Source organism: Ruegeria lacuscaerulensis (assembly GCF_013033355.1).
Lineage (GTDB): Bacteria > Pseudomonadota > Alphaproteobacteria > Rhodobacterales > Rhodobacteraceae > Ruegeria > Ruegeria lacuscaerulensis_A.
On the sequence record NZ_WQDY01000018.1, the window covers coordinates 1 to 46,767 of the forward strand.

Annotated in this window: 59 protein-coding genes; 26 read left to right on the forward strand and 33 right to left on the reverse strand. The window is 57.8% G+C overall.

From position 1 onward, the window contains the following. A partial coding sequence (locus GOW48_RS22345; RefSeq protein WP_214646858.1) for a hypothetical protein occupies positions 1–191 on the forward strand: 191 nt, incomplete at its 5' end. Here GOW48_RS22345 and GOW48_RS21045 read toward each other — a convergent pair. Both GOW48_RS21045 and parC read right to left on the reverse strand, forming a co-directional pair. Then, positions 169–762 carry a hypothetical protein gene (locus tag GOW48_RS21045; RefSeq protein ID WP_170356706.1) on the reverse strand — a complete coding sequence of 198 codons (594 nt, stop codon included), beginning with the start codon at positions 760–762 and terminating at the stop codon, positions 169–171. The two genes, GOW48_RS22345 and GOW48_RS21045, sit on opposite strands and share 23 nt — an antisense overlap. Before the next feature lie 97 nt (positions 763–859). Next, positions 860–3,208 (reverse strand): DNA topoisomerase IV subunit A, encoded by a 2,349-nt coding sequence (parC, locus tag GOW48_RS21050; RefSeq protein ID WP_170756049.1) that lies wholly within the window; start codon positions 3,206–3,208, stop codon positions 860–862. A 201-nt stretch (positions 3,209–3,409) separates the two neighbouring features. Between parC and GOW48_RS21055 the strand changes: the two genes are divergently transcribed. From GOW48_RS21055 to GOW48_RS21080, 6 genes are all read left to right on the forward strand, one after another. Further along, positions 3,410–4,021, forward strand: coding sequence for an SH3 domain-containing protein (locus tag GOW48_RS21055; protein WP_234899568.1), 612 nt, complete (start codon positions 3,410–3,412; stop codon positions 4,019–4,021). 69 nt (positions 4,022–4,090) lie between these two features. Then, positions 4,091–4,918, forward strand: coding sequence for an SDR family oxidoreductase (locus tag GOW48_RS21060; RefSeq protein ID WP_170756050.1), 828 nt, complete (start codon positions 4,091–4,093; stop codon positions 4,916–4,918). A gap of 77 nt (positions 4,919–4,995) precedes the next feature. Continuing rightward, complete coding sequence (locus tag GOW48_RS21065) at positions 4,996–5,199, forward strand: twin transmembrane helix small protein (protein WP_170356709.1); 204 nt, start codon at positions 4,996–4,998, stop codon at positions 5,197–5,199. Further along, entirely contained in the window at positions 5,200–5,772 is a 573-nt protein-coding gene (locus GOW48_RS21070; protein ID WP_170756051.1) for a cob(I)yrinic acid a,c-diamide adenosyltransferase, read from the forward strand. Between the two features lie 172 nt (positions 5,773–5,944). Beyond that, on the forward strand, positions 5,945–6,703 hold the full coding sequence (locus GOW48_RS21075; protein WP_170756052.1) for an electron transfer flavoprotein subunit beta/FixA family protein: 759 nt from the start codon (positions 5,945–5,947) through the stop codon (positions 6,701–6,703). Then, positions 6,703–7,632: an electron transfer flavoprotein subunit alpha/FixB family protein gene (locus GOW48_RS21080; protein ID WP_170756053.1), complete on the forward strand. Its 930-nt coding sequence runs from the start codon at positions 6,703–6,705 to the stop codon at positions 7,630–7,632. The genes GOW48_RS21075 and GOW48_RS21080 overlap by 1 nt, the downstream gene beginning before the upstream one ends. Positions 7,633–7,694: 62 nt before the next feature. On the opposite strand, the gene GOW48_RS21085 is transcribed toward GOW48_RS21080, so the two are convergent. Then, entirely contained in the window at positions 7,695–8,516 is an 822-nt protein-coding gene (locus GOW48_RS21085) for a DUF6473 family protein (protein WP_234899569.1), read from the reverse strand. Between the two features lie 162 nt (positions 8,517–8,678). On the opposite strand from GOW48_RS21085, the gene GOW48_RS21090 reads away from it, so the two are divergent. Then, positions 8,679–9,554, forward strand: a complete 876-nt coding sequence (locus GOW48_RS21090; protein WP_170356713.1) for a 3-hydroxybutyryl-CoA dehydrogenase — start codon at positions 8,679–8,681, stop codon at positions 9,552–9,554. Between the two features lie 74 nt (positions 9,555–9,628). Here GOW48_RS21090 and GOW48_RS21095 read toward each other — a convergent pair whose 3' ends face one another. The 7 genes from GOW48_RS21095 to GOW48_RS21125 are packed head-to-tail and all read right to left on the reverse strand — an operon-like array spanning position 9,629 to position 15,047. Beyond that, positions 9,629–10,528, reverse strand: coding sequence for a lysophospholipid acyltransferase family protein (locus GOW48_RS21095; RefSeq protein WP_170756054.1), 900 nt, complete (start codon positions 10,526–10,528; stop codon positions 9,629–9,631). Positions 10,529–10,567: 39 nt separating this feature from the next. Beyond that, the gene (locus tag GOW48_RS21100) at positions 10,568–10,837 is read right to left on the reverse strand and encodes an HPr family phosphocarrier protein (protein ID WP_170356715.1); all 270 of its coding nucleotides are present in this window, start codon (positions 10,835–10,837) and stop codon (positions 10,568–10,570) included. Positions 10,838–10,839: 2 nt separating this feature from the next. Then, complete coding sequence (locus GOW48_RS21105) at positions 10,840–11,247, reverse strand: PTS sugar transporter subunit IIA (RefSeq protein WP_170356716.1); 408 nt, start codon at positions 11,245–11,247, stop codon at positions 10,840–10,842. Then, on the reverse strand, positions 11,244–12,122 hold the full coding sequence (gene rapZ / locus GOW48_RS21110) for an RNase adapter RapZ (protein WP_234899570.1): 879 nt from the start codon (positions 12,120–12,122) through the stop codon (positions 11,244–11,246). Before rapZ ends, GOW48_RS21105 begins: the two co-directional genes overlap by 4 nt. Further along, the gene (locus GOW48_RS21115) at positions 12,119–12,589 is read right to left on the reverse strand and encodes an HPr kinase/phosphorylase (RefSeq protein WP_170756056.1); all 471 of its coding nucleotides are present in this window, start codon (positions 12,587–12,589) and stop codon (positions 12,119–12,121) included. The genes rapZ and GOW48_RS21115 overlap by 4 nt, the downstream gene beginning before the upstream one ends. A 3-nt stretch (positions 12,590–12,592) precedes the next feature. Beyond that, entirely contained in the window at positions 12,593–14,311 is a 1,719-nt protein-coding gene (locus GOW48_RS21120) for an ATP-binding protein (protein WP_170356718.1), read from the reverse strand. Positions 14,312–14,342: 31 nt separating this feature from the next. Next, positions 14,343–15,047: a response regulator transcription factor gene (locus tag GOW48_RS21125; protein WP_170356719.1), complete on the reverse strand. Its 705-nt coding sequence runs from the start codon at positions 15,045–15,047 to the stop codon at positions 14,343–14,345. A gap of 347 nt (positions 15,048–15,394) precedes the next feature. Between GOW48_RS21125 and GOW48_RS21130 the strand changes: the two genes are divergently transcribed. From GOW48_RS21130 to GOW48_RS21140, 3 genes are all read left to right on the forward strand, one after another. After that, positions 15,395–16,993, forward strand: a complete 1,599-nt coding sequence (locus GOW48_RS21130; RefSeq protein ID WP_170756057.1) for a phosphoenolpyruvate carboxykinase — start codon at positions 15,395–15,397, stop codon at positions 16,991–16,993. Between the two features lie 363 nt (positions 16,994–17,356). After that, entirely contained in the window at positions 17,357–17,647 is a 291-nt protein-coding gene (locus GOW48_RS21135; RefSeq protein WP_170356721.1) for a hypothetical protein, read from the forward strand. Between the two features lie 111 nt (positions 17,648–17,758). Beyond that, positions 17,759–18,223, forward strand: a complete 465-nt coding sequence (locus GOW48_RS21140; RefSeq protein ID WP_234899571.1) for a hypothetical protein — start codon at positions 17,759–17,761, stop codon at positions 18,221–18,223. On the opposite strand, the gene GOW48_RS21145 is transcribed toward GOW48_RS21140, so the two are convergent. Beyond that, positions 18,220–18,984: a sulfite exporter TauE/SafE family protein gene (locus tag GOW48_RS21145; protein WP_170756059.1), complete on the reverse strand. Its 765-nt coding sequence runs from the start codon at positions 18,982–18,984 to the stop codon at positions 18,220–18,222. The genes GOW48_RS21140 and GOW48_RS21145 overlap by 4 nt on opposite strands. Positions 18,985–19,128: 144 nt before the next feature. Between GOW48_RS21145 and GOW48_RS21150 the strand changes: the two genes are divergently transcribed. The 3 genes from GOW48_RS21150 (at position 19,129) to GOW48_RS21160 (ending at position 21,971) form a co-directional block, all read left to right on the forward strand. Beyond that, entirely contained in the window at positions 19,129–20,820 is a 1,692-nt protein-coding gene (locus GOW48_RS21150; protein ID WP_170756060.1) for an acyl-CoA dehydrogenase family protein, read from the forward strand. Between the two features lie 163 nt (positions 20,821–20,983). Continuing rightward, the gene (locus GOW48_RS21155) at positions 20,984–21,538 is read left to right on the forward strand and encodes a hypothetical protein (protein ID WP_331251848.1); all 555 of its coding nucleotides are present in this window, start codon (positions 20,984–20,986) and stop codon (positions 21,536–21,538) included. A gap of 40 nt (positions 21,539–21,578) precedes the next feature. Then, positions 21,579–21,971, forward strand: coding sequence for an META domain-containing protein (locus GOW48_RS21160; protein WP_170756061.1), 393 nt, complete (start codon positions 21,579–21,581; stop codon positions 21,969–21,971). On the opposite strand, the gene recO is transcribed toward GOW48_RS21160, so the two are convergent. From recO to folK, 13 genes are all read right to left on the reverse strand, one after another. After that, positions 21,955–22,680, reverse strand: a complete 726-nt coding sequence (recO, locus tag GOW48_RS21165) for a DNA repair protein RecO (RefSeq protein WP_170756089.1) — start codon at positions 22,678–22,680, stop codon at positions 21,955–21,957. The two genes, GOW48_RS21160 and recO, sit on opposite strands and share 17 nt — an antisense overlap. A 181-nt stretch (positions 22,681–22,861) precedes the next feature. Further along, positions 22,862–23,131, reverse strand: a complete 270-nt coding sequence (locus tag GOW48_RS21170) for a hypothetical protein (RefSeq protein WP_170724876.1) — start codon at positions 23,129–23,131, stop codon at positions 22,862–22,864. Between the two features lie 145 nt (positions 23,132–23,276). After that, the gene (locus GOW48_RS21175) at positions 23,277–23,606 is read right to left on the reverse strand and encodes a DUF1491 family protein (protein WP_170756062.1); all 330 of its coding nucleotides are present in this window, start codon (positions 23,604–23,606) and stop codon (positions 23,277–23,279) included. Between the two features lie 55 nt (positions 23,607–23,661). After that, positions 23,662–24,570: a GTPase Era gene (era, locus tag GOW48_RS21180; RefSeq protein WP_170756063.1), complete on the reverse strand. Its 909-nt coding sequence runs from the start codon at positions 24,568–24,570 to the stop codon at positions 23,662–23,664. Between the two features lie 346 nt (positions 24,571–24,916). After that, entirely contained in the window at positions 24,917–25,597 is a 681-nt protein-coding gene (gene rnc, locus GOW48_RS21185) for a ribonuclease III (protein WP_170756064.1), read from the reverse strand. Next, positions 25,594–26,433: a signal peptidase I gene (lepB, locus tag GOW48_RS21190; RefSeq protein ID WP_170756065.1), complete on the reverse strand. Its 840-nt coding sequence runs from the start codon at positions 26,431–26,433 to the stop codon at positions 25,594–25,596. The genes rnc and lepB overlap by 4 nt, the downstream gene beginning before the upstream one ends. 53 nt (positions 26,434–26,486) lie before the next feature. Then, on the reverse strand, positions 26,487–26,909 hold the full coding sequence (gene acpS, locus GOW48_RS21195) for a holo-ACP synthase (RefSeq protein WP_170356731.1): 423 nt from the start codon (positions 26,907–26,909) through the stop codon (positions 26,487–26,489). Next, complete coding sequence (locus GOW48_RS21200) at positions 26,906–27,367, reverse strand: ABZJ_00895 family protein (RefSeq protein ID WP_214648698.1); 462 nt, start codon at positions 27,365–27,367, stop codon at positions 26,906–26,908. The genes acpS and GOW48_RS21200 overlap by 4 nt, the downstream gene beginning before the upstream one ends. Before the next feature lie 16 nt (positions 27,368–27,383). Then, positions 27,384–28,136 carry a pyridoxine 5'-phosphate synthase gene (locus GOW48_RS21205; protein WP_170756067.1) on the reverse strand — a complete coding sequence of 251 codons (753 nt, stop codon included), beginning with the start codon at positions 28,134–28,136 and terminating at the stop codon, positions 27,384–27,386. Next, positions 28,129–28,827, reverse strand: a complete 699-nt coding sequence (locus tag GOW48_RS21210; RefSeq protein ID WP_170356734.1) for a DUF2062 domain-containing protein — start codon at positions 28,825–28,827, stop codon at positions 28,129–28,131. The genes GOW48_RS21205 and GOW48_RS21210 overlap by 8 nt, the downstream gene beginning before the upstream one ends. Before the next feature lie 16 nt (positions 28,828–28,843). Next, complete coding sequence (locus tag GOW48_RS21215; protein WP_170356735.1) at positions 28,844–30,976, reverse strand: RelA/SpoT family protein; 2,133 nt, start codon at positions 30,974–30,976, stop codon at positions 28,844–28,846. A 26-nt stretch (positions 30,977–31,002) separates the two neighbouring features. Beyond that, positions 31,003–31,356 (reverse strand): DNA-directed RNA polymerase subunit omega, encoded by a 354-nt coding sequence (rpoZ, locus tag GOW48_RS21220; protein ID WP_170356736.1) that lies wholly within the window; start codon positions 31,354–31,356, stop codon positions 31,003–31,005. Positions 31,357–31,450: 94 nt separating this feature from the next. Next, a complete protein-coding gene (gene folK / locus GOW48_RS21225; RefSeq protein WP_170756068.1) occupies positions 31,451–32,020 on the reverse strand; it encodes a 2-amino-4-hydroxy-6-hydroxymethyldihydropteridine diphosphokinase in 570 nt (189 codons plus the stop codon). 139 nt (positions 32,021–32,159) lie between these two features. On the opposite strand from folK, the gene GOW48_RS21230 reads away from it, so the two are divergent. The 7 genes from GOW48_RS21230 (at position 32,160) to GOW48_RS21260 (ending at position 36,598) form a co-directional block, all read left to right on the forward strand. Then, complete coding sequence (locus tag GOW48_RS21230) at positions 32,160–32,732, forward strand: LabA-like NYN domain-containing protein (RefSeq protein ID WP_170356738.1); 573 nt, start codon at positions 32,160–32,162, stop codon at positions 32,730–32,732. A 184-nt stretch (positions 32,733–32,916) separates the two neighbouring features. Continuing rightward, the gene (gene ispH, locus GOW48_RS21235; protein ID WP_170756069.1) at positions 32,917–33,867 is read left to right on the forward strand and encodes a 4-hydroxy-3-methylbut-2-enyl diphosphate reductase; all 951 of its coding nucleotides are present in this window, start codon (positions 32,917–32,919) and stop codon (positions 33,865–33,867) included. Continuing rightward, positions 33,864–34,316, forward strand: a complete 453-nt coding sequence (locus GOW48_RS21240) for a DUF3429 domain-containing protein (RefSeq protein ID WP_170756070.1) — start codon at positions 33,864–33,866, stop codon at positions 34,314–34,316. Before ispH ends, GOW48_RS21240 begins: the two co-directional genes overlap by 4 nt. Continuing rightward, on the forward strand, positions 34,313–34,900 hold the full coding sequence (locus GOW48_RS21245) for a class I SAM-dependent methyltransferase (RefSeq protein ID WP_170756071.1): 588 nt from the start codon (positions 34,313–34,315) through the stop codon (positions 34,898–34,900). Before GOW48_RS21240 ends, GOW48_RS21245 begins: the two co-directional genes overlap by 4 nt. Next, positions 34,893–35,360, forward strand: a complete 468-nt coding sequence (gene rnhA / locus GOW48_RS21250) for a ribonuclease HI (protein WP_170356742.1) — start codon at positions 34,893–34,895, stop codon at positions 35,358–35,360. Before GOW48_RS21245 ends, rnhA begins: the two co-directional genes overlap by 8 nt. Continuing rightward, a complete protein-coding gene (locus GOW48_RS21255) occupies positions 35,357–35,980 on the forward strand; it encodes a trimeric intracellular cation channel family protein (RefSeq protein ID WP_170756072.1) in 624 nt (207 codons plus the stop codon). Before rnhA ends, GOW48_RS21255 begins: the two co-directional genes overlap by 4 nt. A gap of 15 nt (positions 35,981–35,995) precedes the next feature. Continuing rightward, positions 35,996–36,598 carry a COG3904 family protein gene (locus tag GOW48_RS21260; protein ID WP_234899572.1) on the forward strand — a complete coding sequence of 201 codons (603 nt, stop codon included), beginning with the start codon at positions 35,996–35,998 and terminating at the stop codon, positions 36,596–36,598. Between the two features lie 2 nt (positions 36,599–36,600). On the opposite strand, the gene speB is transcribed toward GOW48_RS21260, so the two are convergent. The 6 genes from speB to def (GOW48_RS21290) form a co-directional block, all read right to left on the reverse strand. Continuing rightward, entirely contained in the window at positions 36,601–37,422 is an 822-nt protein-coding gene (speB, locus tag GOW48_RS21265; protein WP_170756073.1) for an agmatinase, read from the reverse strand. A gap of 63 nt (positions 37,423–37,485) precedes the next feature. Next, the gene (locus GOW48_RS21270) at positions 37,486–37,722 is read right to left on the reverse strand and encodes a GlsB/YeaQ/YmgE family stress response membrane protein (RefSeq protein ID WP_170756074.1); all 237 of its coding nucleotides are present in this window, start codon (positions 37,720–37,722) and stop codon (positions 37,486–37,488) included. Between the two features lies 1 nt (position 37,723). Continuing rightward, on the reverse strand, positions 37,724–37,960 hold the full coding sequence (locus GOW48_RS21275; protein WP_170756075.1) for a hypothetical protein: 237 nt from the start codon (positions 37,958–37,960) through the stop codon (positions 37,724–37,726). A 5-nt stretch (positions 37,961–37,965) separates the two neighbouring features. Beyond that, the gene (gene fmt / locus GOW48_RS21280) at positions 37,966–38,880 is read right to left on the reverse strand and encodes a methionyl-tRNA formyltransferase (protein ID WP_170756076.1); all 915 of its coding nucleotides are present in this window, start codon (positions 38,878–38,880) and stop codon (positions 37,966–37,968) included. Between the two features lie 2 nt (positions 38,881–38,882). Next, positions 38,883–39,377 (reverse strand): peptide deformylase, encoded by a 495-nt coding sequence (gene def, locus GOW48_RS21285; RefSeq protein ID WP_170756077.1) that lies wholly within the window; start codon positions 39,375–39,377, stop codon positions 38,883–38,885. Beyond that, the gene (gene def, locus GOW48_RS21290; protein WP_170356749.1) at positions 39,374–39,892 is read right to left on the reverse strand and encodes a peptide deformylase; all 519 of its coding nucleotides are present in this window, start codon (positions 39,890–39,892) and stop codon (positions 39,374–39,376) included. The genes def (GOW48_RS21285) and def (GOW48_RS21290) overlap by 4 nt, the downstream gene beginning before the upstream one ends. A 94-nt stretch (positions 39,893–39,986) precedes the next feature. Here def (GOW48_RS21290) and GOW48_RS21295 point away from each other — a divergent pair, with 94 nt between their 5' ends. Further along, entirely contained in the window at positions 39,987–41,159 is a 1,173-nt protein-coding gene (locus tag GOW48_RS21295; RefSeq protein WP_170756078.1) for a MalY/PatB family protein, read from the forward strand. Positions 41,160–41,302: 143 nt separating this feature from the next. Here the strand turns inward: GOW48_RS21295 and GOW48_RS21300 are convergent, their stop codons facing one another. Further along, the gene (locus tag GOW48_RS21300) at positions 41,303–41,656 is read right to left on the reverse strand and encodes a hypothetical protein (RefSeq protein WP_170756079.1); all 354 of its coding nucleotides are present in this window, start codon (positions 41,654–41,656) and stop codon (positions 41,303–41,305) included. Between the two features lie 212 nt (positions 41,657–41,868). On the opposite strand from GOW48_RS21300, the gene GOW48_RS21305 reads away from it, so the two are divergent. Then, on the forward strand, positions 41,869–42,858 hold the full coding sequence (locus tag GOW48_RS21305) for a glutathione S-transferase family protein (RefSeq protein ID WP_170756080.1): 990 nt from the start codon (positions 41,869–41,871) through the stop codon (positions 42,856–42,858). Here the strand turns inward: GOW48_RS21305 and GOW48_RS21310 are convergent. Then, positions 42,840–43,202: a response regulator transcription factor gene (locus GOW48_RS21310; RefSeq protein ID WP_170756081.1), complete on the reverse strand. Its 363-nt coding sequence runs from the start codon at positions 43,200–43,202 to the stop codon at positions 42,840–42,842. The genes GOW48_RS21305 and GOW48_RS21310 overlap by 19 nt on opposite strands. Before the next feature lie 181 nt (positions 43,203–43,383). On the opposite strand from GOW48_RS21310, the gene GOW48_RS21315 reads away from it, so the two are divergent. From GOW48_RS21315 to GOW48_RS21325, 3 genes are read left to right on the forward strand one after another with little or no spacing between them, the layout of a single operon-like run. Continuing rightward, on the forward strand, positions 43,384–44,349 hold the full coding sequence (locus tag GOW48_RS21315; protein WP_170756082.1) for a threonine-phosphate decarboxylase: 966 nt from the start codon (positions 43,384–43,386) through the stop codon (positions 44,347–44,349). Continuing rightward, complete coding sequence (gene cbiB, locus GOW48_RS21320; protein WP_170756083.1) at positions 44,346–45,266, forward strand: adenosylcobinamide-phosphate synthase CbiB; 921 nt, start codon at positions 44,346–44,348, stop codon at positions 45,264–45,266. Before GOW48_RS21315 ends, cbiB begins: the two co-directional genes overlap by 4 nt. Before the next feature lie 12 nt (positions 45,267–45,278). Continuing rightward, the gene (locus GOW48_RS21325) at positions 45,279–46,442 is read left to right on the forward strand and encodes a lytic murein transglycosylase (protein ID WP_170756084.1); all 1,164 of its coding nucleotides are present in this window, start codon (positions 45,279–45,281) and stop codon (positions 46,440–46,442) included. A gap of 70 nt (positions 46,443–46,512) precedes the next feature. On the opposite strand, the gene GOW48_RS21330 is transcribed toward GOW48_RS21325, so the two are convergent. Then, complete coding sequence (locus GOW48_RS21330; protein WP_170756085.1) at positions 46,513–46,707, reverse strand: hypothetical protein; 195 nt, start codon at positions 46,705–46,707, stop codon at positions 46,513–46,515. Positions 46,708–46,767: the final 60 nt, after the last annotated feature.

Genomic DNA, 46,767 nt, shown 5'->3' on the forward strand with positions numbered 1-46,767 from the left:
CAATCGTGCCGATGTTGACGTGCGGTTTTGTACGCTCAAACTTTTCCTTTGCCATTCCTCAGGCGCCCTTTTGCGATTTGGGGGACCCTTGGTCCCGTGGTTACATCTGCGCGCGCGAGATATTTGGTTCGCAGGGGAAAATCAAGCACATCCTGAGGGAAAAGCCGTTTACGACGCTGGATTTTGCGTGAGCTCGCCGGAATCCAGCGGCTGGATCAGATCGGGGCGACTTTTGAACCAACCGTTCTGTTGATGTTCTTCGGCCAGCCATTCCTCGACTCGGTCCGCAACCTTCAAGGCCAGACCGCTCATCTGCTCTTCTTTAGTACGCTCATGGCCCGAGCCCTTTAACGCGCTGCCGCCAGTGGTGTCTTCCAGAACCTGAAATTGTTTGCCCTTGGCCAGAAATTCTTTCTTGTTCACATCATAGACATTCACCAGCACAATCGCGGTGCTGCGTGGGTTGTAGATCACCGGAATGCCCGGAGGTGCCAGCATATATCCCTCTAGGCTGATGCCGATATCATAATCCTGCGCGCCTTCGTATCGGCCAAGGCGGATATCCACCGCATTCTGGATCGCGGCCGTCCACTCGTCCGGCGTAGCGTCGCGTGAGACCGGTCCCTGAACCGCCTTTTCGGCAAAGGCATAGTTTACGCGCAGTTTGAATTCGCCGAGCGACTCGGGCTCTTCGTACACTTGCGTCTGCGTACACGCGCCCAACAGGGCCAGTCCGGTGATCAAGGTCAAAATGCGCAACATGTCTCTCGTCTCGATAGGCCTGTTTTCTTTGATTTAGCGCACCGATACGGACTGTGCCAAGCCGTATCGGCGGAATTCCCCGCAAGCGGTCGCAAAATCACGAGAATTTATAGTCCCTCGGGAAGCCGTAAGGCGGCTTTTTCCCGACGCTGGCGCGTTTGGCCAGCCATTGAGACATATCCGCCTCGTGCCGGGTCTTGTCGCCACCCATGGACCATTTCAGGCCCTCCTCCCAGTTGAAAGTGGTGATGTCGGACAGACCGCCATCCAGCTCCAGCGTGCCCTGACGCCCGCGCGCCATGTTGTATTTCTGCAAACGTACACCCTTGCCGCGGGTCATCTCAGGCAATTCTTCGGTCGGGAAGACCAGGAACTTGCCGTTTTGAGACACCACCGCTACGTGGTCGCCCGCGACCGGTTTGCAGATCACCGCCGTTTCATCACCTTTGACGTTCAGCACCTGCTTGCCGTTGCGGGTCTGCGCCAGCACGTCATCCTCGGGCACCATGAACCCGTTGCCCGCATCCGAAGCCACCAACAGCTTGCGCCCCGGCTTGTGGATCAGGATGTCGATGATCTGCGCCTCGTTCGGCAGGTCGACCATCAGACGCAGCGGCTCGCCCATGCCCCGCCCGCCAGGCAGGTTGGCGGCGCTGACCGTGTAGAACCGACCGTTTGAGGCAAAGACCAACAGGCGGTCCGTGGTCTCCGCGTGGAAGATGAAACGCGGGCCGTCACCGTCCTTGAACTTCAGCTCGCGCTTGAGGTCGATATGGCCGGTCATGGCGCGAATCCAGCCCATCTGCGAACAGACGACCGTGATCGGCTCCTTGTCGATCATCGCCTCAAGCGGCACTTCCTCGACCTGTCCAGCCTCGGCGAATTGGGTACGGCGTGCGCCGCCTTCGTAGTCTTTACCAAAGGTCTTCTTGGTCTCTTTCAACTGCTCGGCGATCTTGGCCCATTGCAGTGCGGGATCAGCCAGCAGGTCTTCGAGATTGGCGCGCTCTTCCATCAACGCGTCACGCTCGCGGACCAGCTCCATCTCTTCCAGACGGCGCAGGCTTCGCAAGCGCATGTTGAGGATGGCGTCGACCTGAACCTCGGACAGTTCGCCCTCGCCCGGTTTGGGCGAGACATAGTCGGATTCGTCCGTCGCGCGAACGTGGTCGATGCCCCAATCTTCGCGCATCAAAGCAGCTTTGGGATCATCGTCATAACGGATGATGTCAATCACACGGTCGAGGTTCAGGAAGGCAACGATAAAGCCCTCCAACACTTCTAACCGGTGGTCGATCTTAGCCATGCGGTGACGCGAACGCCGCAACAACACCTCTTGCCGGTGGTCAAGGAAGGCGCGCAGCACTTCCTTCATCGAGCAGACCTTGGGCGTCACCCCGTCGATCAGCACGTTCATATTCAGGCTGAAACGCACCTCAAGGTCCGAGTTGCGGTAGAGCATCCCCATCAGCACCTCGGGGTCCACGTTTTTAGAACGCGGCTCAAGGATCAGACGAATGTCATCCGCGGATTCATCGCGGACATCGCCGAGGATGGGGATTTTCTTGGTCTGGATCAGCTCCGCGATCTTTTCGATCAGCTTGGATTTCTGAACCTGATATGGGATCTCGGTGACAACGATCTGCCACTGGCCACGCCCCAGATCCTCGACCTCATACTTACAGCGCAGGCGGAACGATCCACGCCCGGTGCGATAAGCCTGCGCGATATTCTCAGGGGGCTCGACAATCACGCCACCAGTCGGAAAGTCCGGGCCGGGGACATAGTTCAGCAGCGTGTCATCCCGCGCGTCCGGCGTTTTGATCAGATGCAGACAGGCATCGCAGAGCTCAGAGATATTATGCGGCGGGATATTCGTCGCCATGCCCACCGCGATACCACTGGCGCCGTTTGCCAGCAGGTTCGGGAACTGCGCCGGCAGAACGACCGGTTCAGTCAGCGTCCCGTCATAGTTGTCACGGAAATCAACAGCGTCTTCGTTCAGACCTTCCAGCAGCGCTTCGGCCACGATGGTCATCCGCGCCTCGGTGTATCGCGAGGCCGCCGGATTGTCGCCGTCAATGTTGCCGAAATTCCCCTGCCCGTCGACCAGCGGGTATCGGACGTTAAAGTCCTGCGCTAGACGCGCCATCGCGTCGTAAATCGCGGCATCACCGTGGGGGTGATAGTTACCCATCACGTCGCCCGAGATCTTGGCGGACTTACGGAATCCCCCTGTCGCGCTGAGTCGCAGCTCGCGCATTGCATAGAGGATTCGCCGGTGAACCGGCTTCAGACCATCGCGCGCATCGGGCAGCGCCCGGTGCATGATGGTGGACAAAGCATAGGTCAGATAGCGTTCGCCAATCGCGCGGCGCAGCGGTTCGGCTACCTCGCCCCCACCTTCGGGGGCCTCCATGTTGGGGTCGTCGATCGTGTCGTTCATATATGATGTGATACGACGCAAGCGCGCCGCGGTAAAGCAACCGGCAAGCATTTTGCTGGGGACAAGTGGCGCTTTTTGCAACAGGGGGAGGCAACCGACGGATTTCCCCCGATCTTTCGACTCGAGACCTCAGATATGGTAAGCTCTCGGTCATTAGACTGCTGCCTATTTCATCTTTTACGATTACCCGGGGGAAGCGCCATGACGCGCCTTATCGTTGTTAGTTTCGCTGCACTTGGCTGGTGTTTTTACGTCATGAGCGGTGGGCCAGACTTTGAACCGCGCGGCCTGCGTGCCGAACAGCCTGTGCGTGTCGCCACCCAATCCAAGCCAGTGCAGATCGCACCTGCGCCTGCCCAAAATCTTGTGACCAATGTCGCCAGCCGCACCCCGGCCGTCCGGGCCAAACCGATCGAGCCTCAACCGGCCGTTGTTGAATTTGTGACTGAAACCGCAAGCGTTGAAGCGCTCAGGGAAATTTCGGTTTTTGATGATCAAACTTCCAATTTTACGCTCGCATCGCTTGAAGATGGAGTGAGCGGCCTGCAGCAGATCGAACCAGAAGCGCCTGAACAGATCGCGGAACCGATTGCCCCCACTGAGCCCGAGAAGGACATTCGCGAGATTTCTGGAACACGGGTCAATCTCCGCGACGGTCCCGGCACGATCTATCCAATCATCGCAAAGGTCGGCATTGGCCAGAAAGTCGAAATCCTGAGCGACTCGGGCACAGGTTGGCTTCGCCTGCGCGTGTTGCCGCAGCAACAGGTCGGATGGATATCGGCATCTCTGGTCGAAAAACCCGTAAACTGACGCAGTGCAACGATTGTCCCACCCGGTATCACGCCCTAGCTAGGGGTAAGGCTTGGTATCGGGGACACTATGCAGAAATCGATTCTAATAACCGGCTGTTCGTCCGGAATCGGGCTGGACGCAGCGCATGGCATGCGCGCTCGCGGTTGGCGCGTCTTTGCATCGTGCCGACAGCAGCGGGACTGTGACAGGCTACGCGCGCAAGGCTTTGAAAGCCCCCGCATCGACTATACCGACACCGACTGCATCGCCGCTGGTCTGGCCGAGGTGCTTGAGGCCACCGGAGGCACGTTGGACGCACTGTTCAACAACGGAGCCCACGGTCTACCCGGCGCAGTCGAAGATCTGCCCACCGACGGGTTGCGCGCGATCTTCGAGGCTAATTTCTTTGGCTGGCACGAACTGACCCGTCAGGTCATCCCGGTGATGCGAGCGCAAGGCCACGGGCGAATCGTGCAGAACTCCTCGGTTCTGGGACTGGTCGCCTTCCCCTGGCGCGGAGCTTATGTGGCCACAAAATATGCGATCGAGGGCCTGACCGACACATTGCGGTTGGAACTGGCGGATACCGACATCAAGGTCAGCCTGATCGAACCCGGCCCGATCACCTCGAAAATCCGCGAGAACTCGATCCCTTTCTTCGAACGTTTCATCGACTGGCAGAACTCAGCCCTGCGCGAGCGGTATCAGGCGACACTGTTGAAAAGGCTATACGAAACCTCAGGCACAGATCGGTTTGAACTGCCCGCATCCGCCGTGACCGACAAGCTGGCCCATGCGGTCGAGGCAAAACGACCGCGCCCCCGCTACTACGTTACGACTCCAACTTACATCGCAGGCTACCTGCGCCGCATTCTGCCAACACGTACGATTGACCGTATCCTCTCGGACGTCTGAGGCGAAATTACCCGTTCGCTTTTCTCCGCCATGGGTCTAGATGGTAAGCTAATGCAAAAAACGCGGACGGTGTACCCATGGACCTATTGATGGTCGTATTATTGCTGGCGATGGCGGCGGTGGTCGTCGTGCTGGTGATCGGCATTTCAAACTTCGGCAAGGCAGGGAAAAGTGCCGCGCTGAAAAGCAACAAGATGATGCAGCTGCGCATCCTGTTTCAGTTCATTGCCGTGGTGCTGATCGTGCTCTACGTCTGGCTTCGCGGACAGGGAGGTCAGTAAATGGTTGTACTTAACAAAATCTACACGCGCACCGGCGATGACGGCAAAACAGCCTTGGGCAATGGGGAACGCGTTGCCAAGTATTCGGGTCGAGTTGCTGCGTATGGCACGGTGGATGAACTGAATTCATTTGTCGGCGTCGCCCGAACCGAAGCTGATGGTGAGGTCGAAGCCGCGCTGTCGCGCATCCAGAATGACCTGTTCGATCTGGGTGCCGATTTCTGCCGCCCCGACATGGATAAGGATGCCGAGGCTGAATACACGCCGCTGCGCATCGTACCCTCTCAGATCGACAGGCTTGAGGCTGAGATCGACGTCATGAACGAAGCGCTGGCGCCGCTGCGCAGCTTCATCCTGCCCGGTGGGTCACGCCTGGCGGCCCATCTACATGTGTGCCGCACCGTCTCGCGCAGGGCCGAGCGTCTGGCGGTTGAGCTGACCAATATGGAACCTGTCAACGAGGTGGCGGTAAAATACCTCAATCGCCTAAGCGACTGGTTTTTCGTGGCCGCTCGCTGCGCGAACGAAAACGGCTCGGCGGATGTGCTGTGGGTTCCGGGCGCGAACCGCTGAAGCGTTGGCTTGAGCGCGCCGTAGCGTCAAAAAATATGAAACGCGACGTCCCAAGCCCACGAGATGACGATTTTGCCCTGTTGTCGTGTGTCTTGAGACGTTATTCAGACGTCCGAGAGCATTGGTGGAGTCGCGTCGCGGCTCACCGTTATTTGTGAGGAGCAAGCGCAAAATGAAGGTACTCGTGCCTGTCAAACGCGTGATTGACTATAACGTGAAAGTTCGCGTCAAAGCGGACGGCAGCGGTGTTGATCTCGCCAATGTCAAAATGTCGATGAACCCGTTCGACGAGATCGCCGTCGAAGAGGCGATCCGTCTGAAAGAAGCAGGCAAGGCGGATGAAGTCGTCGCTGTTTCCGTCGGCGTCAAGCAGGCGCAGGAAACCCTGCGCACCGCTCTGGCCATGGGTGCCGACCGCGCAATTCTGGTTGTTGCGGCTGATGACGTGCACACCGATATCGAACCGCTGGCCGTTGCCAAGATCCTGGCCAAAGTGGTCGAGGAAGAGCAGCCGGGTCTGGTTCTGGCGGGCAAGCAGGCGATCGACAACGACATGAACGCCACCGGTCAGATGTTGTCGGCCCTGTTGGGCTGGAGCCAAGGCACCTTCGCCTCTGAGGTGGATATCGAAGGCGACAGCGCCAAGATCACCCGCGAGGTTGACGGCGGTCTGCAGACCATCAGCGTCAAGATGCCGACCATCGTGACCGTTGACCTGCGCCTGAACGAGCCGCGCTATGCTTCGCTGCCCAACATCATGAAGGCGAAGAAAAAGCCGCTGGACGAGAAAACTGCTGCCGATTACGGCGTCGACGTCACTCCTCGTCTGGAAATCGTCAAAACCGAAGAGCCGCCGGCACGTGCCGCTGGTATCGTCGTGGGCTCGGTTGACGAGCTGGTTGCGAAACTCAAAGAAGCGGGGGCTGTGTAATGGCTGTTCTTCTTCTCGCCGAAGTCAATAATGGTGAACTGGCGCTGGACGCCACCGCCAAAGCCGTTAACGCCGCGAAGGCGCTGGGTGACGTGACCGTTCTGGCCGCAGGTGGTTCTGCCGCTGCTGCCGGTGAGGCTGCCGCAAAGATCGACGGTGTCTCCAAGGTTCTGGTTGCCGAAGACGCATCACTGGGTCACCGCCTGGCGGAATCGACCGCAGCCCTGATCGTGGGCCTGGCCGATGGCTATGAGCACATCGTCGCACCGGCTACCACCGACGCCAAGAACGTGATGCCCCGCGTCGCAGCCCTGCTGGACGCGATGGTGATCTCGGATGCATCCGGCGTGGTTGACGGTTCGACCTTCGAGCGTCCGATTTACGCAGGCAACGCGATCCAGACCGTGAAATCGAACGACGCCAAGAAAGTCGTCACCTTCCGTACCGCGTCCTTCGATGCTGCAGGCGAAGGCGGCTCGGCCGCGGTCGAGACGATCTCGGTTGGTGACAACCCGGGTCTGTCTTCGTGGGTCGAGGACAAGGTTGCCGAAAGCGATCGCCCGGAACTGACCTCGGCTGGCGTTGTTGTCTCGGGCGGCCGTGGCGTCGGCTCGGAAGAGGACTTCAAACTGATCGAAACCCTGGCAGACAAGCTGGGCGCCGCCGTTGGCGCGTCGCGCGCCGCCGTTGACTCGGGCTACGCTCCGAACGACTGGCAGGTGGGTCAGACCGGTAAGGTTGTTGCCCCTGATCTGTATGTTGCCGTCGGCATCTCGGGCGCGATCCAGCACCTTGCTGGTATGAAGGACTCGAAGGTCATCGTTGCGATCAACAAAGACGAAGAAGCACCAATTTTCCAGGTTGCTGACTTCGGTCTGGTTGCCGACCTGTTCCAAGCCGTACCGGAACTGACCGAAAAACTCGGCTGATCTTAAGCCGAGGCTTTTCGACGAAAAATCTGACAGGCCCGCCAAAATGGCGGGCCTTTTTCTTAGCGCAGATCCCGAATTGGACCCGCCAGCGCCTCGGCTATGGTCCTGTGCGCAGCAGGCCCAATCATGTACTCAGCCATCGGCTGCTGCAAAGTTCCGAATAGCATGTCTTCAAGCTCGTCCGATTGCCCAGAAACGCTGACAGTCTCACGCACGATTGCCGCGCAAAAAGGTCTAACCGCGTCCAGCAATCCAAGAGACAATGGCACGTCTGCTTCATCGGCAGGGTCCCCGCCATCCGATTGACCAACAACCTGCAAACAGAGAAGAATCACTGGCACGTCCAGTTTTTCCAGCAGGGCCCGCATCTGCTTTAACCAATTGCGCCGTAGCTCATCTGCGACGGCTTCGAAACGTGCGTCCTGATGGTCGCGCAACAGCGCCATCAGGTGATGCACGAAATTCACGTCGGCAAAATCGACATCGGGGTATAGCGAGATCAGATCATCCGTGGCGGCCAGAAATCGATCGTTCCGCCTTGGATGGACGCGATAGAAGCGATTCGATTGTCCAAGTAGGTCCGGCGCTTGCAACACGCACAGTTCAGCCTTGTCCATCAACGACTGAAGACCGGAATCGCGACACAACGCGTCGACACCGCAGAACAGGCTGCCAAGGTTTAAACACCGCCTGTCAAGCTTGTCTTCCAAAACGGACGCGAACGGAGTTTCGACGAAACGGCCAAACGTCTCTGTCCCACCGATGCAAGCCATATATGGCGTATCCAGTGATCGCTCGGGACCACGAAACCAAAGCCGCGAACCCGAATACCGGCAGACGGCATCCTCGGGAACCCCCGAGCCTGTTTGGTAATAGCTCATTACACTCACCCATTTTTCACCCGGGAGACACTTTGCAGCGGCATATCTTGAGAAATTACTAATGTGCGCATTTGAAGCAAATTCGATGGGTCTCATCCTCTTGCCGCCCGCCCCCATCTGCCGATACTGTCGCCGTAACCCGTGGGACAGAGGCACCTGAATATGGATGTAAAATCAGTCGGAGTGATTGGCGCAGGTCAGATGGGCAACGGTATCGCCCATGTGTTGGCCTTGGCGGATTATGATGTTGTTCTGAACGATGTCAGCCAGGATGCGTTAAACGCTGCGATGGCCATTATTGAAGGCAATTTGGCCCGCCAGGCATCACGCGGAAAGATAACGGATGAGGCGGTACAGAACGCCTTGAAACGCATCACAACCACGCTGGAATTGCCGCAACTGGGCAAGACCGATCTGGTGATCGAGGCGGCCACCGAACGCGAAGCGATTAAGCAGGCGATTTTTGAGGATCTGCAACCTCATCTTCTGCCGCATACGATTCTGACATCGAATACGTCGTCTATATCGATCACGCGTCTGGCCAGCCGTACGGACCGCCCCGAAAGGTTCATGGGTTTTCATTTCATGAACCCGGTTCCCGTTATGCAACTGGTCGAACTGATTCGCGGCATCGCCACAGATGAAGAAACGTTCAGCGCGTGTAAGGCCGTCGTCGACAAGCTGGGGAAAACTGCAGCCAGCGCCGAGGACTTTCCGGCCTTTATCGTGAACCGTATTCTCATGCCAATGATCAACGAGGCGGTTTACACGCTGTACGAAGGGGTCGGGAATGTGCAGTCGATCGACCAGTCGATGAAACTAGGGGCAAACCATCCTATGGGGCCCTTGGAACTGGCCGACTTTATTGGGCTGGACACGTGTTTGGCCATCATGAACGTGCTGCATGATGGTTTGGCGGACACCAAGTATCGCCCTTGCCCATTGCTCACGAAATATGTTGAGGCAGGGTGGCTTGGTCGCAAATCCCAGCGCGGGTTTTATGACTATCGAGGTGAGTTCCCCGTTCCGACCCGGTGAAGGGGGCCAGCCCCCTCGCCCGGACGTTGTCCGGGCTCACCCCCGAGATATTTTTAGCCAGATGAAGCAGCGGATCAGGTTCCGCGTGTCTCGCCCAAGGACAAAGTGTGCTTTCGGAGCCACGCCATGAAACCGCGTGGATCGCGTTCCAGAAGTTGCATGTCATCTTCCGATATAGGTTCACCAATGACTGGGGATTGAGGCTTGTTACAAGACCGGACGATCTCGTGCAGCAAAAGGCCCTGGCGCATAATGGCTGATAGTTTGTTCGCGATCTGATAGGCGCGAGAGTTGCGGCCCGGGAAGAAAATCGGCACCACCTGCGCGCCGGATCTCCGGATCATCTTGGCAGTGAAAACGTTCCACTCGCGTTCAATCGCAGGGCCGAACCAATCATCCGAGGACATAACGACACCTGACGGGAACAGAGCCACAACGCCTCCGTTTTTAAGGTGATCCATCGCCTTGCCACGCATTTCCAGCATTTTGGCCTGCGCTTCCGGGTCATGCGGGAAAGGCACTGGAATCATAAACGACGTCGCGGCCTCATCCAGGCCAGTCAGGACCGAGCGTGTCAGAATGCGATAGTCGTTGCGCACCTGACCGATAAGCTCGGCCAGAATCATGCCATCGACCATACCGTGAGGATGATTTGCCACGACGACCACAGGTCCGGTTTTGGGGATACGGGCAATCTGTTCCTGCGGTGTGGTCAGATTGATTCCCATCACCTCAAGCGCGCCGCCCCAGAAACGCTGGCCCCGGTAGTATTCGTTCTTCTTCTCAAACTTGTTGACCATACGCAAAATGGTCAGCTTACCGGTGCACCATTCGATGGCGCGAATGGCTGTCGCGGTCCAGGCGTCGTCAAACGAGTTCGCATAGGTCAGGGTTCTACGGTCGTAGATTTCGCCCTGGTCCTCGGTCCCATCGACAACCGGGCCTGTCTTGGTCTCGTGCGTAGTTTCCGCCAATTCCTGGTCTTCCCGTTCTTGGTATCGCGGCTGACGCGCTCAGAACCCCTCCCCGAACTTGTCGTTCACGAGGGTTTCCAACGCATCGGCCAACGCCTCAGCATCCGGTCCGGACGTCTCGACGTCAATAGTCGTTCCACGCGACGCTGCCAACATCAAAAGACCCATAATACTGTCGCCCGACGCTGAAAGCCCGTCTTTTGACACTTCGGCCTGTGCATCGAACCCTTCGACCACTTCAACCAACTTAGCCGAGGCGCGCGCGTGAAGGCCCTTTTCATTAACTATTTTCAAGCTTCGGGTGGTCATTCTTAGTCGGTCCGCTCTTGGTCAAATGTCACGTTTTGCGCATTGATATACTTGCGCCCAGCTTCCATCGCCTGCCGCACCGCGTCGCCAATTGGCAAGTGGCGGGATTTAGCCAGTTTGATCAACATAGGCAGATTTGCACCGTAAAGGATACGTCGGTCATGAGGTGCGCAAGCGCGCAAGCTGAGATTCGACGGGCTGCCGCCGAAAAGATCTGTCACGACAACGACGCCATCGCCAACATCAACGCTGTCGGCGGCAGCACAGATTTCTGCCTGCTTGGCCTCGCGGTCATGGTCCGCTTCTATCGAAATCGCCGCAAGGCCAGGTTGCTTTCCCACGACATGCTGCATGGCCGCAAGATATTCCTGCGCCAATCCACCATGTGCTACGAGTACGATCCCGATCAATCCGGCCTCACATTCAACGATCGACGTTCCATTTCGCGATGCCTAATTGCCACCTGCTGCCCCCCTTCCGCAAGAGCCTTTGCAACCGCTTCCGCTGTGGCGACCGATCTGTGCTGACCGCCCGTACACCCGAATGCAACGGACAGATGCGCTTTTCCTTCGGCACGATAGGCCGGAAGCAGGATTAAAAGCAGATCGACCACGCGCTCAAAAAACGGCGCATAATTTCCGTCTGATTGAACGTAGCGCGCCACGTCCGGGTTTCGACCGTCTTCGCCCCGCAGGTCTGGCTGCCAGTATGGGTTTGCGAGGAAACGGCAATCAAATACCATGTCCAGACCACGGGGTAACCCGCGTTTATACGAAAACGACTCGACCGATACAGCTAGATGTCGGCCTCCCTGTGGCGCGAACCAACGTTCGACCTCTTGCCGCAGCTGGTGCACGTTGAGCGGGCTGGTATCAATTAGCGTGTCAGCAATCTCTCGGATCGGCGCCAGCAACTCTTTTTCCTGCATCACCCCGGTTTCAGGGCTGGCATTCGCCGCGACTGGATGGCGCCGTCGCGTTTCAGAGAACCGACGCAGCAAGACCTCATCGCTGCAATCGAGATACAAGGTGGCCAGGTCGACATCAGCCATACGGCGCAGTTTCGCGGCCAGTTCGATAAAACCAATTGTCGAGAAATCCCGATTTCTTGCATCCAGCCCCAAAGCCATGGGCCGCTCGCGCGCCGGTCCTTCCAGCAAGCGAAGCAATAGGCCCATCGGTAAATTGTCTATGGCTTCAAAACCCAAATCTTCGAGCACCCGAATAGCAGTGGATCTCCCCGCACCAGAAGGTCCGGTCACCAGAACTATCCGTTGTTGTGTCATGCGTTCGGCCATTCTGGACCCACTCGCCCCATTTTCAAAAGCTGCATAAGAGCTGCTGACAAATTGGGGGCAGCCGCTGCCCGTAGCAAGGGAACAGTTTGCCTCAGGGCGAGAACAGTTGCGTGTTCGGGCAGGCGCGCGTGCTCGGGCGTATCTAGATCAACAACATAACAAAGTGGGACGGGCCCGACCGGAACAGCTTGCAGAAGGCCGATACCACGGGCCTCGATTATGCCGCTAATATTGGGGGCGGCATCCGCTAATACAGCTCCGCTCTTCATGCGTAGACTGACGCGGTCGTCTGCAACCAACCCGGCCCCCGCCGCCATCATCTGCAACCCAAGCGCGGATTTCCCTGAACCGGACGCGCCAATGATCAAGATACCGCGCCCGTCGACCGCAACGCAGGTGGCGTGAACAACTGCGGAATCCAGATTTTCAACGGCCGACAGCGTGGTGTCCGGCATGACCTATACGGGCAACCCGACGACGAACCGGGCGCCCAGCGGATCCGAGGTGATGTCCGCTTCGGTCGGTCGAATGTTTTCGGCCCAGATAACGCCGCCATGTGCTTCGACAATCTGCTTGGAAATCGCCAAACCAAGGCCCGAGTTGTTCCCGAAATGCTCGGCCGGGCGTTGGGAATAGAAGCGCTTGAACACCTTCGTCAGTGCCTGTTCCGGGATACCGGGACCGGTGTCTTCAACCACAATCAAGACCCGATTTTCGCGCTGGCGGACCCAGACACGTATCGCATCGCTGTCCTCGCAGAAAGAAATCGCATTGGTGATTAAGTTGACAAAGACCTGTGCAAGGCGTGCTTCGAGACCGTGGATCACGATCGGTTGACTCGGCATATCCGTGATGTAATCGATGCCTTTTTCGCGCGCGTCCTCGCCCAAATACTGGCCGATGTTGCCCAGTAGCTTGAGCAGGTCGAACGGCTGCTCTTCTTCCTTGACCAGTTCGGCATCAAGACGCGATGCATTTGAGATATCGCTGACCAGACGATCCAACCGCCGCACATCGTGCTCGATCACACCCAGCAGTTTGTCTCGCTGGTCTTCGCGTTTGACCATACGCAGGGTGCCAACTGCGGATTGCAGGCTGGCCAAAGGATTCTTGATCTCGTGTGACACATCGGCGGCGAACTGTTCATTTGCGTCAATGCGGTTGTAAAGCGCCGTGACCATGCCTCGCAATGCCCGGCTAAGACGCCCTATTTCATCCGGCCGCGCACTGAGGTCAGGGATACGGATACGACCAGGGTTCATACCTGTGCCACGGTCTCTGCCCGTCTCTGCAGCAGAGGCCAAATCCGCCAATGGGTTTGCAATGGTCGAGGCCAAAACAAGGCTTAACCCGATGGAGACAAGCAAGGCGACCACGAACATCTGTAGAATACGCTCTTGCTCGCGTCGCGCCAGAGCGTCAATTTCGCCTGCGGGGCCCGTTATCGCAACAGCCCCAACTGGTACTCCGTCCTGCAGGATCGGCGTAGCCGCAACGACGACCGTCTCGCGTTGTTCGTCCTTTACCGCCTGAACCTGTGTTGCGCCATCAAGCGCTGAGGGGACAATAGCCTGAACCCGCTGCGCCAAAGTGGGTGCCGTGCTGGGATCGTAATTCGTGAAAACGCGGGTCAGGCCGTTCCACACCGCATTCAATGCGTCGCTGATCAGCGTGCTGCCTGTCTGAACCTCGGCATCAGTTCGCAGCAGCACGGCCATTGTGGATGATGAAGCCTCACCGCGCGTCCAACCGATAAGAGTGCCGGACATGTCATACACAAAAACTTCGCCACCCGGCGGCAGGCTCAGACCGGCCAAAGTGTCTTCAACGTCCAATTGACTGGCATCTTGCGACGGTTGATCGCCGGTTTGACGCAACCGTGTTTCAAAGACGTTGCTGACCAGTTGCGCGTTTCCGACGATATTTCGCGCAGTCTGCTGAACTTGTTCCTCACGAGAATCGTCCAAGTACAACAGTCCAGTTACCAGAATAACCAAGGCCACCAAGTTGATAGTAACGATTTTGCGCGCCAGCGGGGACTCACGCAAGGCGAACAGATTTCGGCGACGCCGCGATGCGCGCAGCTCGCCTGATTCTCCGTCCTGTGGAATGACCCAATCATCCCCCAGAACGACATCGCCATCCTTGAATTCGCTGGCTTGTTCCGTATCGCGCACGAGACCCAACTACCCTTTCAGATTGGCGTTCTTATTCTTCGTTGTACCGGTAACCAATGCCATAGAGCGTTTCGATGGCCGAAAACTCTGAATCAGCGGCGCGCATTTTCTTGCGCAGACGCTTGATGTGGCTGTCAATGGTCCGATCGTCCACATAGACCTGATCGTCATAGGCCACGTCCATCAGTTGATCGCGGCTTTTGACAAAGCCTGGTCGCTGTGCCAACGCCTGCAGCAACAGGAACTCGGTCACTGTCAGGGACACGTCTTCTCCCTTCCAGCTGACCGCATGGCGCAGAGGATCCATCCGCAGTTCTCCGCGTTCCATAACCTTAGCGTCGCCAGTATTGGCGACAGTCGCGTCACCTGAAGTGGCTTCCTGTCGGCGCAGCAATGCCCGGATACGCTCGACCAGCAAACGCTGCGAGAAAGGCTTTTTCACATAATCATCCGCGCCCATGCGAAGGCCAAGAACCTCGTCAATCTCGTCATCTTTCGAGGTCAGGAAAATCACCGGCATCTGGGTCTTCTGCCGCAGGCGCTGCAACAGATCCATGCCGTCCATACGCGGCATCTTGATATCCAGCACAGCCATGTCAGGCAGTTTCTTGTTGAAGGCGTCTAGCGCGGCCTGCCCGTCATTATATGTTTCAACCTCAAAACCTTCGGCTTCGAGAGTCATGGATACGGACGTCAGAATGTTTCTGTCGTCATCCACCAATGCAATCTTTGACATCGGGTTAACCCCTATTCCTGCTCACTCATGCAATTTATCGCTTATTAGTATGGCATTTCTGGCGTTTTTAAGGCCGCGAATCAATCCGTAACTGCGAATCGTGCGATTGTTGTCACATAGTTGCAGCAAAAAAGCCGTTAATGTTGCCGGAAAGGCGCTTTGATTTCCGACAGGAAATTTGTGATGGCGCTAAACTTGGGCTTGGTTGCGCTAACTGCGTCAAACCCTCCTGTTCATGTCCCGAATGACCGTGGTAAGACGCGGCCATCCGCCGGTTTTTCCCGGCTAATTGCCCAATGGCGCATCCGGCCCAACCGCCAACGCGCCGCCACACGGAGAAGACACACATGACATCTGGACGGGTTAACCCGCAATTCCGCCTCGAGGATCAGGGCATCGAGGGTCTGGGAAATGTCTATTACAACTTCATGGAACCGGCGCTGATCGAAGAGGCGCTGAAGCGCGGCGAAGGCACTCTGGGCAATGGCGGAGCCTTTTTGGTTACCACCGGCAAGTTCACCGGCCGCTCGCCCAAGGACAAACACGTCGTGCGCACTGACAGCGTTGCAAACCATATCTGGTGGGAAAACAACGCCGAGATGAGCCCCGAGGGCTTTGACGCGCTGTATCAGGACATGCTGGCCCACATGAAAGGCCGCGACTATTTCGTGCAGGATCTGGTTGGCGGAGCCGACCCGGCCTATTCGATCAACGTGCGCATGGTTACCGAACTAGCTTGGCACAATCTGTTCATCCGTCACCTGCTGCGACGCCCGGATCGTGAAGATCTGAACGAGTTCATCGCCGATTTCACCGTCATCAACTGCCCCAGCTTCCAGGCCGACCCGGCCAAGCATGGCTGCCGGTCTGAGACGGTGATCGCGATGAACTTCGATCGCAAGATGATCCTGATCGGCGGCACAGAATATGCAGGCGAGAACAAGAAATCTGTCTTTACTCTGCTGAACTACATGCTGCCGGAAAAAGGCGTGATGCCGATGCACTGCTCGGCCAACCATGCGGTTGGTAACCCGGTCGACACCGCCGTCTTCTTTGGCCTGTCCGGCACTGGCAAGACAACCCTGTCCGCTGACCCGGCCCGCACTTTGATCGGCGATGATGAGCATGGCTGGTCCGATCGCGGCACCTTTAACTTCGAAGGTGGCTGTTATGCCAAGACGATCAACCTGAACGCCGAGGCCGAGCCGGAAATCTACGCGACCACCACCAAATTTGGAACTGTGATCGAAAACATGGTGTTCGATCCCGAAACCAAGGAACTGGATTTCGAGGACGACTCCCTGACCGCAAACATGCGCTGCGCCTATCCGTTGGAGTATATCTCGAACGCGTCCAGCAGCGCACTGGGTGGCCACCCCAAGAACATCATCATGCTGACCTGTGATGCGTTCGGCGTGCTGCCTCCGATCGCGCGGCTTACCCCGGCGCAGGCGATGTATCACTTCCTGTCGGGCTTCACCTCCAAGGTTGCCGGGACCGAGCGCGGTATTACCGAACCTCAGCCCACTTTCTCGACCTGCTTTGGCGCGCCGTTCATGCCGCGTCGCCCGGAAGAGTACGGCAACCTGTTGCGCGACAAGATCGCCCAGCACGGCGCGACCTGCTGGCTGGTCAACACCGGCTGGACCGGTGGCGCCTATGGTGTGGGCAGCCGGATGCCGATCCGCGCGACCCGTGCACTGCTGACAGCTGCGCTGGACGGATCGCTGCGGGATGCCGAGTTCCGCAAAGATGCCAATTTCGGCTTTGACGTACCGGTTTCGGTGCCCGGCGTGGCCGAAGTCCTTTTGGACCCGCGCCGCACCTGGGATGATCAGGCGGCCTTCGACAGGCAGGCCGAAAAACTGGTGCAGATGTTCGCCGAGAACTTCGAACAGTACCTTCCGTTCATCGACGAAGACATCAAAGCCGTAGCAATCGGTTAATCGAAAAAAGGGGGCGAAATCGCCCCCTTTTCTTTAAAGAGTCTCACTACATCGTGATCGCGCATAAGTTGTATATTGCAAAATGTGAATGCAATTGCGTTGCTCGAAGTGTCGATCTGAGGTATCTCGGCATGTCAGAAATATGACAAAACCCGACGCTCTCGCGTCGGGTGAGAAGTGAAAAGACCTATGGGATGCTCAAGCGCACACTCACAAACGCGATTTAAGCAGCCTAATCAGATAGCTAGTGTATTCTAAAGGGGATGAGTGTCAATATGAGATTTGCCGGGTAACTCGTAAAACGGCATACCTCAGTTCGTCACCGTAAAGGGGCGGAAGACACGGAATAAGGCAGGTAACGATATGACAGAAATCTCGAAACTCACCGAACTGCGTAAATTGATGCAAAGCATGGAGCGGACGCTGGGCCTGGAACAACTCTCTCCGGTTGAGCGCGATATCTATTACGCGGCTGAGGAATTGTCGAAAAACGATCAGGAAGTTCGCACCTTTGGTTTGATCGAACATACACTGGTTCAAAGCGTATCGCGCCCGACATTTTTCCGTGCACTCAAGTCCCTGGTGCAAAAGGGATACCTTTCGCAAAGCGGCAGCGCAAACCGGGGGCGGTACGTCGTTCATGCTCCCAGGTGACGCGCCCAACAGCTACGACAATGGCTGATTGTCGTGCGCAAATGGGCTTCTGAAACGTTTTTTGCCTCGTTGGCATATGTCGTGGCATCGTACCTTACATTCGAGGTTCTGATGCCCCTTCAGAACATGTTTTTTCCAGAATATCCAAGCCGGGCCAGCCTTCTGTTCCTGCCCCATGGGGTTCGGGTATTGTCTGCATGGCTATTGGGCTGGCGAGCCATTTTTGCCCTTCTTCCCGGCGTTTTCATTGTCTTTGCCGCCCTGGGGGGCAGCGACGTTTTCCTGCCCAGTCGTCTTTCCGCGATTGCAATCGCCGTTCTGACAGTACCATCGGTCTTCTATTTGCTCAAATGGGCCGGATGGGATCTGTTTCCAAGGGCTGATCGCAAACCGTGCTGGGTCTGTGTCATGGGTGTCGGTGTGATCACCTCATTCCTTGTGGCAGGTTTGACAAATATGGCTTTTGGCAGCGCACGCGTCGAATACATTGCCTATTTGATCGGCGATATTTCAGGTCTGTTCTTCCTGATGCTGGGTTTGTATTTCGCCTTCCGCTTTGCAGATAGCCGCAGTTAACCCATCACCGCTTTACGCAGAAGGTTAAATCCTGCGATCAATAGCACCATCAAAGTCAGTTTCCGAAACCGCGCCTGGTCGATGCGCGCCTGCAAGCGCAGGCCGACCCACATCCCAAGCAGTGCGGGCAGGATCAGAATTGCCGAGAATGGTGCTGTCTCGGCCCGCAAAATACCAGAGCCCAGATGCGCAATAACCAATGCGCCTGCCCCAAGCCCGTAGATTACGCCTTGTACGCGCATTTGCACATCCTTGGGCGTATTCAACGCTGTCAGGTATGCGACCGTCGGAGGCCCCCAGATCCCCGACATACCCCCTACGAAACCGGCTACGGCTCCAATAGCAGCCTCAACTCGGGTCGAGGTCTTTTCGAGGGTCAGTTTCCACCCGGCGATCTGAATCACCGCAAAGACCGAGACCGGAATGCCGATCATCAACAGAAACACCGTCTCGGGCACGAAGCGGACCAGTTGTGCCCCAGCTAACAAAAACACGAGGCCAACCGACAGAAAAACGCGAAACTGCCGTATGGCGTCGATCGCGGCCGGACCCCCTTCGCGCAATGCCTGCACGCCATTTGTGACCAACGTAGGCAGGATCAATCCCGCCAGCGCCAGTTGCGGCGACAGGAAAACACTGAGTCCAGAGACAAGCACCATGGGCATGGCAAAACCGACCATCCCTTTGACCCAACCCGCGGCAAACGCGACGGCAAGGGCAAACAGAATATCCGACGGTGACACAACGGAGAACAGGGTCATGCGCCTGTGATATCACTCCTGAAAAATTCTGCATCGCAAAACTGCGCAAGAAATTTTTGAACTATTTCGCAACGTAATTCGTATTTTTGTTGCGCTGCACGTGCAGCATGGTATGACCAATCGACCCAGAAAAGGACTTGATTCATGGCCCATGACGGACAGGATATGACCCAGATGACAGCATCCGCGATTTTGCCCGACCTTCTGACACTGACCCGCGCCGCAGTCCCGGCAGTCGAAGCTGTGTTCGACCGCGCGCGTGAATCTGTGCGCGAGATGGTGACTGTCGAGGGTCGCGTGTCCGGTGCGTTGATCGAAGCCAACCAAACGGCCGCTCATGGCCTCGCGTGGCTGGCCACCTACAGTCAATCGCTGCAACAGATGCAGCGTTGGGCCGAGACGTTGGATCGTGATGGCAAGTTTGGTGAAATCGAACAGCTGCTGCATCAAATCGCGTTCGGCGAATATCTGTGGCAGGTCTATGGCGGCATCCAAATGAATCAGGGTGAAATCGTCCGCCTGCAGGATCTTGGCCTCAGCCAAGATGATATGCGCGCATTGATGATCCCTGAGGTGATGACTCTGACCCAAGGCGGCAATACACAAGCCGCCCGCAGCCGCCTTGTAGAATTGATGGAAGATCAGGCCGGTGCCACAATGTTTGGCGCATCCGGTTTGGACGAAGAACTGGAAATGATCCGCGACCAGTTCCGCCGTTATGCGGTCGAAAAGGTCGAACCGCACGCCCATGAGTGGCACCTGAAAGATGAGCTGATCCCGATGGAAATCATCGAGGAACTGGCTGAGATGGGCGTCTTTGGCCTGACCATTCCCGAAGAATTCGGCGGGTTCGGCCTGTCCAAAGCCTCGATGTGTGTGGTGTCCGAGGAACTGTCGCGCGGCTATATTGGCGTGGGTTCGTTGGGCACCCGGTCCGAGATCGCGGCTGAGCTGATCATCGCCGGCGGCACGGACGAGCAAAAGGCCAACTGGCTGCCAAAACTCGCGAACGCTGAGATTCTGCCCACCGCCGTGTTCACCGAGCCCAACACCGGGTCCGACCTTGGCAGCCTGCGCACCCGCGCAGTCAAGAATGCCGAAGGCGATTATGAGATCACCGGCAACAAGACCTGGATCACACACGCGGCCCGCACCCATGTGATGACCCTGCTGGCCCGCACCAACCCCGACAGCTCTGACCACCGCGGGTTGTCGATGTTCCTGGCCGAGAAAACTCCCGGCACGGACGAGGCCCCCTTCCCCACGCCCGGCATGACCGGCGGCGAGATCGAGGTTCTGGGCTATCGCGGCATGAAGGAATACGAGCTGGGCTTTGACGGCTTTAAGGTCAAAGGTGAGAACTTGCTGGGCGGCGAAGAAGGCAAAGGCTTTAAACAGCTGATGGAGACCTTCGAATCTGCCCGCATTCAGACCGCTGCCCGCGCCATCGGCGTGGCGCAAAGCGCGCTGGATATCGCCATGCAATACGCGCAGGATCGCAAGCAGTTCGGCAAGTCGCTGATCAACTTCCCCCGCGTCTCGGGCAAGCTGGCGATGATGGCGGTCGAGATTATGATTGCGCGCCAGCTGACCTATTTCAGCGCGTGGGAAAAGGACAACGGACATCGCTGCGATCTTGAGGCCGGCATGGCCAAGCTGCTGGGTGCACGGGTTGCGTGGGCTGCTGCGGATAATGGCCTGCAGATTCACGGCGGCAACGGGTTTGCGCTGGAATACAAGATCAGCCGCGTTCTGTGTGATGCGCGCATCCTGAACATTTTCGAAGGGGCTGCCGAAATTCAGGCACAGGTCATCGCTCGGCGTTTGCTGGGTTGATCTGAAAGGTAGCCCTGTTTCCCCAACTTGACCCGGCGCGCGCGCCGGGTCTTTTTTTGCTAATGACATAGGCCCAGTTTCGCCAACGCCCGGAATTTCTCACTACCACGATGCCTTGAATACGGTTACATCAGCCGGGACAGTGAACAGGAAATTACACGACATGATGCGATCTATTCTGGCCTGCCTCGCAGTAATAGTGGCTATGGCGCTAGGAGGCTGCGCCAAGCAATACCCAGCCGCTGGCCAGAACGACATTGACAAACTGGCGCTGGCTATCCGCGACCTCGGGCCCAACGTCGACCCTGTCGAAGCGCAGCAAGCCGCTGAAATCGCGTACACATACTCAAGCCGTTTGGCGCAGGAATGGAACGTGACCGATCCAGCTATCATTCACAACGCCAAGGTCGTCAATGGCCTGCGCGAGAAGGGACTGTGCAACGATTGGGCCGAAGCCATGACTGCCCGGCTTCGGCAAGAGAATTTCGAGACTTTGGATCTGCATTGGGCGACTTCGCCCCCCACGGCATTTCGCATTATCCACCATTCTGCGCTGATCAGCGCCAAGGGGGATTCGATGTATGATGGGCTTATTCTTGATCCATGGCGCAACAGCGGCGCACTGACCTGGGCCCCGACGCGCGAGGATACACGATACAACTGGCGCCCTCGCAGCGAAGTACGGGCCGAGTTGGTAAGCGGTCAGAACCCCTATTAACCCTGTTCGGATTTAGGGTGATTTGGACTAACGTGATCAAATGATACGACTAACCCTGATCCTGCCCTTCATGGCTCTGTTTCAATGCGACAGGGATGAAACCGTCGCCGCCTATGGTGCGGCGGATAGAACATGGGCGCTGCAAGAGATCGACGGTCAGCCTTATGAAGCCAGCGCTTTGCTACGTTTTACGGAAGACGGGAAGATTGCGGGTAACGCCCCGTGCAACAGCTACAACGGCACCCTAAGCGCCCCATATCCCTGGTTTGAAGTGACCGGATTGACCGCCACCCGCGCAGCCTGCGCGGGGCTGGAAGCCGAAGGATACTATTTCGCCGCTCTGATTGCCATGACACAGTCTGAAGTGGCCGGAGACGTTTTGATCCTGCGGAACGAGGACGGCCACGAAATGGTGTTCAAAGCCGCCGAGTAAACTGCTCGACAAACCGCGCCCGCGCTTCGGGCAGCGGGCGATGACCGAGGGACGGCGCGACCCGGTGCTCCAGAAAGTACCCGGTGGTGCGTAGTGCCTCGGCAATCTCGGGATCCGGCGCGGCCCCCTCGCCGCGCAGACATGGGGGCAGTGGCAACAGCTTATCCGCCCATTCCCCCGCCCCTTTCTCACTAACCGCGCGGCCCGATTTCGGAGAGACATAGATCAGATCTTCGACCGCCCCGGTAACTGCGCAAGCGGTCAGATCAAGACCAAAGCCCAACTCTTCAAGCATGGCCAATTCCCATCGCAAGTAGGCCAGCGGCCATACATCATCCTGCCCCAGCAGGTCCATCAACTGTTCGGTTTGTTTGTAGATGACCGGGTGCGGTTCCCGCTCGGGAAGGCAGAAGGCCAAAAGTGCCACGACCGCGTTTAATCCCGCCAGTGCCAGCCGCCCCGAAAACGCCACCGCTGCACGAGAACGCAGGGGTTCGACTTGAAACGTGCCTATATGCTCTTCGAGCCGCGCGCGCCAAAGCACGTCTAGCTGCGCTCCCGGCTGCAGGATCGGCGCAATTTTCCGACTGGTCCCACCGCGCACAACCCCGGCATGACGTCCGTGGATTTCGGTGAAGACCTCGATGATCGCCGCTGTCTCACCATGTCGGCGTGTGGTCAGAAGTATACCGTGATCGCGCCAGTCCACATTGCCGCCGTTTGTCTCAGAATGTAGGTAGAAAATCCAAAGATAACGCCCAACACAAGTTGTTTGTTGATAATGAGCAGCGACTTCGTCGGCAAAAGCACTATTCATCGGTGGTTGATAAAGGCTTTTCTGATCGGTCGTCTAAAGCAGGGGCGCCAACTTAAGCCGACGCCCCATTTCATCAATCGTCGTCGCTTGTGATTCTACCACTGACGCTGTTTCCGTCATCCAAAGAACTACCGGCGTTACCCCAACCCGACAGACCTTTGCCCAATGCGTTTTTGCCGCTTACATCTGCGGCGACACTCGCAAAACCACGGTTCCCTTGCAGTGCGCCTGACATTGCCTGAGCCTGATCGTTATTTCCTTTTCCCTTGCTCTTTCCCGGATCTGCCATTGCAACAGTACCCAGTGCGACAGCCGCGGCTGCAGTGATTGTCAAAATCTTCATAATTTCCCCCTTTTTGGTAGACATGTGCTGTAACTACGGGGGGCGCGTCGCATCGGATCAATAAAACGTGAGATTCTAAAATCAGGTCGTACAGAAATACCGGACAGAAGTTGCAGTCTTTTCAGCTTTTAAGTGAGGCGGGCAATTACTCTAACCCGTCTTCACCCAACAAATGCCGCCCCTGTCGATCTTCGACCTCGACCACCCAAAGGTCTGGATCAAAACTGCGTTGTTTTGTAATCGCCACATCCACGTCGGCCTCGGGACCACCGGATAGTTCGACCCATTTGCGCTCCCCACTCATCAGATCAAAACTGCGCTGGAACGCGACGGCCTGCCCATCCAGAGTATTGAGCTTGACCAGGACAGCGCCGGCCGTGTTGTCACCGTGAGCGACGACAAACGCAGGAATTTCTTGAAACCGCAGGCGGGCCAAGTAGGCGTGAACCCAAAATTCCGCCGTCAGCCGGGTCATTGCGCGCTCCTTAGCAAAGGCGCCAACAATTTCCGACGAGATTTCTTCGTCCCGCTCATGCGTTGCCGTCTTTGAAATCCAGACCCATTTCCGAGTAACGCTCAGATTCCTCAAGCCAATTTGGACGCACTTTGACCTGAAGGAACAGGTGAATTTTGCGGTCAAGAAACTCTTCCAGCTCGGCGCGCGCAGCTTGGCTAACCGCCTTGATCGTCTCGCCACGTTTGCCCAGAACGATACCCTTGTGGCCGTCGCGCATAACATAGATGACCTGATCGATTTTGGCGGATCCGTCCTTGCGCTCTTCCCAGTTCTCGGTCTCGACGGTCAGCTGATAGGGCAGTTCCTGATGCAGGCGCAGGGTCAGTTTCTCGCGCGTCATTTCGGCGGCGATCATGCGCAGGGGCAAATCGGCAATTTGATCCTCGGGGTATAGCCAAGGCCCTTCGGGCAGCTCGCCCGACAGCCATTTGCGCAGGTCTTCAACCCCGTGGCCTTTTTCGGCTGAGATCATGAAGGTTTCAGCAAACGGATAGCGTGCGTTCAGGTCGCTGGTTAGCGCCAGCAGTTTCTCGGATGGTACTTTGTCGATCTTGTTGATGGCCAGGGCGACGGTGCGGCCTTGCCCGATCTCGTCCAAACCTTCCAGAATGCGTTCAACCCCTTCGGTGATACCGCGATGCGCTTCGACCATTAAGACCACGACATCTGCATCAGCTGCGCCCCCCCAGGCGGCAGCGACCATGGCGCGGTCCAGCCTGCGGCGTGGCTTGAAAAGTCCCGGCGTGTCAACAAAGACCAACTGGGCCTCGCCCTCCATCGCGACGCCGCGAATGCGCGCACGCGTGGTCTGCACCTTATGCGTCACGATCGAGACTTTGGCCCCCACCATGCGGTTCAGAAGGGTGGATTTGCCCGCGTTGGGCTCTCCGATCAGGGCGATAAATCCGGCGCGTGTGGTCATGTGTACTGCGATCCTGTTTGCAAGTGCGCACCCCTATAGCAGAAAGACTTCGCGGGCCAGAGGGTTTTGTCTCATAGCGGGTTTGCACTTCTCTTGGAGAGAAAGCACCGTCAGAGCAGCTGTGGGTAAGAAAGTGGGCTCATCTGGATTGGTTGTCGACGTTGGCAGATCTGACCTGGCTAGAGTTTCCGATGTTCGTCAGGGGAAGCGTCGCGGCCTTTAGGAATGAGGCGTTTCATCACTGGATAATCGGCTGTCAGGTCGGGTGGTATCAGGTCGTTTCAATTTCGAATTGTTTGCGCCAACCCGATCCAAAGGGAGCCAGCCTCCTCGCCAAAGGGATATGCTATTTCGTTAACTGGTCGAGCAGCGATTTGGCTGCGGCCTGTTCCGCCTGGCGTTTTGAGCCGGCAGTGGCTTGCGCCTCTGTACCGTCCTGCAAACGTGCGGCGATCGTGAATACCGGGGCGTGATCGGGTCCACTGCGTTTGACCTCGACATAAGATGGAGGTTTCTGACCGCGTGCCTGCGCCCATTCCTGAAGAGACGTTTTAGCATCGCGCGCATCTGCTTCGACCGAATGGATGCGATCGCCCCACAAAGCAATGATCACGTCCCGCGCCGCTTCGAACCCGGCATCGCGGTAGATTGCGGCGATGACCGCCTCCATCGCGTCGCCCAACAGTGCCTGTTTGCGACGACCCCCTGACAGCATCTCAGATCGGCCCAGTTTCAGAACCGCCCCAAGGTCGATCTGCCGCGCGACATCTGCGCAGGCTTCTTTTCGGACCAACGCATTGAATCGCGGCGCGAGTTGACCCTCAGTCGCCTTTTTGTCGGCCTCCAGCAAGGCCGTAGCCATAACCAACCCCAATACACGGTCGCCCAAAAACTCTAACCGTTGATTATCCGGTCGAGTTGAGGACGAGACTGAGCCATGAGTCAGCGCACGCACAAGCAGATCTGGGTTGGAAAACGTGTAGCCCAACCGATGCTGAAAAGACTTTATCTCGGCAGAAAGCTTCACTTGACCGCCTTGAAGAACCGGTCACTCCGCCAGGTCCAGAAGAACAGCATCGACCGGCCAGCGGAAGAGAACATGATCCGATCCGCGCGACCAATCAGGTTTTCGTAAGGCACATAGCCCACGCCACCCGCGGATTGCGGCAGGCGGCTGTCGCTGGAATTATCGCGGTTGTCGCCCATGAAGAAATAGTGACCTTCGGGAACTGTGTAGATCCCGGTGTTGTCCGATCCCTGATTGCCGATATTGAGTACGTCGTAAGAGACGCCGTTTGGCAACGTTTCGATCGTTCGGGACTTTTCGCAAATCCCCCCAATCCCGACCGGGCCGTTTTCACATCGTGGACGAAGACCTTGCGGCCCCTGTGGCAAAGCTGTTTCGGTGAAAACACCATCCGGTTGCTGTGGAACAGGCGTACCGTTCAGGATGATCTGGCCTTCGCGGATCTGGATACGATCACCGGGCAAACCAATCAGGCGTTTGATGAAGTCACGCCCTGTAACAGGGTGACGGAAGACGATGACATCCCCGCGTTCAGGATCGCCGGCCCAAAGGCGCGAGTTATCGTCCCCCGACATCCAGCCGCAAACATCCTCGGCATCGATATTCAGGCCAACGCTGGGAATGATCAGACTAGGGCACGAGGCGTAGGAATAACCATAGGCCATCTTGTTTACGAACAGGAAATCCCCGATCAGCAGGGTCTGTTTCATCGAGCCCGACGGAATCCAGAAGGGTTGAAAAAACAGTGTCCGGAAAACGCCTGCGATCAGCAATGCGTAGACGATGGTTTTAATCGTCTCCCACACGGGATTTCCGGTTTTGACGTCCTCGGCCATACTGCTCTCCGGTCCTTGGTTTGTTGGGGTGCTACATGCGGGGCGCAGAGAGGTTAGTCAAGGCTGGCCGCTGCGTTCGTGATGGCGCGCGCCTCAATCACCACGAAAGCCTGCGCCCAAGGGTGGTCGTCGGTCAGGGTGACGTGGATGATCGCCTCATGGCCTTCGGGGGTCATCTCGCGCAGGCGCTCGGCGGCCCAGCCGGTGACATGCATGACCGGCTGGCCGGTGTTCAGGTTGGTGACGGCCATGTCCTTCCACGCGATGCCCATGCGTAGGCCGGTGCCCAAAGCCTTAGAGCACGCCTCTTTCGCGGCCCAGCGCTTGGCATAGGTGCCAGCCGTGTCATGGCGACGTTCGGCCTTGCGCTGTTCGGTGTCGGTGAAAACGCGGTTGCGGAACCGGTCACCGAACCGGTCGAGCGTACCCTGAATACGCTCGATATTCGCGAGGTCTGTGCCGATGCCTAGGATCATATCGTGCTTTCTTTGCTACGCCGTCTGGCAATCGCCCTGAGTTCCATTTTGGTCGACAAATAGAATAGAACGCTGTTGGCGAAGAAAGCAAAAATCGCCAGATACAGCATAAGTCCGCCCATATAGCCACCTCTGTGCCAATACATCAGAAGCGACGTATCGACCGGTCCGATATTGCTGATCGCCAAAATCAGATAGGCCGCAGAGTTCACGATCATGAATATCACGGTCCCCGCAACCGCAAAGACCAGCACCTCGCGCAAGTGCGGCATTCGGCCCATCGACCGCGCTATGCCGCATCCCGTTATCATCGCTGCGGCAATCGCAGACAGGAAGGGTATCCCCACATTCGCTAAATTGAGCCCGGTCACATGCCACAGAACGACAATAGCGATCGGCATTAAAAACCGGACTTGGACAAGCAAGACGCTGTAGCGCCACAAATTGTTCGAATCCATAGCGTTACCTTTGCGATCAGACGACTGCCCGCGCCTCATCCATCAGCCGTCGCATCTCGGCAATCGCCGGGGTCAGGCCGCGAAAGATAGCCTCGCCGATCAAGAAATGACCGATGTTCAACTCGCGCACCTCAGGGAAAGCCGCGACAGGTTGCACGGTGTCATAGGTCAGACCATGGCCCGCGTGGACTTCCAGCCCAAGCGAATGGGCAAATGCGGACATCTCGCGCAGGCTGTCCAACTCTCGATTGGCTACGTCTGTGTGGCCCTCGGAGACGGCGTCGCAATAAGCACCGGTATGCAGTTCGATCACCTCGGCACCGATGCGATGCGCGGCTTCGATCTGGCGCTGGTCGGCGGCAATGAAAATGGACACGCGGCAGCCCACATCGCGCAGGGGGGCGATGAAATGGGCCAGCTTGTTTTCCTCGCGCGCGACTTCCAAACCGCCTTCGGTCGTCCGTTCCTCGCGCTTTTCGGGAACGATGCACACCGCATGCGGTTTGTGCCGCAGGGCGATCTGCTGCATCTCGGGCGTCGCGGCCATTTCAAAGTTCAGCGGGACCGACAGAACCTCCATCAACCCGTCGATATCTGCGTCCGATATATGACGGCGATCTTCGCGCAGATGGGCTGTAATGCCATCAGCCCCGGCCTCTTCGGCCAGTTTGGCGGCGCGCAGAGGGTCAGGGTACGCCCCGCCACGCGCATTGCGCACGGTGGCCACGTGGTCGATATTCACGCCCAGACGCAGGGGATTGTCAGACATCGCTTGATTCCTTTGCCGAATTCTGGCTCGAGCCTAGTGGTTTTGAAACTGAAACGGCAGGCTTGGATTCTGCCAAACGGCGGATTTCGTCAAATTTCGCTTTGATCTTGGCTCGACGCCGCTGCTGGTAGGTTCGGATCAAAGGCAGGCTCAGATAGTGGCAGATCGCCCCGGCCAGCAAACCGGGCAAAATGCCCCCTATCAGGTAGGGAAAGAACACTTCGTCATAGAATATACGCAACCCGGACCAATCAGCCATGCGATCAGTGAAAATGGCAATGAAGTTATCCTTGAGGTCGCCCAGCGCGTCGGCAAACTTACCCATAAGGCCATGGGTGTCGCCCTCCTGAAACTCGGTTCCCAAAATGAAATGACCGGCCTGAAGGCAGATGACACCAATCGGAACGTAAGTTAGCGGGTTTCCGAAAAACGTTCCGCTCAGCGCAGCCAAAATATTGCCGTTGATCAAACGCGCCGCCAACGCAGCCACGACGAAATGCAACCCGTAGAACGGAGTAAACGCTGCGAACACCCCTGCCCCGATACCGCGTGCGATGCGTTCAGGGGAGTCCGGCAACCGACGGACGCGGTGTTTTACATAGTGGAACGCGCGGGTCCATCCGCCACGGGGGTAGACGAATTCAGATGCGATCTGGACAGGCGAGCGTCGATCTCGGCGCTTGAAAACCACTCCTGATCACCCCTTCTCAGCCAGCCGCCACGGCGGTCTTGGTCCTGTCTCTGTAGCGTTCGACAGCAGCAACATCGCTTTCGGCCTCAAGCATCAGCATCAAAGAATGAAGCTGTTCAAGGTCGCGCAGTTCGACATTGATCAGAAGACGGTAAAAATCCGGTTTCCGGTCGACGAATTCAAGGTTCGAGATATTGGCCTTTTTCTCACCGATCAATGTGCAAATACGCCCCAGTACACCCGCATCGTTTCCAATGGTCAGATCCAGCGTCGCGCCATAGACCGCCGGATGGGTGCCAGTGTGCCAATGCAAGTCCACCCAACGCTCGGGTTCGCCTTCAAACTCGGTCAGGCGGTCACAATCGATGGCATGCACCACCACCCCTTTGCCACGATAGGTGATGCCGACAATCCGCTCTCCCGGCAGGGGCTGACAACATGGTGCCCGGTCGAATTTCTGACCCGGCTCAAGACCAATCACAGCGCGGCGCAGGGGGATCGCGTCCCCTTCATCCTGCGTAAGCTCTGGATAAACGGCGCTCACCACGTCATGGGCCGTCAGTTCGGCACTGCCCAAACGAGCCAACAATTCGTGTCGGTCCTTCAGACGCAAATGCTTGGCGGCCGTGTCCAACGCCTTGTCCGTCGCCTTTCGGCCCACATGTTCGAACCCCGAGCGCGCCAGTTCCTTGCCCAATTTGATGAAACGCTCGCGGTCAACTTCACGCAGAGCGCGCCTGATGGCAGTGCGGGCTTTGCCAGTGACCGCAATCTCAAGCCATGTGACCTGCGGGGTCTGCCCGTCGGCCGTGATTACATCGACCGACTGACCGTTCTTGATCCGAGTCCACAGCGGCACTCGGATACCGTCCACCTTGGCCCCGACACAAGCATGGCCAATCCGCGTGTGGATCGCATAAGCGAAATCGATTGGTGTCGCCCCACGCGGCAGTTTCACAACATCGCCCTTGGGCGTGAAGCAGAACACTTGGTCGGAATACATCTCAAGCTTGACGGCTTCGAGGAAATCCTCGTGGTCATCCTCGCTGTCAAATTGCTCGGTCAGGTTGGCGATCCACTTGGCCGGATCGACGGCGAACGGGTTTTCGGACCGCACCCCGTCGCGGTACGACCAGTGCGCCGCCACACCCGTTTCGGCCACGTCGTGCATCTGGCGGGTACGGATCTGCACTTCGACCCGTTTGCCATCCCGCCCCGATACCGTTGTGTGGATCGACCGGTATCCGTTCGATTTTGGCTGGCTGATATAGTCCTTGAACCGTCCCGGCACCGCGCGCCAGCGCTGGTGGATCGCGCCAAGGGTCCTATAGCAGTCTTCTTCTGTCTGAGTGATAATGCGAAAGCCATAGATATCGGACAGACGCGAAAAGCCCTGATCCTTTTCCTGCATCTTGCGCCAGATCGAATAGGGTTTTTTGGCTCGGCCGAACACTTCGGCTTCGATCCCAGCCTTGTCCAATTCAAGGCGCATATCGCCGGTGATCCGATGGATCACATCGCCGGTTTCCCGTTGCAGAGTGATAAACCGCCGGATGATCGACTGCCGACCTTCGGGGTTCAGCACGCGGAAGGCCAGATCCTCCAGCTCTTCGCGCATCCATTGCATCCCCATACGGCCCGCAAGTGGCGCGTAGATATCCATCGTCTCGCGCGCTTTTTGAACCTGTTTTTCGGGGCGCATCGCCTTGATCGTGCGCATGTTGTGAAGACGGTCGGCCAGCTTGACCAGAATAACCCGCAAATCTTTGGACATGGCCATGAACAGCTTACGAAAGTTCTCGGCCTGTTTGGTTTCCCTGCTGGACAGCTGCAGGTTGGTCAGCTTGGTGACGCCATCGACCAGCTTGGCCACTTCATCCCCGAACAGCTCGGACACCTTGCCGTAATTGGCCTTGGTATCCTCGATCGTGTCATGCAGTAGTGCGGTAATGATCGTGGCATCATCCAGACGCTGTTCGGTCAGGATGGCGGCAACGGCAACAGGATGGGTGAAATAGGGTTCGCCAGAGTGGCGGAACTGACCCTCATGCATCTGGCTTCCGAACTCATAGGCACGGGCAATGCGGTCAGCATTTGTCTTGGGGTTGTAGTTGCGGACCAGCGCAATCAGGTCTTCAGCAGAAATCATCCGGTCCGCACCTTCGTTTTTGGGGATTACCCCTGGCCTTGAGCCTCCATCAGAGCGCGCAGCAGCTTCTCTTCGGACATGTCATCATCTGCAGGCTTGTCGGATTCCGCACCCATCAGCAGCGCCATCTGGTCCTCTTCGGGCTCATCAACCTCGATCTGGGTCTGGTTGGCCTCGATCAGGCGTTCGCGCAGTTCATCAGCGCTTTGGGTTTCGTCGGCGATTTCGCGCAGCGACACAACCGGGTTTTTGTCATTGTCGCGGTCCACAGTGATCGCAGCACCTGCGGAAATCTCACGCGCACGATGGGCGGCAAGCATCACCAGCTCGAACCGGTTTTGTACCTTGTCTACGCAATCTTCTACCGTCACGCGGGCCATTGGGCGCTCTCCGTTTCTGAGTCCATGTCAGGAAGAGGTTTATCTAAGGGCGAATCCCTGCCTTGACAAGCAGGAAATGCCGCAAATGCACCGATCACAAAGGGGTAACGGCGGCAATATCATCGACAGACAGGGCTGCCACCATTTCCCGGACCGTCAGACCCAGCACGGGATGGTACCAATCCGGGGCGACATCAGCCATTGGCACCAGCACGAAGGCGCGATCCTGAAGACGCGGATGCGGCAGGATCAACCGGTCCGGCGCCTGCTGCATCTGTTCCTGCGACGGCAGCGTCCGCCATTGGTTATAGGTTGACGTATCCGGAAGCACTTGGTCGCCGAAACATACCAGATCCAGATCCAACGTCCGCATCCCCCAGCGCTGTATTCGTTCGCGCCCGAATTCGTGTTCGACCTCATGCAGCAGTTGCAACAAGTCTGCAGCTGACTTGTCCGTTTCGACCAAAACAGCCGCGTTCACGTAATCCGGTCCAGCACCCGCTGGAAAACAGGGGGTCTCGTAGAATCGGCTGACGGCGCGAATCACCAAGCCCTGACGTGAAATTGCGTCAATTGCCTGTTCTAGTGTCACCTTGGGTCCGCAGCCTCTCAAATTGAGATTTGCGCCCAATGCAATGACCGATTCTGACGTAAATTTGCACATACTATTCCCTATATTCGGCGAATTGCATACTTGCGATACACATTAAATGCCCTAATTATAGGCGTATCAGCGCGCCGCTAATTTCCTAGCTCACTCACGTAACACCCGGCGTTCTGGTAGATACCGGAAGGACCTATTTATGTTTTATAAAGACGAACGGCTAGCGCTGTTCATCGACGGCTCGAATCTTTATGCGGCCGCGAAAGCACTTGGATTTGACATCGACTACAAACTGCTGCGTCAGGAATTCATGCGCCGCGGGAAGATGCTTCGTGCTTTTTACTACACAGCGCTTTTGGAAAATGACGAGTATTCGCCCATCCGCCCCCTGGTAGACTGGCTGCATTACAACGGCTTCACCATGGTGACGAAACCGGCAAAAGAATACACCGACAGCATGGGGCGTCGGAAAGTCAAAGGAAACATGGATATCGAACTGACCGTCGATGCCATGGAACTGGCACCGCGCGTTGATCACATCGTGCTGTTTTCGGGCGATGGGGACTTCCGCCCGCTGATAGCAAGTCTGCAACGTCAGGGCGTGCGCGTTTCAGTTGTGTCGACTATTCGCAGCCAGCCTCCGATGATCTCGGACGAGTTGCGCCGCCAGGCCGACAACTTCATCGAGCTTGAAGACCTGCGCGATGTGATCGGCCGCCCGCCGCGTGACATTCCGATGGAACCGCGCAGCGTGGCTGCAAGCGGTCAGTAACACGCGCCAAACACCAAAAGATAAAGAACGCGGTCAGGGTTGATGCCCTGACCGCGCGTCTTAAACTAGAAACAGGTGATGAAACATCTGTTTGATAGCACTGATTCATGTCAGATGAATGACACTGTCCTGTCTGGACCATGGCGAGGAAAAGACCTACCTGTGGCCTTAAGGAGAACGTGACATGACAAAGCCATCCCTGACGCTGTATCTGGCAGCACCGCGTGGGTTCTGCGCCGGTGTAGACCGGGCGATTAAGATTGTGGAAATGGCGCTACAGAAATGGGGCGCTCCGGTCTATGTGCGTCATGAGATCGTGCACAACAAATTCGTAGTGGACGGGCTGCGTGAAAAAGGTGCGGTGTTCGTAGAAGAACTGGATGAATGCCCCGATGACCGGCCGGTAATTTTTTCGGCCCATGGCGTTCCTAAATCGGTACCTGCAGCGGCTGCCCAGCGCGAAATGATCTATGTCGACGCGACCTGTCCGCTGGTGTCCAAAGTCCATGTCGAAGCGCAGCGCCATGCCGAAGCCGGGTTGCAGATGATCATGATCGGTCACAAAGGACACCCCGAAACTGTCGGCACCATGGGGCAACTGCCCGAGGGCGAGGTCCTACTGGTCGAAACCGTCGAGGACGTCGCCACCGTCGCCGTGCGCGATCCCGACAAGCTGGCCTTTGTAACGCAAACGACCCTGTCCGTTGATGACACCAAGGACATCATCGCAGCTCTACAGGCGCGGTTTCCAGCCATTGTCAGCCCACATAAAGAAGACATTTGCTACGCCACCACAAACCGACAGGAAGCTGTCAAAGCTGTGGCCCCCAAATCCGATGCGCTGTTGGTTGTGGGGGCACCCAATTCGTCCAATTCACGTCGTCTGGTCGAAGTTGCCGCACGCGCCGGGTGTAACTATGCGCAACTGGTACAACGTTCGACAGATATCGACTGGCGCGCCTTGGAAGGGATTTCCTCGGTCGCGATCACTGCTGGTGCGTCTGCCCCAGAGGTCTTGGTGAATGAAGTGATCGACGCATTCCGAGATCATTTTGATGTAACAGTCGAATTGGTCGAAACAGCGGTTGAAAACGTCGAATTCAAAGTCCCGCGCGTTTTGCGCGAACCGGCATGAACGGTATTCCACGCGCCCCTTTGGTTCTGGGGCTGGCCGGGTTGATCCCCTTCGTCTGGGGGGCGCTGACTTACTTGAACGATGATCTGCATGCCTGGGGCACACAGGCGCTGGGTCCCCGTTTCGTGGGGCCTTACGTTCAGCTGTTCTACGGCTCGATCATCCTCAGCTTTATGTCTGGCGTTTTGTGGGGGTTTGCGACGAAGACATCGGGCAGTAAGGCTGCGACCTGCTATCTGTTGTCCGTTCTCCCCGCGCTTTGGGCCTTTTTCAAAACGGGCGGTGGACCCCTCGCGGCAGGTACCAACCTGATGTGGGGCTTTGCCGGGTTACTTTTGCTGGACGCTGTGTTCTCATACTGGCGACTGACGCCGGTTTGGTGGATGCGTCTGCGCATGTTGCTGACAGCCGTCGTTCTGGTCTGCCTTGCCGTTGGAGTATACTTGTGACCGACAAAAGAACGATTGACGCCTATTCCTCGCGCGTCGCTGATTACCTCAGTGTTCCCATACCCCCTGAACAGATCGAAGCCCGCATGGCCTTTGCAGAAGCGGTCGTGGAAGGCGGACACGTACTGGATCTCGGGGCCGGCCCGGGATCGGACAGCGCCTTTCTGCAACGGCAAGGTCTGCGCGTCCGCGCCATCGACGCCACACCCGCTTTTGTCGAACACGCGCGTGAAAACGGTGTTGACGCTCATCTGGGGACGTTCGACGACGTGACCGAAGAGGCCGAGTATGATGGAGTCTACGCAAGTTTCTCGCTGTTACATGCCCCTCGCGCCGATTTCCCCCGACACCTGTCAGCCATCCACAAGGCGCTGAAACCCGCAGGGGTCTTTTTTCTGGGGTTAAAACTCGGGACTGGTGAACATCGCGACGACCTGGACCGTCGTTACACCTATTTCTCGCAGACCGAAATCGAAGAGGCTATGGCAAAGACCGGATTCACCATCGACCGGATCACCACGGGCGTGGGTGCGGGCCTTGCGGGTTCGTATGATGGTTTCATTCTGGTGTTGGCCCATGCCTGAGCTGTTTGCCTATACGGACGGCGCATGTTCCGGTAATCCGGGCCCCGGCGGCTGGGGCGTGCTTTTGCGCGCGATGGATGGCGACAATGTCCTGAAAGAGCGGGAACTCAACGGCGGCGAGGCCGAGACCACAAACAACCGGATGGAGCTGCTGGCTGCGATCAGCGCGCTCGAAACGTTGGACCGGGCCTCGAAGATCACCGTTGTGACAGACAGCGCCTATGTGAAAAACGGCGTCACGGGGTGGATTTTCGGGTGGAAGCGGAACGGTTGGAAAACTTCGAACAAGAAGCCGGTCAAGAATGTAGATCTGTGGCAGAGGCTGGACGAGGCACAAACTCGTCATGACGTGACCTGGGAATGGGTCAAAGGCCACGCGGGCCATCCTGAAAACGAAAAGGCCGATGAGCTGGCCCGCGCCGGTATGGCCCCGTTCAAGCCAAAAAAGACACAGGCATGAGCTGGCTGGCGCTGCTCGACTATGCCTCGGTTCTTGTGTTCGCACTGACCGGGGCGCTGGTGGCCAGTCGGGCGCAGCTGGATCTGGTGGGCTTTGCCTTTATCGCCAGCCTGACCGCCGTGGGTGGCGGCACCGTCCGCGATTTGCTGCTAAACCGCGACCCGGTTTTCTGGGTCGGACAACCGGATTACATCCTGATCGCAGTGGCCGCCGCCGTATTGGTGTTCTTCACCGCACATCTGGTGGAAAGCCGCTATAACTGCCTGATCTGGCTGGACAGTTTTGCACTGTCAATCGCCGTCGCGGCCGGATCGGCCACCGCTTTGTCGCTGGGGCAATCGGGCGTGGTCGTCGTGCTGATGGGGATCAGCACCGGATGTCTGGGCGGGTTGATGCGCGATGTGGTCTGCAACGAAGTGCCTTTGGTGCTGAAACAGGGCGAACTTTACGTCTCGTGCGCCTTTGCTGGGGCGCTGACCGCTGTTGCCGCCAGCCGCCTTGGGCTGGACGATCTGGCCATTCTGGCGTCTTGTGCGCTGGTCTGCTGGGCCTTGAGGGCGGGGTCATTGCTGTTTGGTTGGAAACTGCCTGTCTACAAAAGCCGTCCACCGCGTGTTTGAATAGGGCCTCTACGCATGAAACCTGCATTTTGTATCGTCATCGCCGGACTCGCCGCCCTCGCTGGCTGCGGTCAACAATATGACCCCATGCAGTTTGCCGCGCAGGGAGATCAAATCGTGGCCACAGGTACTATCGACCATACGACGCTGGATGCGTTTCTTGAGGTAATCCAGCGAAACCCCGACGCAAAAACACTGGTGCTAAGCTATATTGAAGGCTCGATGGATGACGACGCGAATGTGGTTTTTTCCCGCGTGGTCCACGAGCAGGGGTTCGATACGATTGTGCCCTCAGACGGGCTAATCGCTTCGGGCGGGACGGACCTGTTTCTGGCGGGCAAGCGCCGCGTGCTGGAGCCCGGAGCCTGTGTCGGAGTCCACAGCTGGGGCGGCTGGAACATCGTCGCCACTGAAATCCCCGAGGACGACCCCGAACATGACCGATATCTGGACTATTTCGAAGATATCGGCGTGGATGAGGCGTTTTACTGGTACACGTTGGACGCGGCCCCGTCCGAAGGGATGCACTGGATGAGCGCGGCCGAGGCCGACCGGTTCGACATGACCACGGGCGGCGCACCCCGTCTGGGATCAGCCGCCCAATGTGATGCGCGCTAGGGTCAGCGCGACAGCAGACGCCCGCCGATTTCCTTGACGAATTTCGCCGCAACCATCGCGGTGATCCCATAGGGATCGCGGTGGGGGTTCAGTTCGACGATATCCGCGCCGACTAGCTGCCCCTTGAAACGGTGGATCAGGTTGATCACCTCGCGCGTGCTCAGCCCGCCGGGTTCGTGATGCGAAACACCGGGCGCAAAGGCCGGGTCCAGCGCGTCCAGATCCAGCGAGAGGTAAACCGGGCCGTCAAAGCTGATCTCAAGATCCGGGCTCCAGCTTTGCATGTCGATCACTTCGACGCCGAACTTGTCGGCCTGTTCCTGCTGATGCTTGTTCATGGTGCGGATACCGACCTGTACCAAACGGTTGATCTGACACGTCTCCATCACCCGCGCGAAGGGGCAGCCATGGCCCAGCGGGCCGACCTGCTGACTGTCATAGAGGTCAGGGTGCGAGTCGATATGCAGGATGTTCAGCCCCTCATACCGCTCTGAGTGCGCTTTGATCAGCGGATACGCGACCGAGTGGTCGCCCCCCAGCGACAACAGCCGCGCGCCGGTGGCGATGCGTTCGACGGCCCCGGCCTCGATCCGGTCGATGGGCTCCTGTCCGATCATCTCGAACACGTCCAGATCGCCGGTATCCCTGAACCGGTCGGTCGCGCCCAGATCGGTGCCGTCTTCGGCAGTCAGGTTGGCAGCTCCGGAATGCAGTGCCTCACGAATGCGGCCCGGCGCAAAGGCGGGCCCCTGCAGGAACGAGGAATGCAGGTCCAGCGGAACGCCCATCAGGGCAACGTCACCGGGGTTCAACTCATGCGACATGGGGCACCTTTCGGATAGAATTTCCCGGCGATCTGGCCGGGTTCGACCCGAAAGGTCAAGGGGTCAGCGACGCAGATATCTCTGCCAGATCCAGATCACCAACAAAGCGCCCAGAACCGCGCCAACAAAACCCGACAGCCAGCCCGCCACGGCAATCAGGGCACGCAGGATAAACCCGCCCACCAATGCGCCGACAATGCCGATCAGCATGGTTGTGGGTATGTCCGCCTCGATCCGCATCAGGCGGGTCGCCAGAAACCCGGCTGCAGCTCCGATGATGATCAGGGCGATGACGGGCACGTTATTTCCTCCAATGAGTCGGAACGATGATGAGCGCACCAATCGAGGACAACACGGCATCAAAACCAGGCGGCCCAAAGCTGATGCCGAACATGATCCGGACAAAGTAAAACAGGAACGCTCCGCCCACACAAATGATGATTGAGGGCAGATACCCATTGTGGGTAAATCCCGTCTTCTCAGACAGATATCCTACAATGCCAGCGATAACCACCGTACCCATCAAGACCATGAACATCTACTTTACCCCAGCGTTAAATTGGTCCCAGCTGCGACTGGCCAACCCCTTAGGAAAGTTGCTGCATCCTGCGCTGCTTTCCCAGCCCGCTGCAAGCGCAATAGGTCAATCGCGCCATCGCCACAGGCAACGCGGAGGGTATCATCCAACAGCTCACCCGGCTGCCCCTGCCCCACTGCCAACCGAGAGGCCAACAGCTTGATACGCTCGCCTCCAATCTCGGTCCAGGCGCCGGGAAAGGGGGACAGGCCCCGGATTTGCCGGTCGACCTCGACGGCTGGGCGGGTCCAGTCGACACGCGCCTCGGACTTGTCGATCTTTGCCGCGTAGGTCACTCCGTCCTCGGGCTGAGGTTCCGGTGCCAGGTCCGATAAGGTGTCCAACGTTTCCACAATCATCGCTGCACCCATTTCTGACAGTCTGTCATGCAGGTGCGCCGTGGTTTCCTGTGTCCCGATATCGGTGGCACGTCGCAAAAGGACCGGCCCGGTATCCAGTCCGGCCTCCATTTGCATGATGCAGACGCCGGTCTGAGCGTCCCCCGCCATGATTGCGCGCTGCAGCGGCGCGGCCCCGCGCCAGCGCGGTAAAAGGCTGGCGTGAATATTCAGACACCCCTGTTTGGGCGCATCCAGAACAGGTTGCGGCAACAGCAGACCATAGGCAACGACAACGGCCACATCCGCTTTCAGCGCTGCGAAGGCTTCTTGTTCTTCGATCGACTTTAATGACACCGGGTGACGAACATCAAAGCCAAGCGCTTCGGCCCGTGCATGAACAGGGGTTGGCCGGTCTTTCTTACCCCGCCCTGCTGGGCGTGGTGGTTGGCAGTAAACAGCGGCGATCTCATGCCCGGCTTCGACCAGCGCGTCCAGTACCGGCACCGAGAAATCGGGCGTTCCCATGAAAATGATGCGCATTTCTACCCCTGCTTTCTGGCTTTGCGCAGCAGAATATCGCGTTTGACCTTGCTGAGACGGTCGAAATACATCCGACCGTTCAAGTGGTCGATCTGGTGCTGCACGCTGGTGGCGTCAATCCCCACAAAATCACGACGGTCGATCATGCCCTGTTCGTTCAGGAATTTCACTGTCACCGCACGGGGGCGTTTCACCTTGGCAGACACGCCGGGAAGGTTCGGGCTGGCTTCATCATGCTCGCGCAGTTCGATCGAGCTGTGCAGGATTTCCGGGTTCGCCAACCGCACCGCACGTCCACGCTCGGTCGAGCCATCCACCACGGCCAGCCGTAACATCACTCCGATCTGAGGGCCCGCAAGACCAACACCGGGCATCGCCTCCATCGTGTCGATCATGTCGTCCCAGATGGCCCGGATTTCATCGGTAATCTCGGCCACATCCTCGGCCTTGGTCCGCAGGCGTTTGTCGGGCCAAGGCAGGCAGGTGCGAACGGTCATGCGCGGGCCTTTTCGCGTTTCAACTTCTGCATCTTACGCGTGATCATCTGGCGTTTCAGCGGCTTGAGATAGTCGATGAACAGCTTACCGTTCAGGTGGTCGATCTCATGCTGCACGCAGGTCGCCCAAAGGTCATCAAACGTTTCTTGCTGTGCGTTACCGTCACGATCCATCCAAGCCACCTCCACCACTTTGGGACGGGTGACTTCGGCATATTGTTCGGGAATCGACAGGCAGCCTTCTTCATAAACATTTGTTTCGTCCGAAGAGGCCACGATCTCGGGGTTGAACATGATCAGGGGGCGCGGTGCCTCGCCCTCTTCCTTGACGCAATCCAATACGATCAACCGATCCAGGATGCCAATCTGCGGTGCAGCCAGCCCGATACCAGGAGCGTCGTACATTGTCTCCAGCATGTCATCAGCCAGTTTGCGCAGTTCATCCGTCAGGTCAGCAACGGGGGCGCAAACTTTTTTCAAGCGCGGATCGGGGTGAATAAGAATTGAGCGTTTCATGTCGTTGATTTAGGCCATCGCGCCCCCCGCCGCAACGCCCCCCTTGCACCCGCCACGATTGTGACTAGCTTTCCGTCCGACAGATGGAGACAACATGACGTTTAACGACCTGATCGACCGCCGGGGCACCAACAGTTCTAAATGGGATAAGATGGAGCGCCTGTACGGCGTTTCACCGGATGACGGGCTGGCCATGTGGACGGCCGATTCCGATTATCCTACGGCGCCATGTGTTGTCGATGTCGTGCGGCAAGCGGCGGACCATGGGGTTTTTGGCTATTCTTGGATGCACCCGGACTATCTGAGTTCGGTCCAGTGGTGGATGAAAAACCGTCATGGATGGGACATCGACACCGATTGGGTTCTGACTTCACAGGGGTTGGGGAACGCGATCGCCCTATGTCTGGACGTCTGGACCGAACCGGGCGACGGAGTGGTCATCTTTTCGCCTGTTTACCATGAGTTTGCGCACAAGGTGAACAAATCCGGCCGCAGGGTGGTAGAGTGCCCGTTGGCGCGCGATGGCGACAGCTACGGGGTGGATCTGGACGATGCGCAATCGCGGCTGGACGGATCTGAAAAGATGCTATTGTGGTGTTCGCCTCAGAATCCTTCGGGGCGGGTCTGGACACCAGATGAGCTGCGCGCCGTTGCAGCTTTTGCCGAACGGAATGGGCTGGTTCTGGTGTCGGATGAAATTCATCATGACCTGGTCTATCCCGGCCAAACGTTTGTGCCGATGGACGTGGCCGCCCCGGATGCGCGGCCCTGGACCGTGACACTGACGGCACCTTCCAAAACGTTCAACATCGCCGGTCAGCGCACTGGCAACATGATCATCCCAGATCCCAAATTGCGCGCGGCCATGCGCAACCGCATCCAGACGCTGGACTACGACCCCAGTGCGCTTGGCGTGGCGATGATCACGGCCGCCTACACCCCAGAGGGCGCCGCATGGGTCGACGAGCAGATCGTACATCTGGACAGCAACCGCCGTCTGTTTGATGCAACGATTGCGGAAATCCCCGGTCTTTGGTCCATGCCACTGCAGGCGACCTATCTGGCCTGGGTTGATTTCTCGGGCACCGGAATGGACCACCCCGAATTCATTCGCCGCCTGCGTCAGGATGCCAAAATCGCCACCACATCGGGCCCCGGCTTCGGCGCGGGCGGAGAAACCTTTGAGCGGTTCAACCTGGCCACCCAACGCAGCCGAGTGGAGGACGCCTGTGCCCGCTTGAAACAAGCGTTTGCCGATTTGCAGTGAGGCAGGCGTTAAAGATAACTCTTATGCTGTGCCTGATCAGCGCAGCATGGGTTGGGTAGCACCGATACGGGCCACGTCCGCCCGCGCCGGAATGGTTCCCGAAACCGCACAGATCGACCACTTCCTGATCGAAAAATCCGCCCCTAGTCCTCGTGCCCCAACAGCGCGATCGGCGCATCCGGCGCGCGGTAGAAATCCAGCGGCGCCTTGTCGGCTGCGGCGGTGCTGCGTTTGAAGTCATAACGCATTTCACCCGCCTGCGCGTCATCCGCGATGATCAGGCATTGGTACAAATGGCGCGCGCCGTCATAGATATCGACCAGACCGCGCAGTTGCGGAGTGGTTTCAGCCTCAACCGTGAAGCCATCCTTCCACAATCTTAAAATTTTGAAGGTATTGTCGCCAAATTCCACACGAAGACGGCTCGTCCTCTTCAGGCCCGCGATTCGAGCCGCGTCCAGTTCAGCGCTTATTTCCTTGGAAACATAGGTACTCATCAAAAAACTCCCCCGGCAGTGAGTACTATTGTGCGCTCTCAATCGTAAAAATCTAGTGAAACCGGTTACTTTAAATCCAGTCTTCATCACAGTGTTGCGGGCACACGCGCCATGGTCTGTGCGCAAACGCAGGCAAATTGCGCGCCTGCTCGCATAGGAACACCGCGCTCAAGCGCCTATCTTTCGAAAAATCGCTAAGCGGAGGAATACAGATGGGCCTGTTGGTCGATGGCAAGTGGCATGACACGTGGTATGACACCAAATCCACAGGTGGCGCGTTCAAACGAAGCGCCGCGCAGTTCCGCAACTGGCTAACCGCCGACGGCACGCCCGGCCCTTCGGGCAAGGGTGGGTTCAATGCGGAACCGGGGCGCTATCACCTCTATGTGAGCCACGCGTGCCCCTGGGCGCATCGAACGCTCATCTTCCGCGAACTCAAGGGGCTAAACGACCTGATCTCGGTTTCGGTCGTTCATCCGGATATGCTGGATAAAGGTTGGACCTTCGAGACGGATGACAACGGCGCGACCGGAGACGATCTTTACGGGCTGGATTATGCCCATCAGGTCTATACCAAGGCGGATCCGTCCTATTCCGGCCGTGTAACTGTGCCAATCCTTTGGGACAAACGGCAAGAGACGATCGTTTCCAATGAAAGCTCGGAAATCATCCGCATGTTCAATTCGGTGTTTGATGGCATCACCGGAAACACCGATGACTATTGGCCCGAGGCGATGCGCGACGACATCGAGGAGGTCAACGCTCGCATCTATTCCGACGTCAATAACGGGGTCTACAAGTCCGGTTTCGCCACCAGCCAAACCGCTTATGACAGTGCGGTGGGACCGCTATTTGATACTCTGGACTGGCTCGAACAGCGCCTGTCTCAGAGCCGCTATCTGATGGGTGACCGCGTCACCGAGGCCGATTGGCGCCTGTTTACCACTCTGATCCGGTTCGACCCGGTCTATCATCTGCATTTCAAATGCAACCGGCGGCGACTGATCGACTATCCGAACCTGTGGGCCTACACGCGCGAGCTATACCAATGGCCGGGCGTCGCACACACGGTCAACATGGAGCACATCGTGCGCCACTATCACTATAGCCACGAAAGCATCAATCCGCATCGCATCATCCCGACCAACCCGGTGCTGGACTTCATGGAACCTCATGGGCGCGGTCAGCGACCCGCTGCGTAGTGCTCGACCATCGCCGCCAGATCCTCTGGCGGCGTTGCGCTTTGCACATAAGCGCAAGCGTTAGGGCTGTGGGCAAAGATCGACCCGTCCGAAAAGAAGGTGGTATTGGTGACAAAAATCACCCGTGCCTCGGGGCGGCGATAACTGGCGAAATCTGCGACGGCCAGCGCGCTGCCCGCCTCTAACACCAAATCGAGCACAATGATATCGAACTCAGCCCCATAGAGCGCAAGAATTGCAGCCTCTTGCCCAGTGACCAACGTCACTTCGGCACCCTGTCGTTCAAGATGCCTTTGCCAGACCCGACCCAGATCGGGGTTACTCTCAACAATCAAAACATTCATACGCAAAACCTCGGCCCATGTTGTGGTGAGTAGTGCCGATCCCTGTGGTTTGTGATCACGTTATTTCCTTAACAAAGTGTTAACGCTGTTTTCGGCTTTTCGTGACCGCGCGGATTCGCTTGTAAAAACGGCGAAAATCCGCTTGAAACAGCCAGAAATACGCGATTCCGGCGGGACCTAGATGACAAGCTCTGACAAAAACTTGAACCCACGGGCTGCGCGAGACCACGGCGGCGGGTTGGATGCAGCGATTGCGGCCTGTGGCGGCGCGCGCGGGAACTGGATCGACCTTTCGACCGGAATCAATCCTCATCCGTACCCCATAGCCGCGCTGGCCGATGAAGATTGGACAGCCCTTCCAGATCACGGCGCATTCGAACAGCTGTCGCAAGCCGCCCGACACTTCTGGTCAGTCCCGGCAGACGCGGCCGTTTTGCCCTCGCCCGGCGCATCGGCCCTGATCGCCCGTATCCCCGCACTTGCGTCGACAGGCCGCGTTCAGATCACCATGCCCACTTACAATGAACATGCCGCGGCCTTTTCCGCGCAGGGCTGGAAAGTTCAATCTGGTGGACCGGCCCAGGCCCGCGTCATCGTCCACCCCAACAATCCAGATGGTCGCTATTGGGACAAGTCAGACGTGAATGCCCCGCTGACCATAATTGACGAGAGCTTTTGTGACGTCACTCCAGAGGTGTCACTGATCCACCTGGCCGCGCGACCGGGCGTGATCGTTTTGAAAAGCTTCGGCAAGTTCTGGGGGCTGGCCGGGCTGCGTCTAGGGTTTGCAATCGGTGATCCACTGCTGATCGCCCGCCTGAACGACCTGACCGGCCCTTGGGCAGTGTCTGGGCCGGCGCTTCGCATCGGTCAGCGCGCCCTGACCGATCCCGATTGGGCCAATTCCACCCGTCAGCGCCTGGCGACGGATACCGCTCGACTGGATGCGCTTATGATCGCAAAAGGCGCGCAGCTTGCTGGCGGCACCACACTGTTCCGCCTCTATCAAGTCGATGACGCTGCCCAATGGCAAACCCGTCTGGCCCGCGCCCATATCTGGAGCCGCATCTTCCCCTATTCCCAAACCTACCTGCGGTTGGGCCTGCCCCCTGCAGATGGCTGGGACAGGCTTGAGGCCGCACTGTGAGCACCGCCTTCCTGCTGGTCTGCGCCCTATGTCTGGACGCCGCCTTAGGTGAGCCGGACTGGTTATGGTCGCGCGTCAAACACCCGGCGGTCATGATCGGCTACGTGATCGGCGCGCTGGACAAGCGCTTGAACCATGGGGCGCAGCGACGTTTGAAAGGCGTAGGTGTGGTCGTTCTACTGGTCGTAGGCGCGCTGGGGATCGGTTGGGGGCTAAGCTTGCTGGGTTCGGTGGTCCAGATCATCGCCTGCGCCATCCTGCTAGCGCAAAAATCGCTGGTGGCCCATGTACGCGCAGTCGCAGACGGATTGCGGGTATCCCTGCCCGAGGGGCGCGCCCAAGTCGCGATGATCGTTTCACGCGATACGCGCGACATGACGCAGGCGCAGGTGGCACGATCCACCATCGAAAGCGCGGCCGAGAACCTGAGCGACGGGGTCATTGCGCCCGCCTTCTGGTTTCTTATTGGCGGTTTGCCCGGACTGCTGGTCTACAAAGCCGTTAACACGGCCGACAGCATGATCGGCTACCGGACCGACAAATACCGAGACTTCGGCTGGGCCGCCGCCCGTCTGGACGACCTGCTGAACCTGATCCCTGCCCGCCTGACCTGCATGATGATCGTAGCCCTATCAGGCCAATGGGCGCGCTGGTCTGCGATGGTCGCCGATGCGCGCCGGCATATCTCGCCCAATGCAGGCTGGCCCGAAGCCGCAATGGCCCGCGCTCTGAACGTGGCCCTAGCCGGGCCTCGCAGTTATGACGGGCAATTGCGCGATCTTGCCTGGGTCAATGGTGACGCCCCCCGCGATATCGGCGCGTCAGAGGTTTTCCGCGCATGTGACATGCTATGGCGGGTTTGGGGGCTTGCGCTTGGCCTCGTGTCGGTGTGGGTTGGGTTTAGCTTTATTCTGTAACGGACCCGTTTCATGCGCTTGCTTTCTGGCCTTTTGGCCACCGCCCTGCTGACCTCGCCCGCCTTTGCCCAATGTGGCGGAGGGTTCAATAGTTTCGTCAAGGATCTGAAATCCGAGGCCGCGCAGCAGGGCTTTGACCACGCCACCGTCAACGCCTTCTTCAAAGGTGTGCAGCAGGACAACGCAGTGCTGAAAGCCGACCGCGCGCAGGGCGTGTTTCAGAAACCGTTCATTGAATTCTCGCGCCGCCTGATTTCGCAAAACCGGATTGATCGCGGGCGGGCCATGTCGCGCAAATATGACGCGGTTTTTGACCGGATCGAGCGCGAATACGGCATCTCGCGCGGCGTACTGCTGGCCTTCTGGGCGTTCGAAACCGATTACGGCGCGTTTCAGGGAGATTTCAACACCCGCAACGCGCTGGTCACGCTGGCCCATGATTGCCGCCGTCCCGAACTGTTTCGCCCTCAAATCTTCGCCGCCATCGAATTGTACGAGCAGGGCAATTTCGATCCCGCCCGCACCACCGGGGCTTGGGCCGGAGAAATCGGCATGGTCCAGATGCTGCCCCGCGACATTCTGGAAAACGGTGTGGACGGAGATGGGGACGGTAAGGTCTCACTGAAAACCTCGGCCCCGGATGCGCTGATGTCGGGCGCAAAAATGCTTTCGAGCTTTGGCTGGCAGCCAGGTCAGCCATGGCTGCAAGAGGTCACGGTACCCGAGCGAATGGACTGGTCCCTGTCCGGCCCCGGCAAGCCGCGCCCTGTGTCCGAGTGGCAGGCGATGGGCGTTCGGGCCCGCAGCGGGTCGCTGTCCAACCTGCCCGCCTCGCTGATCCTACCGCAGGGGCATAAAGGGCCTGCCTTTCTGGCCTATCCGAATTTCGACGTCTATTTCGAGTGGAACCAAAGCTTTACCTACGTCCTGACCGCCGCCTATTTCGGCACGCGGTTGGAGGGTGCGCAGATTTATGATGCAGGTAACCCGGCGCAGGGCCTTTCTGGCGCGCAAATGAAGCAACTACAGAGCAAACTTCAGGCCCGCGGCCATGACGTGGGCAAGATCGACGGGATTCTGGGGGCCGGAACACGGGCGGCCGTGCAGGCAGAACAGGTGCGGCTGGGATTGCCTGCGGATGCGTGGCCAACGGTCGAGTTGTTGGGACGGTTGTAAATACTCAAATAATATTCCGCAATAACTCTGAATGAAGTTAACGTTGGGTAAAAAAAGTACTACTTGCGAGCTATGTTTTTTCACCCGGCAGTCGCAGCTTTATGGCGCCCACAAGGTATTTCCACGGATATCTTTTACAGTGATCCAGTTGCTGCAACATCTGATTGTAGTCTACACTTTTTACCTTAAGCGCCCCCGTTGTTTTATCCAAACCTTTCAGGATGTCTCCAAGTGTCACATTCAGCAGGCGCAACGCTTCATCCATCTCTGCTAGGTTCTGGACCTATTAATTTGGTTGCCGTCGACTTTGCTGCGTGATTCAAGC

Excerpts from the sequence above, each read along its gene's own strand:
- GOW48_RS21045 (WP_170356706.1), bottom strand. The coding sequence starts at position 762 with ATGTTGCGCATTTTGACCTTGATCACCGGACTGGCCCTGTTGGGCGCG.
- parC (WP_170756049.1), bottom strand. The coding sequence starts at position 3,208 with ATGAACGACACGATCGACGACCCCAACATGGAGGCCCCCGAAGGTGGG.
- GOW48_RS21055 (WP_234899568.1), top strand. The coding sequence starts at position 3,410 with ATGACGCGCCTTATCGTTGTTAGTTTCGCTGCACTTGGCTGGTGTTTT.
- GOW48_RS21060 (WP_170756050.1), top strand. The coding sequence starts at position 4,091 with ATGCAGAAATCGATTCTAATAACCGGCTGTTCGTCCGGAATCGGGCTG.
- GOW48_RS21065 (WP_170356709.1), top strand. The coding sequence starts at position 4,996 with ATGGACCTATTGATGGTCGTATTATTGCTGGCGATGGCGGCGGTGGTC.
- GOW48_RS21070 (WP_170756051.1), top strand. The coding sequence starts at position 5,200 with ATGGTTGTACTTAACAAAATCTACACGCGCACCGGCGATGACGGCAAA.
- GOW48_RS21075 (WP_170756052.1), top strand. The coding sequence starts at position 5,945 with ATGAAGGTACTCGTGCCTGTCAAACGCGTGATTGACTATAACGTGAAA.
- GOW48_RS21080 (WP_170756053.1), top strand. The coding sequence starts at position 6,703 with ATGGCTGTTCTTCTTCTCGCCGAAGTCAATAATGGTGAACTGGCGCTG.
- GOW48_RS21085 (WP_234899569.1), bottom strand. The coding sequence starts at position 8,516 with ATGAGCTATTACCAAACAGGCTCGGGGGTTCCCGAGGATGCCGTCTGC.
- GOW48_RS21090 (WP_170356713.1), top strand. The coding sequence starts at position 8,679 with ATGGATGTAAAATCAGTCGGAGTGATTGGCGCAGGTCAGATGGGCAAC.
- GOW48_RS21100 (WP_170356715.1), bottom strand. The coding sequence starts at position 10,837 with ATGACCACCCGAAGCTTGAAAATAGTTAATGAAAAGGGCCTTCACGCG.
- rapZ (WP_234899570.1), bottom strand. The coding sequence starts at position 12,122 with ATGACACAACAACGGATAGTTCTGGTGACCGGACCTTCTGGTGCGGGG.
- GOW48_RS21115 (WP_170756056.1), bottom strand. The coding sequence starts at position 12,589 with ATGCCGGACACCACGCTGTCGGCCGTTGAAAATCTGGATTCCGCAGTT.
- GOW48_RS21125 (WP_170356719.1), bottom strand. The coding sequence starts at position 15,047 with ATGTCAAAGATTGCATTGGTGGATGACGACAGAAACATTCTGACGTCC.
- GOW48_RS21130 (WP_170756057.1), top strand. The coding sequence starts at position 15,395 with ATGACATCTGGACGGGTTAACCCGCAATTCCGCCTCGAGGATCAGGGC.
- GOW48_RS21135 (WP_170356721.1), top strand. The coding sequence starts at position 17,357 with ATGACAGAAATCTCGAAACTCACCGAACTGCGTAAATTGATGCAAAGC.
- GOW48_RS21140 (WP_234899571.1), top strand. The coding sequence starts at position 17,759 with ATGCCCCTTCAGAACATGTTTTTTCCAGAATATCCAAGCCGGGCCAGC.
- GOW48_RS21145 (WP_170756059.1), bottom strand. The coding sequence starts at position 18,984 with ATGACCCTGTTCTCCGTTGTGTCACCGTCGGATATTCTGTTTGCCCTT.
- GOW48_RS21150 (WP_170756060.1), top strand. The coding sequence starts at position 19,129 with ATGGCCCATGACGGACAGGATATGACCCAGATGACAGCATCCGCGATT.
- GOW48_RS21155 (WP_331251848.1), top strand. The coding sequence starts at position 20,984 with ATGATGCGATCTATTCTGGCCTGCCTCGCAGTAATAGTGGCTATGGCG.
- GOW48_RS21160 (WP_170756061.1), top strand. The coding sequence starts at position 21,579 with ATGATACGACTAACCCTGATCCTGCCCTTCATGGCTCTGTTTCAATGC.
- GOW48_RS21170 (WP_170724876.1), bottom strand. The coding sequence starts at position 23,131 with ATGAAGATTTTGACAATCACTGCAGCCGCGGCTGTCGCACTGGGTACT.
- GOW48_RS21175 (WP_170756062.1), bottom strand. The coding sequence starts at position 23,606 with ATGACCCGGCTGACGGCGGAATTTTGGGTTCACGCCTACTTGGCCCGC.
- era (WP_170756063.1), bottom strand. The coding sequence starts at position 24,570 with ATGACCACACGCGCCGGATTTATCGCCCTGATCGGAGAGCCCAACGCG.
- lepB (WP_170756065.1), bottom strand. The coding sequence starts at position 26,433 with ATGGCCGAGGACGTCAAAACCGGAAATCCCGTGTGGGAGACGATTAAA.
- acpS (WP_170356731.1), bottom strand. The coding sequence starts at position 26,909 with ATGATCCTAGGCATCGGCACAGACCTCGCGAATATCGAGCGTATTCAG.
- GOW48_RS21200 (WP_214648698.1), bottom strand. The coding sequence starts at position 27,367 with ATGGATTCGAACAATTTGTGGCGCTACAGCGTCTTGCTTGTCCAAGTC.
- GOW48_RS21205 (WP_170756067.1), bottom strand. The coding sequence starts at position 28,136 with ATGTCTGACAATCCCCTGCGTCTGGGCGTGAATATCGACCACGTGGCC.
- GOW48_RS21215 (WP_170356735.1), bottom strand. The coding sequence starts at position 30,976 with ATGATTTCTGCTGAAGACCTGATTGCGCTGGTCCGCAACTACAACCCC.
- rpoZ (WP_170356736.1), bottom strand. The coding sequence starts at position 31,356 with ATGGCCCGCGTGACGGTAGAAGATTGCGTAGACAAGGTACAAAACCGG.
- folK (WP_170756068.1), bottom strand. The coding sequence starts at position 32,020 with ATGTGCAAATTTACGTCAGAATCGGTCATTGCATTGGGCGCAAATCTC.
- GOW48_RS21230 (WP_170356738.1), top strand. The coding sequence starts at position 32,160 with ATGTTTTATAAAGACGAACGGCTAGCGCTGTTCATCGACGGCTCGAAT.
- ispH (WP_170756069.1), top strand. The coding sequence starts at position 32,917 with ATGACAAAGCCATCCCTGACGCTGTATCTGGCAGCACCGCGTGGGTTC.
- GOW48_RS21240 (WP_170756070.1), top strand. The coding sequence starts at position 33,864 with ATGAACGGTATTCCACGCGCCCCTTTGGTTCTGGGGCTGGCCGGGTTG.
- rnhA (WP_170356742.1), top strand. The coding sequence starts at position 34,893 with ATGCCTGAGCTGTTTGCCTATACGGACGGCGCATGTTCCGGTAATCCG.
- GOW48_RS21255 (WP_170756072.1), top strand. The coding sequence starts at position 35,357 with ATGAGCTGGCTGGCGCTGCTCGACTATGCCTCGGTTCTTGTGTTCGCA.
- GOW48_RS21260 (WP_234899572.1), top strand. The coding sequence starts at position 35,996 with ATGAAACCTGCATTTTGTATCGTCATCGCCGGACTCGCCGCCCTCGCT.
- speB (WP_170756073.1), bottom strand. The coding sequence starts at position 37,422 with ATGTCGCATGAGTTGAACCCCGGTGACGTTGCCCTGATGGGCGTTCCG.
- GOW48_RS21275 (WP_170756075.1), bottom strand. The coding sequence starts at position 37,960 with ATGTTCATGGTCTTGATGGGTACGGTGGTTATCGCTGGCATTGTAGGA.
- fmt (WP_170756076.1), bottom strand. The coding sequence starts at position 38,880 with ATGCGCATCATTTTCATGGGAACGCCCGATTTCTCGGTGCCGGTACTG.
- def (WP_170756077.1), bottom strand. The coding sequence starts at position 39,377 with ATGACCGTTCGCACCTGCCTGCCTTGGCCCGACAAACGCCTGCGGACC.
- def (WP_170356749.1), bottom strand. The coding sequence starts at position 39,892 with ATGAAACGCTCAATTCTTATTCACCCCGATCCGCGCTTGAAAAAAGTT.
- GOW48_RS21295 (WP_170756078.1), top strand. The coding sequence starts at position 39,987 with ATGACGTTTAACGACCTGATCGACCGCCGGGGCACCAACAGTTCTAAA.
- GOW48_RS21300 (WP_170756079.1), bottom strand. The coding sequence starts at position 41,656 with ATGAGTACCTATGTTTCCAAGGAAATAAGCGCTGAACTGGACGCGGCT.
- GOW48_RS21305 (WP_170756080.1), top strand. The coding sequence starts at position 41,869 with ATGGGCCTGTTGGTCGATGGCAAGTGGCATGACACGTGGTATGACACC.
- GOW48_RS21310 (WP_170756081.1), bottom strand. The coding sequence starts at position 43,202 with ATGAATGTTTTGATTGTTGAGAGTAACCCCGATCTGGGTCGGGTCTGG.
- GOW48_RS21315 (WP_170756082.1), top strand. The coding sequence starts at position 43,384 with ATGACAAGCTCTGACAAAAACTTGAACCCACGGGCTGCGCGAGACCAC.
- GOW48_RS21325 (WP_170756084.1), top strand. The coding sequence starts at position 45,279 with ATGCGCTTGCTTTCTGGCCTTTTGGCCACCGCCCTGCTGACCTCGCCC.
- GOW48_RS21330 (WP_170756085.1), bottom strand. The coding sequence starts at position 46,707 with ATGGATGAAGCGTTGCGCCTGCTGAATGTGACACTTGGAGACATCCTG.